The following is a 41,359-nucleotide window of genomic DNA, read 5'->3' as shown; positions in this document are numbered from 1 at the left end:
TTATGAAAACTCATTTACTGGCTATTTTGCTAGGGAATTATGTCCCAGCCTCATTCATTGTCACTACCTATAACATTAATAAATAAGGGTTTTCGATATATTTAGCTAGTACTTTAAGAAAATCGGCCGCACCTGCACCATCTAAAATTTGATGATCAAATGTCAAGCTTAAAGGAATTTTTGAAACTTGTTTAATGTTATCCGCTTCTAGCACGACTTCTTTAGTTAAAGCACCAACGCCTAGAATACCTGTTTCACCTAAATTTAAAATTGGTGTAAAGTATTCTATACCACTAGCACCCATATTAGTAATTGTAAATGTTGCTCCCTCTAATTGTACTGCTCCTGTGTTTCCTTCCCGAACAGCCTCAGCCGATGATTTAATTTCATGGGCTAAAGTGCCGATACTTTTTGTATCTGCATGATTAATCACTGGCACCATAAGGCCTTCATCTAGAGACGTTGCGATTCCTAAATGAACATCTTCATACTCAGTTAACTCGCCTTGTTCATAGCGAGCATTCATTGCCCCATATTCTTTAAGTGCAAGCACTACTGCTTTAGCTAATAATGTAGTAACAGTTAATTTAACATCTTGATCTGCTTGTTTAAGTTCCGTAGCTAATCTGTCTTTGAAATCTAGCAAGCGATCCGCATCAACCTTACGATGTAATGTTAATTGAGCAGTACTATTAAGACTTTGTCTCATGTTTTGAGCAATACGTTGACGCATAGGATTCAATCCTTCACCAATCGCACTTGTATCCACAGTCTGTGTTGGAACATGACTTGTATCTTCATTAGATGTCGTATCACTAGCATAGTCGTACCCATTTGCTTCAACACGTTGAATATCTAGTTTTGTAATACGATGATTACCGCCTGTGCCTTTTATCTTGTTAATGTCTAATCCTTTATCCTCAGCCATATTACGTGCGAGGGGTGAGATAAAGATTCTTTCTCGTGCTGCGCTTTTAGGCGAATTATCTTTATTATCGGAAGACTGTTGTGATGTATCTTTAACTTCTTGCGTTTCCTTCTCATGCTCGTTGTCTTCTTTTACTTTTTCTGATGCTAAATCATCTTCATCTTTATCAATAGCTTCCCCTTCTTCTCCAATTATACCTAATACCGCTTTAACCTCTGCATCTTCTCCGGCTTGCACTTTAATTTCTAACAATGTCCCACTCGCCGGCGCTTCAACATCGTTGGTTAATTTTTCAGAGCTTATTGTAACAATACTCTCTCCTTGTTTTACGGTGTCACCCTCTGATTTAAACCACTCTTCAACAGTTCCCTCTTTCATTGTCATTCCAAGCTTTGGCATAATAATATTTTCACTCATTGTGATACACCTCCTATGCGTTAGCCTTTTTTAAATCATCAATTAATTCAGATGCAATGTCTAATACCTTATCAGCATTCGGCATATATGCCGCCTCTAAGTTCGCTGCAAATGGTACAGGAGTGTCTGGTGCGGTCACTTTCTTAATTGGACCATCTAAGTAATCAAATCCTACATCTCCAATCACTGAAGCAACGTCTCCAGCAATGTTACACTGTGGATTAGATTCGTCAATAACAATTAGGCGACCCGTTTTCTTCACAGAATCTAAAACTGTTTCTTGATCCCATGGTGACACTGAGCGTAAATCGATGACCTCAACTGATACTTGGTCTTCTGCAAGTTTTTCAGCAGTTTCTTCCGCTACAGCTACCATTTTTCCAATAGCCACAATTGTTAAATCGTCACCTTCACGCGTCACATTGGCTTTACCAATTTCTATAGTATAAGGTTCTTCAGGAACATTACCTTTTTGTCCTAATAATGTTTTATCTTCTGAAAAGACAACAAGATTGTCCTCTTGAATAGCTGACATCAGTAGACCCTTCGCATCATATGGATTAGATGGAACAACAACTTTAACTCCTGGAATTGCTGCAAACATATTATATAAAGACTGAGAGTGCTGTGCAGCAGCGCTTGCCCCTGCTCCATGAACAGTACGTACAACTAGTGGGATTTTGGCTTTTCCACCAAACATATATCTCATTTTTGCCCCTTGATTTAAAATTGGATCTAAACCAAATCCAATAAAGTCGTTGAACATGAGTTCAGCAATTGGACGTAGCCCTGTCGCAGCAGCTCCTACTGCCGTGCTCAATGTAATGTGTTCAGCAATTGGTGTATCGATTACACGTTTACGACTATATTTTTTTGCAAGTCCTTTTGTTACACCAAATACACCACCGAATGTATCGTCATCTTTGATGTGGTCTACTTTTGCACCACCTGAGACATCAGTACCAATTAAAATGACATCCTCATCTTTTTCCATAGATTGGTCAATAGCTTCATTAATAGCCCCCATAAATGTTAACTTGCGTTCTTCACTCATCGTAAAAACCTCCTTATGTGGTTAGGTCATTTGTTCTTATATCTTTTAATAAATATTCCAATCTTCTGATTTAAGCAAAAACATCCTTGTATAATGAATCCTCATCTGGTAATTCGCTTTCTTCAGCAAATTTCACAGCATCTTCTACAGCTTGTTCAGCTGCTTTTTCTATTTCATCTGCTTCTTTTTCAGTGAGCCAATTTTCTTCAATTGCTCTTTTTCTAAATTCTACTGTCGCATTTTTATCTGCGTTACGATCATCTGGTGATTTTACTTTTTGCTCATCACCTTCAAAATGTCCATATTTACGATACGTATCACATTCAATTAACGTTGGTCCTTCACCTTTTTTAGCGCGTTCTACAGCCTCTTGTGTTGCTTTATATACTTCCATAACATCCATGCCATCAACACGTACACCCGGCATATTATAAGCCGCAGCACGCTCTGCAATTGTTTCAGAAGCACTTGCGTAGTCATGTGTTGTTCCTTCAGCAAATTGGTTATTTTCACATATAAAAAGAACAGGTAAATCTAAAATTGAAGCAAAATTAAGACCTTCATGGAAATTACCTTCATTTGCAGCACCATCACCAAAGAAACATACCGCAACATTATCTTTACCTTGATTAATGATAGAAATACTTGCACCAATTGCTAACCCAAAACCACCACTGACAATACCATTCGCACCGAGCATTCCTTTGTCAATTTCTGCAACATGCATTGAGCCACCTTTACCGTGACCTAATCCGTCACGTTTACCCATAATTTCTGCCATCATACCATTTAAATCGCATCCTTTTGCAATCGCATGACCATGACCACGGTGTGTACTTGTAATATAGTCATCATCATTTAATTGAGACATAACACCTGTTGCAACAGCTTCTTCACCTACATATAAGTGTACGAATCCTGGAATTCTACCATCACTAAAAATTTTGTGTACCTTTTCTTCAAAAAATCGAATTTCGTTCATCGTTTTATAAATCCAATGTGCTTGTTCTTTTTCCATTTTCATTGTCAATTCCTCCTATCTTTCATAGGTCATAAAGTTTAAAACTACATATGAATTGCAGAATCAAAAAATGCATCTGCACTCTCACCTATTGCTTCTAATAAAGCCGGGTGTGGTTGAATAATTTGAGAAAGTTCATGAATCGTACCCTCTGATGCTTTGACACTTAAAAGTTCTCCAATTATATCTGTAGCATGTGGTCCTACAATAAAAGCACCAAGAACCTCTCCATACTTTTTATCAACGACAAGTTTAATAAATCCTTCATTTTCTCCTTTGATTAACGCCTTTGCATTCCCTTGAAATGCTGATTGAGTCACTTTCACATCATAACCAGCCTCTTTAGCTTGCTCTTCTGATAACCCAACTGATGCTGCTTCAAGTCTTGTGTATATACAACGCGTAATATCTTCTTGACGCACAAGTGACGGCTGTTTGTTCATTATTGTTTCGACAACATGAATGCCATGCGCACTTGCTGCATGTGCAAGTTGATATCCTTTAATTAAATCTCCTATAGCATAGACATGTTTTTGACTCGTTTCATAATGTTCATTGACTTTAAAGAATTTACCATCCATTTCCAAATTTAAATCTTTTGCAACTTGCGTATTCGGTTGTCTACCTGTTGCAACAAGAAGGGTATCAAAGCTAACATCATCTTGCCCATCTAATATTATTTTCGATTCCTTTACTTGTTTTATCTTTGCTTTCGTCAGTATCTTAATACCTTGATTATCTAAATGTGCTTTTAACATTTCTCTAGTTTCGTTGATTTCAGTTAATAAAATGTCATCTGCAACTTCTATTATCGTAACTCTAACCCCAAGATCAGCCATTGAGGATGCGAGTTCTGTTGCAATCACACCCCCACCGATAACCGCTAACTGTTTTGGTAGCTTCTCTAAATCGAAAAATGTATCGGTTGTTTCATAATTGACTTGATCTAACCCATCAATTGGTGGAATGAACGGCTGACTGCCAGTTGCTAAAATTATATCTTTCGCTTGATACGTTTCATTGTTAACGTCCACTTTTAAGTTTTTAGAAATTCGTGCTTCCCCTTCAATATAAGTAACTTTATTTTTCTTTAACAACTGCTTCACGCCACCCGTAAGTGTTTGTACAACTTTCTTTTTTCGTTGGACAAATTGAGTAAAATCAATTTTTAAGTCTTTCGTTGTGATTCCCCAATCGTTTGCAACTCGTATGCTGTGTGCTTTCTCGCCGTGTTCTAACAACGTTTTAGAGGGGATGCAACCTACATTTAAGCACGTGCCTCCAGCATTATTTTTTTCAATGACTGCAACATTTTTACCAAGTTGCGCACCACGTATTGCAGCTACATAGCCACCAGGTCCAGCTCCTATTACGATTAAGTCATATGATTTACTCATATAATAAATGCCTCCTTTCACCAATAGTACGTTGTGCCATCCCAATTTCATTTGCATGAGGAATAAGAAATTTTACATTTGTAAGCGCTTTCTTATTCCTTCGATTCCATTCTACTTCAAGTATTTTGAGTTTTCAAACAATTGTATGTTGTTAATTATTAATACTTTATAAACTTTATAAATTACTGTTTATCTAACTCTTAAACTGATTTAAAAAAGTAATGATGTTTGAACGTTGTACGATTATAAAAAGACCTGTACATCAGCGTGTGATAAGACTATGATTAAAATGTAAAAAAGATTTAGGTAAAGGAAGATGGTGTCGTGGGAAGTACTGTTAAATATCGTAAGTTTATTCTACCTATTGTCGTTGGTTTAATTATCTGGGCATTGACGCCTATTAAACCAGATGCCTTAAATGATCAAGCTTGGTTTATGTTTGCTATTTTTGTGTCAACCATCATTGCTTGTATTACCCAACCTATGACTATAGGTGCAGTATCAATCATTGGTTTTACAATCATGATTTTGGTTGGAATTGTTGATACAAAAACTGCCGTTCAAGGCTTCGGTAATAGTAGTATTTGGCTTATTGCAATGGCCTTTTTCATTTCAAGAGGATTTGTAAAAACAGGGCTAGGTCGACGTATTGCTCTGCAATTCGTTAAATTATTTGGAAAGAAAACGCTTGGTTTGGCTTATTCACTTGTTGGTGTTGATCTTATCTTAGCTCCTGCTACGCCAAGTAATACAGCACGTGCTGGTGGTATTATGTTTCCAATCATTAAGTCCTTGTCAGAGTCATTTGGTTCATCGCCGAGAGATGGTTCTGAGAGAAAAATGGGTGCGTTTTTAATCTTTACTGAGTTCCAAGGTAATTTAATTACTTCAGCTATGTTTTTAACAGCTATGGCCGGTAACCCTATAGCGCAAAGTTTAGCTGAAAAAACGGCACACGTTCAAATTACATGGATGAATTGGTTTGTTGCTGCTATTATACCCGGATTGATTTCTCTCATCGTTGTCCCTTTCATTATTTATAAATTATACCCACCAACTGTTAAAGAAACGCCTAACGCTAAAAAATGGGCTACTGAACAACTAGAAGAAATGGGACATATGTCTATAGCCGAAAAATTGATGGTTGGTATCTTTATCATAGCATTGGCTTTGTGGGTATTAGGAAGCTTCATTAATGTTGATGCCACGCTCACTGCATTTATTGCTTTAGCATTGTTACTATTAACAGGTGTATTAGCGTGGTCAGATATTTTAAATGAAACAGGCGCATGGAATACACTCGTTTGGTTCTCAGTTCTTGTATTAATGGCAGAACAATTAAACAAGTTAGGCTTTATCCCATGGTTAAGCAAACTCATTGCTCAAGGTTTAAATGGCTTTAGTTGGCCTATCGTTTTAGTTTTACTCATCTTGTTTTATTTCTACTCACATTATTTATTCGCAAGTGCAACAGCACATGTCAGCGCCATGTACGCCGCGTTACTCGGTGTTGCAGTCGCTTCGGGTGCACCGCCATTATTCAGTGCATTAATGTTAGGGTTCTTTGGTAACTTACTGGCATCAACAACACACTATAGTAGTGGACCAGCGCCCATATTATACGCAGCTGGCTATGTTACACAAAAGCGCTGGTGGACTATGAATATTGTACTTGGTATAGTCTATTTTATTATTTGGATTGGTGTAGGTTCACTATGGATGAAACTCATAGGTATGATGTAAAGTTAGAATTTTAATTAAACTTCAGTTCATCAAATATATTGTAAGCTAACGTTTGAAACGTTAGCTTATTTTTTTGCATCTTACTCCCAAGATTAATATTTACTATATTCATTTTGCTTTTTATTCAATTCAACTATGTTATTCTGTACATAGATTAACTAGTATCACTAGGGGTGCAATTCAATTTGCTGAGAGAAAGTCTACTTTCAACCCTTGAACCTGTTGGTTAGCACCGGCGTAGGAAAGTGAGCAATATTGATAACTGTTTCTTCATTCACTTTTTTACGCAATAATTAAATGGATGGAGGAATTTTTTATGGACAAATTAACAGTAGGTTTAGAATGGTTTTTAAATCCTGATCATATGCCGTTAATCTTAGGTATCGAAAAAGGTTGGTTTAAAGAAGAATCATTAGAAATTGAGATGATTGAACCAAAGGAACACTTTGACGCACTAGACGAGATTGAAAATGGTTCAATGGATATCGCGATTACTGAACCTATTCATCTGGTTCAAGATAGAGCTAAAGAACAAAACGTCATCGGGTTTGCGAGATATCTTCACACTAACGGAGGTATTATGTATAACAAAGATAAAAATATCGCTCGCCCCAAAGATTTAATCGGTAAACGGCTTCAATATCCTGGCGCTCCCGGTCCAGGTGGTATTGCCATGGCTAAAACGATGATTGAAGCTGATGGTGGCACATATAAAGAGGGTGACATCACACCAGTTAATCATAGCTTTTATCATACTGATGCACTTTTAACTGATAAAGCTGATGCTGCTACACTCATTTTCGAAAATTTTGAAATTCTTGAAGCTAGAAATCAAGGACTTAATGTAGATTATTTTCCACTTAAAAATTATAATGTACCCGATTTTTGTCAACTCATTTTCATTACTACACCTGAAGTATTAAATACGAGTGAGGTCAAACTTAAAAAGTTTCTGAAAGTCATTCAAAAGGCCATTCATTACATCAATCATCATTTAGAAAGTGCAATTGAAATTTACTCAACGTATACTCAAACTGATATCTCTAACCAATTAAACAAAGATACAATTGAAGCAACAGCTAAATGTTTTACAAATGATTTGTCTATGAGTTCCGACTACTACAATGATTTACAGTTGTGGCTTAAAGAAGTCAATGATATTAAAGACACGATTAACCCAACTTTATATTTTACAAATCAACTACTATTCAGTCGATATACAAAATAAAAAATATACCTTCACTCTATTTAAACGTTAATGTACACATCAATAGTTAGAATCAATATCTAATTTAGAGAATGTACATCAAATAAAGTGAAGGTATATTTATTTTACTATTTTACAACTGGGTTTTTCTTAATTTGAACATATTGAGAAATACTATATAACACAATACCTATCCATATAAAAATAAAGGTAATCAATTGATCAGTGTTAAATGGCTCTTTAAAGACAAAGATACCTAAGATAAACATGATTGTCGGCCCTACATACTGAATGAAGCCAGTTAACGATAATGGAATTCGCTTAGCACCTGCTGAGAACAGAATCAATGGTATTGCTGTAATTGCACCTGAAAATAGTAGCCAAAATGATGATATATTTAATCCAAATGTTATGTGTTGTTGCTGCCATAGGTAAATAACATAGATTAAACCGGCTGGTGCAGTAACAATACATTCAATAGTGATGCTACTTATCGCATCGATATGCACAATCTTTTTTAATAAACCATATATACCAAAAGAAAATGCTAATAGAAGTGAAATAAATGGAAATTCACCGATTTTTATTGTCATATAAAGTACGCCTACTAGTGCAAAGATGATGGCTAACCATTCGAATTTATTAAATCTCTCTTTTAAAAATATAAGCGCCAAGACGATACTCACTAGTGGGTTAATGTAGTAACCTAAGCTAGATTGTAGCACGTGACCATTAGATACTGCCCAAATAAATGTCCCCCAATTCACTGTAATAACATACCCCGCAACTATGATGGCAATAAGTTGCACGGGATGCGATACCAACTGATTAACATCTCTAAAAAAAGCGTTCCGTTGATTTTTTCCTATAATGAGCACAAAAATCATAAATATCACTGAAAAAATAATACGGAATGCCAAAATTTCAAAAGCGCCTATTTCATCAATTAAACGCCAATATATGGGTAAAATCCCCCATAAAATATAAGCACCTAAAGCTAAAAATATTCCTTTTTTATACTCCGAAGACACCATTAACCCTCCCTCAATATAAATGATTAAAAAATGAGACTCATTCCAACTCATTGACAGTTATGTAATCAAATTTACTAATAAAACAGCAATATTTACACATATCTGTTTGTGTACAGCTTTTGATTTTATAATCAATCTTCATTAAAATAAGCACGTTTAATACTTGGTACATCAATTGTTTGAGACATATCTATAAAGTATTGTTTTTGCCACTCTTGTGTCTTGTGAGCGACACGATTTAAATCTTTCTCCCATGTAGGATACACTCGAAAAGCCATTTTCCCTTTAGATGCATGATTTCTTAAAATACCTTTATGAAAAAGTACATGTTTTGGAAAAATAAACTGACCTACTTGAGAATCATCCATCACGTGTACAATTAATTTCCCAGGAAATGACTCATAGTCAAATGCTCGATTTTTCTTTGTTTTATCTTTTTCCCAAAGCGATAAAAAATATCCTTTTTTCTTTGTTGTTTTCTTAGCTAACCTACTTTTAAATACGTAGCCATTAATATTAAAATTGTATGCCTCATAAGATTGATTCCACTGTTCATCTCTTATAATTAATGATTGTTGTAAGTTCATTATCTTTATGATGTGATTCAACAATCGAACTGAAGACTTCATCTTCATACTCCCCTTTACTTTTAGTCTCAAAGTTCAATACATCGACGCAAACTCTGAAATACTTTTATAATAAATATTTAAAATGGGCATATATTTATTCCCTTTGCTTTATTTTTAATCTACGATATCGATTAAGTGTCGCAATAAACTCCTGCTTTCTAGGTAGCGCTAAATGACCAGGATGCCCCTGATGATTTGATATAACATCTAATCCGTGTTTCTCAATCCGTTGATACAAACTATTGGTCAATTCTACAATCGTACTTTTGTCATCTAGCAATTCATTTTTTACATAACTTAACATCATCGCTAAACCTTGTGTTTGACTGTCATCGACAAGTTGTTCTAAGCCAGAAATATGAATAGTTTCCTTACCATACGTTACTACATTCAATCCTTTAGCTTTAAAGCGATCACGTTTCCCTTTTTGATTAAAACTCGCTCTCAACGGAATTCTTGATGGAATGTGACCGAACTGATAGTGAGAAGAAAGCCTTCTTTGATAACCGTCTGACTGCGCAATGTCTTTAGCATGTTGCGTAACATCTTTCAACACATATTCATCCATCATCAATACTTGATCTGCCACGTCAAAATAATCTCCCGAACCTCCAACGATTAGAATAGTCGACACGTTATGGTCGTCATATAATGCTTTTACCTTATTAGAAAAGGGGGTAATCGGCTCTTTTTCGGGAGCAATTAAACGTTGCATACGACCATCACGAATCATGAAATTCGTTGCAGATGTATCTTCATCAATGAGTAACAATGATGCTTGTGATTCTAAAGCTTCCATGACATTTGCAGCTTGAGACGTACTACCACTCGCATTTTCAGTTGAAAAATGTGTAGTATCTCTTTCACCTGGCAAATGATCAATAAATGGCTGGATATTAACATTTTGAATACTTCTTCCGTCTTCAGCACGAATTTTCATTGCATCTTGATTTGTGATCACATATTCTCTACCATCACCAGCAATATGATTATATACACCTCGTTCTAACGCTTCAAGTAATGTTGATTTACCATGATAACCGCCTCCAACTATTAGTGTAATGCCTTTAGGAATACCCATACCCTTAATAACTTTGCCACTCGATAGTTTCATTACAATCTCATATTGTTTAGGACTTTTAAATTCAATAGCGTTATTCATAGGGAGATCTGAAACACCACTTTTTCTTGGTAAAATAGCACCATTTGCTACAAATGCAACAAGGTCACGTTTTACTAACTGTTGTCTAATCTCCTCTTGATCTATCATTAATTCAACTTGTTGTTCCAATTGTGAAACATTAATGTTGCGATAACATAAGGCATGTTCTACTATTTGAGGTAATACATTAATAAGTGTATGTCTTGCTATTCTACCTAATATGGTACGTCCTCGTGCTGGTAATCCAACTTCAATACGTGCCTCAATTTGACGATTCTTAATTACTACTGCGGTACGCTCTAAAATTTCTTGGCCACAACTATCAATTTGAATTTTACTTACTTTTTTATCTTGGGCTACTATTGATTGAATCTGCTTATGAAACACGCGCGTTAAGTAATCACTCACAGCCCGTTGTTTCAGTTCAGAATTTAATAAAGAATCAGGAAATTTTGCTTGTTGGCGATCTATAACAACACTCATCTTAGATGGTGGCGCAAATGGATCAGCTTGGATATGGTCAATACGTAGTTTAAATAAATTAAATTCGTATAGGTCTTTTATTTGCTTATACGCACCGTACTTTTGACCGTCTAACGATGTTAAAGTCTGTTCAAGTGCTTGGGCACTTTTCATATTTTCAACCTCCAACGTTCATATATCATTACTATTATTCTTGTGCCTATTATCAAGTGTACTAAACGTTGACATTCCTACAAAAATATTTGAACTAAAAAATACTCCAAATTTTCAACTATACATTGAAAATTTGAAGTACTTCACATTGTAATTATTCAGTTCTTGCTCCTGTACGTTCACGTAATTCATATTCTATTTCTTCTAAACTACGTCCGCGTGTTTCTGGTAAGAATTTAATTACGAAAATCATCGCTAAAACACCTATGAATGCAAAGATTAAAAATACCCATTCTGTACTTAATGCATCACTTAATATTGGGAAGAACAATGACACGATAAGCGTTCCGATATTTAGCACAAGCGCTGAAATGCCCGTAGCAGCGCCACGTGCGCGCATCGGGAATAATTCAGGTAGCATAACCCATAGAACAGGTCCCCAAGAAATCCCAAAGAATACAATAAATAATGATAAACAAACAATAATAATCCACGCTGATGAAGCAATTCCAATTGTCCAAATTAAGATTGCCATAATTAATAATGAGGCAATCATACCAATATTACCACCAACAAGTAGTTTTTTACGATCAATCTTATCTACTACAAAAATGGCAACTATTGTTACAAGAACATTAATAGTTCCTATACCAACTGAACCTAATATAGACGCCGCTTCACCCAGTCCAGCCTTAGCAAAGATTGAAGATGAATAGAAAATGACTGCATTGATACCAATAAATTGCTGGAAAATAGCAAATATACAACCTACAATTAATATTCTACCTAACCATGGTGATTTAATGACTGTCCATGTAGATTCAGAGATAGCGTTAATTTCTTTCATCTCTTTAAGTTCTTTATCAATTTCGCTATCGTCATAAGTAATCTTCATCACTTGACGAGCGGCTTCTTCGTTTCTATTTTCAAGTAACCATCTTGGACTCTCAGGCATAAAATAAATACCCACAAGTAAAATAACCGATGGAACAACTGCTAATCCTAGCATCCAACGCCAACCCTCAATATCCGCAAATGCATAGTTGACTAAATATGCTGCTAAAATACCAATTGTAATCATTAGTTGATTAAGTGAACCTAGTGAGCCACGATATTCTGTCGGTGCCATTTCACTTAAATAAACAGGTACCGTAGACATCGAACCACCCACTGCTAAACCAATAATTAAACGTCCAATAATTAATAATGCTAAATTGGTTGATGCAGCAAGAATCAGTGCCCCAATAATAAATACAATAGCGATGAGCATTACTAGACGTCGACGACCTAATTTATCAGCAAGTGGCCCACTGCTTCCCGCACCGACTATTGCGCCAATTAACATTGAAGACACAACGATACCCTCAGTTGTACTATTGAGAGGTATGTCTTTATGTATAAATAATAAAGCACCGGAAATCACACCATTATCATAACCATATAATAAGCCACCAAGTGCTCCCAAAATAAAGATTAAATACTTATTTGCTTTCATTCGTATCATTCCTTTTTCTATAGCTAGACTAATTATAATGCCTTTATGAAAGCGTTTCAACATAATTTTATTAACATTTACTTATTAATACTTGATTTGATATTCAAATCAAGTATTAATAAATATCATCATATTGCTTAAATTATCTATATCAATGACTTCACTAATCATAGCAATTTAAATATAATCATTGATTCTAGTAATACATATATAAAACACCCTATCCGCTCACAATTTCTATCGACCGGATAAGGTGCCTTTGATTTTTCTTTATTTAATTATTGTTTATCTGTCACTTTTTCATTACGTACCATATCTTCAAACATGTTGTCCCAGAAATCTTCTAATTCTTCTTTAGAGATACGAACTTCTGATGTATCTGTACCAACGAAGTCACCATGGTCCCAATTATGTTTAACTGGTGTCACTTGCCATACTCCTTTTTGAACTTGATCTGTCGCAGACGTATGCGCTTGGTTCAATGGATATTGCCCAGAGATGACAGACACTAGTCCATCGTTTTCTCTCCACGCTTTGTCTTTTACTTTACCAATCGTATTTGCAGTTAATGTATAGCCTATGTTCATATTGACATCTGCTTTTTGAGTACCATTTGGACCTGGTCTTGTAGATTCACCCTGATATGTTTTGTAAACAATATTGGGGTTTAAGGATGTTTTTTGATTTAAGATATCTGTACCCTCAGTAGTTAAATCATAAAATCCATTATCTTTTGTTGTCCATAATTTACTTTGTTTCACACGTTGAATATATTGAGCTAATGTTTCGTCTTCTCTTTGTTTAAGTCCCCATTGACTTAAACCAACATCAACATGAGATAATTTATTACCTTTTGACCTTGCATAGTCATATGCTACTTGTCTAATAATTTCTTCATTACCTAATAAATCTGCAGCATGGGTGCCATTATGTGGTGTGGCAATAGTAGTAATAGACGATATCATATTATCTTGTCCACCTTTATATAACGGAGAAATGTCACCACCATGTTGTTTCTGGTATTCTACCTCTTCTGGACTACCATGTCGTAATAACTCTTCAAGATAACGAATTGTTTGACCACCCATACTATGCCCAATGAGATGAATTTTTTGACCAGGCTTCCAATCCTTATAAGCGCCGGCGTATGTTTTTCCGTAACGCTCGTGTCCATATTTTGCCGCATGTGCCGCACCATAGTCTACACGTCCACCTTTAATGTAATAGTACAATTCTACAGCTCTATCATAATTACTGCCAAATGCACTTACACTTGCTTCCATCACGTTATAACCTTTAGCTCTATAATCTTGAATAATTTTGAGACGGTTACCACCCCAATAGTTACCTTTTCCTGTAACGGGACCAGTTCCTGATGCATAACCATTAAAGCCGTGTACAAGAATAATAGGATCATGATTTTTATATTCTTTTTGTGATGCTACTTTATTTGTTTGATCCTTCAATTCTTTGGATGCCTCTGTTGTCGCAGTATTTCTTGTTGTTGCCTGAGAGTTTTTAGTGAGTGCTTTAATCCCTTTTCTAGAATCATCTTTTTCATTTTCAGGAGATTCTTTTGTGGAAAGATCTTTGTCTATGTCATCCACTTTAAGTTCTTTATCTGATGATGTTGTTGGCTTTTCTTGATTTAAATGTTTATCTCCACGATTATTTCGTGTAACACCTCCATCTTTTGCTGTTATATGCTGTTCTGAAACGTTCTCAGATGCAGTCCCCTCATCCGATTGCGTTGCATCTTTATTGTATTGATTATCTAATTTTCCATCTATTCTTGAAGATTTTTGAGCCTTTTCGATGTTCGATTGTTGGACTTTAATTTTTTCTTGAGATTTTTCTTGGTCTATATTTTGATTTTCTTGTTGAGCATTTTTTACATCTTTACTTTGTAACTGCTTTTGCTCGTTTGTAATCTCCTGTTCACGTGATTCTTTCATTTTTGTTTGTTCAGATGTTGTTTTATCATCTTGTTGGGGTTGTACTAGGCTCTTTGCATTTTCATTCTTTCTAGTTTCTTCTTTTTTTGCATTTATACTTTTCGTTGTATGTTCCGCTACTTTTTTAGGGTTTTGTTGATCATTATTTGGCATAGATGTCTGAGGTTGATTGGATTGACTATCAATTTGTTTGTCTTCATTAGATTTAACGTCAGTACTAGGTGTCTCATGATATGAGTAGCCATTGTTATGTATAGTTGGAGTCTTATCAATTGTTTCTGAATGGTTAGTTTTATTATCTTTATTCTCAGTTTGTTGAGTTTCTTGATTTTTGTGTTGCATCTCAATAGAATGTGATGCACTTACTTCTGATTGTTCTTGATTTTCAAGGTGATTGGATTCAGCAGCATGTACTGAGCCTCCGCCAATAAATAACATCGATGCAACAATGATTGAAGACGCACCTACACTTAACTTTCGAATGCTATATGAATTCTTTTTATTTTTCATGTTTAAAGCACCTCTATCTTTTTTATATCATTTATAACTGTGACTTAAATGAAAAGATTAATAATTTCGCGTGGGATAATTTCTAAAATTCTTTGAATCCAAGCTTTCATCAATAAACTCCTCTCTTTTAGTTGAATGATTTAACAATTTATGAGAACAACACCAATTTTACACAATGAATATTAACCTATTATTAATTTCTTTTTACAACTATATAAATAACAATAAAATATGTACTTAAATTTAAACTTTTAAATACACACATATGCACCATCTCGATATCAATTAGTCAATCGTACAACCTTTAAAGTTTAAAAAGACACTCAAACGATTTTCATATCGCTTAAGCGTCTTTTGTAAATTTACACCATTATAATAATTGTGTGAGCGGCACCACTTCAAAGTTCAAACTATGTTTACTCATATGACATATTTGAATGAGTCTTTTAAAATAATCTACTGAGGTAAATTGGACATGTTTTTTTAAAAATCTCAAATTTTGCGTCACATCATAGCAGTCTAAACCATTCATCAATCCCTCACCGATGAGTTTTGTATAACTTTCTTTCTTAGTCCAAATTTCATAAAAATCTTTAAGTGTAGTCACTTGGTTAAATTCATTTGTTGTAAAATTCTTCGCCAAATATTTATAATCCAAGTCTTTCATTTCTTCGATATCAATACCAATAGGCTGATTATCTATTATACAAACGATATAAGGATAACTATACGAAATACTCACGTATATATGACAAGAACTTCGTATCTCTACTTTACCCATAGTTGTGATGTGATACTCCCATTCTTTAGGAGTTAATCCAGCACATTGTTCAATAGCATACTGAATCAATGCATCACCTAATTGGTGCATAAGTCGATCCTTTAAAAATCTATAGTGTATTCGTTCTGGCTTTTTCAACTGACGAGAACTTCTATTCAAAAGCAATTCTACTTCCTCTAAAGTTTCTGTCATCTTAGTCACATACAAATACATGATTCACCTCTAGTTGGCATCAAATTTTTCAAACAATAAATGGTACCACTGCTGCAACCATTGGTAAGAAAGATGTGGCCACTCACCTTGTAATTCTTTCATTACTGTTTGAGTCATATTTGAATCTGTCACACCTGAAATTTGATTATCTCCATTACTATTAAGACCAATCAATTCATGCATACCTAATTCATGTAATTTCTGTTCAAACTCACTATCACTTACTACAGTCATTTCTGACCCTTTGGCATTGTCAATTACTTGTTTCATAGTTATTGAACATGGTGCGTATACATGATAAATAATAGGTATTGCATTGGATCTTGCCAATTTAATAATATGGCGCGCTGTGACATCGATAAATGAAAATTCAACTTTAGCTTTCGATATACTTTCTCCTATAAACGGCATTTTTAATAAATCATGCATGACAATACTAAAACGATTAGTTGTTAAATTTTTCATATTTAATGGTCCAGTAGAAGCACTTGTCAGATTTCCTAATCTTATAATCTGAGCTGCTAAACCTTCATTAACCGCTTCTAACACTTTAATCTCGCTATAAAACTTACTTTTAGTGTATGGTGATGTAAATAACTGGCCTTTATATAAATCTTTTTCAGAAAATGTAATATCGTCTTGATGTACTTCAAATACCGTACCCACACTTATCGTTGATATATAGATTAATTTCGCTTTTTTATCCTTAGCTAAATCAATTAATGCTTGTGTACTTCTTACATTGACATCGAAAAATGTTTCATCATCGCCAAAGTGATCTGTACGAGCTCCAGCATGAATAATTGTATCAATGGCTGAATCGATAATGAGATGGTCAAGTTCTGATAAATCCGCTAAAATAATATCAATGTGCTTCATTAATTTATCCACATGAGCCGTATCAAAATAACAATTTAAATTATTTTCCAAGTTAGTTTTAGCTTGATTGATATCATGACCTCTGACAATACATGTAATTTGATCAGCATCATCTTGCATTTCATCAATTAAATATGCGCCTAGGAACCCTGTTGCACCAGTTAGCAATACATGACCTAGAGATGATTGCGTTAGGTGTTGTGATTTTAGTTGGTATCGTCTTTCAACCAAAGATTGTAATTGTGGTAGATGATCTGGTAATACTACTTCTGGTAGTGCTTGGCGTTTTTCTGTGTGATTAGCTATATAACGAACAGTTTTAAATTGATATACATCTTGCATTGTAATGTGTATGCCATTTGATTTTAGTTTTGATACTACCACCATAGCATCTAGTGATGTACCACCCATTTCAAAGAAGTCATCATCTATACTCATAGACGATACGTCCAACACTCCGCTAACGATTTGTGCTATTTCTCGTTCGATATTATTACGTGGTGCAACAAATTTATTTTTGTGTACATTAGGTACAGGTAATCTTGACTCATCCACCTTATCATTTCCTGTTAATGGAATTTCGCTAATAGCTGTTAATGTCTTAGGAATCATGTATTTAGGCAAATATTGATTTAAATGTTGTGAAATATGATTTTCGTCTTCTTGACTTCCAACATAATAAGCATGCAGCACTTCACGCTCACCCTGTTTAGCTAAAATAACAACGCTATCTGTAACAGTATCTACTGAATTAATGATATTTTCAATTTCACCTAGTTCAATGCGATAGCCATGTACTTTAACTTGCTTGTCTATTCTACCAAGAAATTCTATTTGCCCATCTGGCATCAATCGTGCTAAATCACCACTTCGATAAAGTTGTCCTGGCCCAAAAGGATTATTTATAAATTTTTCAGCAGAAAGTTCGGGTCTGTTTAAATATCCTGAAGTTAAACTTTCTCCTGCAATACATAATTCACCTGGAATACCAACGCCACATAGTTTACCGCCTGACATAATAAAAATATCAACATTAGCTAACGGTTTCCCAATCGGAATAGTCGATGGTATGGCGTCACCTTTTTCGTATATCCAACAAGATGTGATAACTGTATTTTCAGAAGGCCCATAGGCATTAACGTACATATCACAATGCTTAGAAATATGTTGAACAAATGCTGGAGTACTTGTCGCACCTCCTGTAATCACTTTAGGAATATAGAAATGATGCATCACATTATATACCTGTAGTGGAATAGATGCGATGGTGATATTTTCTTGTGAAATTAACTTTTCTAATAAATCTGTATTGGTCCGCTCAACTGATGTTGCAATGACAAGCGGATATCCATTTAATAAACTACAGTAGAAATCAGTTGCTGAAGCATCGAACACATAATTAGCGTACTGCAGATAAACTTCATCATCGGATAAATTGAGTCTTTTTGTCCAAGCACATACTAAATTTAATATATTACGTTGTTTCACTGATACTGCTTTAGGCTTTCCTGTTGTTCCAGATGTATAAATATGATACATATCATCTTCCAAATTCCCTGCATATTCTATATTTAACCTTTTATTATTTTCAGTGTTATCAATATCTTCAATTTTAATTACTGGTATATGTGAGGATATTGTTTTTCCATATGTGAGCACTGCTGCGACTTCAGCGTCTTCAATAATAAATTCAATGCGTTTATTGGGATAAGTGACGTCAATAGGTACATAAGAACCTCCAACTTTTAATACAGCAATCATACTAGCAACCATTTCAAAACTTCGTTCAGTTAAAAGGGCTACACGTTCCCCTTTTTGAATTCCATTTTGTATCAATGTTTGAGCCATACTATTAGAATAATCATCAAGTTCTTGATACGTCATCGATTGTCCATTCATTTTAAGTGCTACATCATCTGCTTTCGCTTTCATGACATCATGTAAAAGTTGCTGTATTGACTTATTTTTTGGCAAGTCTAAAGAACAATCATTCACATGCTTGTCCAACCAAATTAATAAGTCATCATTTTCATCAATATCTTGAATTTTTAGGTTTTCGGTAGATATTACATGTTTAATAATCATTTGAAGTTGTTCAGCAATATGATGAATGGTCTCTTGTTTATATAAATCTGTATTATATTCAATATTGATGACATAGTCATCTTGATCTTCTTCAATAATAAATGACAAATCAAATTTAGCTGTTGTTGACTGAGGTGGAATATGTGTCAATTGACTATGTCCAAAATTCGCATGATTTGTTTCATTATTTTGAAGTACGAGCATCACATCAAATAACGGATTATGTGAAGCATCTCTTTCATCAACAAGATCATTGACTAAGCTTTCAAAAGGATATTCTTGATGTTCATATGCCCCTAGACACATTTCTTTCATCTCAGCCATCAATTGATCCCATGTCTTTTGATCATGAGGTCGACCACGATATACAAGTGTATTAGCAAACATACCTAACATATTTTCAGTATCGCGATGGGTACGCGCACTGATTACACTACCAATAGCGATATCGTCCTGACGTGTATATTTGTGCAATAATACCATGATTGCACTAGCAAAGAACATAAAGTCTGTCACTTGATGTTGTTCTACATAAGATTTCAATTGCTGTTTGATTTGACGATTGTAATGAAATGTCAACATATTACCGTTGGTTGTTTTAATACTTGGTCTAGGATAATCCGTAGGCATATTTAATATTGGAACCTGATTTTCAAATTGTTGTAACCAAAAGTGACGTTGTTTAGATAAGTCTCTGTGCACCATCCACTCACTATAATCTTTATACTGAAGCTTAAGTTCAGGTAATGATTTATCTTGGTATAAAGCGTTCAAATCAGATAGTAAAATCGTGTTACTCATACCATCATTAATACTATGATGAGTATCCATAAATAAATAATCTTGTTGTGGTCCATGTATATATTTAACTCGCATCTGACTTGGTTGTTCTAAATCAAACGGTTCCATAAATGATTGAATAATATCTTGCTCATTCGTTAGAGATGTCGTTACCTCTTCAAAATCAGGTGAAACATGTGTCGCAATACGTTGTTTAACTTCATTGTCATCAATTACATATTGTGTTCGTAATATTTCATGACGTTCAATCAACTTAGATAATGCACGTTGCAATTGCATAACATTAAGTTCAGAAGATAATCTCCATAAGAATGGAATGTTATACACTGTGTCTTTAGGATTGACCTTCCATAAAAGATACATACTTTTTTGAGACGCACTTAAATCATATTGATACGATTCATTTGCTTTGGGAATCACTTCATAGACATCATTTTGCAGTTCTTCAATTTGTTGTCCAAGTTGCTCTACAGTAGGCGATTTCATTAAATCACCTACTTTAAGACGTTTTTTTAACCTTTCTTCGATACGGTTTACAACTAATGTTGCTCTAAGAGAGTGTCCACCTAGTTCAAAGAAATTATCTTTAACACCTACCTGATCAACATGTAAAATCTCTTCGAAAATACGGCAAACGGTACGTTCAATATCATTACGTGGTTCTACATAATTTCTATTATTCTTTAGATTAATTTCAGGTAATGAACGCACATCTAATTTCCCATTCATCGTGATAGGTATACGATCCACCTTCATAAAATGCACAGGTACCATATATTCAGGTAATGTTTCACTTAAAATATCTTTTAATTGACCTGTTGATTTTAATTGCGATGCTTCATAATATGCCACTATTTGTTTATCTTGGTCTTGCTCTCGAACGATGACTACAGCTTTATTAATATCACGTATAGCTTCTAATGCTTTTTCAATTTCTGATAATTCTATTCTAAAACCGCGTATTTTAACTTGCTTATCGATACGACTAATATAATCAATATAGCCATCTTCTTGAAGACGAACTAAATCACCGCTTCGATAAAGCATTTCATTGTTAAAAGGTGACTGAATAAAACGTTCAGCAGTAAGTTTAGGTTGATTTAAATAACCTTTTGCTAAACCTGCACCACCAATGCACAATTCACCTGGAACACCTACGCCACAAATACGATTACCTTGCATGACATAAACTGTCGTTCCACTAATAGGTAAACCAATAGGTATACGTGAAGGCATCTCTTGTGGAATCGCAAAAGTTGTAGTAAATGTTGTATTCTCTGTCGGTCCATAACCATTGATTATTTGAGGATGACACTCACGCGAATTTAATAAGTGAACCCATTTAGCATTTAACACTTCCCCACCAATAAGCAAATAAGTTAAAGATTCTAGTGCTTCGATACGTTCGCTAGCAATTTGATTAAATAAAGATGACGTTAACCACATCGTGTTGACTTTATTTTCAGTAATAGCTTGATCTAACAATTGAGGATTTAACAACGTATCTTTAGATGTAATGACTAACCGTCCACCATTCAATAATGGACCATATATTTCAAAGGTTGCTGCATCAAAAGCTACTGTTCCTGATAATAAGACGGTTGTATTTTCGTTCAATTCGACATAATTTGGATTGTGTACTAAGCGATCAATTCCTCTATGTGGCACCAGTGTCCCTTTAGGTTTACCAGTCGTTCCTGATGTATAGATGACATAAGCGATATCTTCTGAACAATTAATGCCTCTCGGGTTATCAATATCATGTTCTCTTGAATCAACTATCAATTCTATATCCATTTGAGGTAAACCTGATTGAAATGATGTACGATATGTTACAACCGCTTTAGGTTTTGCGTCCTCAATAATATAATTCATTCTTTCTTCAGGATAATCCGGATCAATTGGTATGTAGCCTGCACCAGCTTTCAAGATCCCTAACATTCCAATAATCATTTCTAAGCTGCGTTCTGCTATTAATGCCACCATATCATTAGGTTCAATCTGATGATTTAAACGCAATCTATATGCTAAAAGATTCGCACATTGATTTAATTGATGATATGTCATCGATCGTTGTTCATATTGCAACGCAATACTATCGGGATGTTGGTGCACTTGACGTTCGAATCTTTCAACCACGGTTTTATAAGTGACCTCACTATAATTAATGTCATTGTTTTGATTATTGATGTCATTATATTTAGCTAAATCTGAGCGATCACTGAGTTTTATATCTTTAATTAATAATGATGGATTTTGTGTAATTTGCATATAAATCCCATTAATTAATTTGACTAACGTATGTACAGTTAAATCATCATAAACGTTGTCATTATAAACTATATCAAAACCATCCTGCACATGAGGATAAAACTCTAAATCCGCGAATGATGATGCTTCATTGTATAGACGATGTATATGATGACATATATGATTAAGCTCAAATTGTTCTTGTACTTTTTCAATATGAATCATCGTTTCTACATCTGTTTGTACTGCTTTAGGTTGAACAACAAAAGACGCACCACACATTTGAAGCTCTTCAAGTAGCGCGGAACACTCATCTACCATATCTTTTACGACGTCACTTTGACTAATACTTAAATTAAGTGGGGCAATGTCTGTGTTTAAAACCATCATATTCTCAGTATTTTTATTATCTATCGAAAAATGGATGCCTAACGTCACATCAGAAGATTGACTTATAAAATGATGCGCTAAGTAAATACTTACAATCCACACATCAATGTCTAAAGATGGTAGTTCTGCATGCAAAGAACACATTTTTTTCTTTTCACATGTATTCTTAACAGGTATGTAAGCGTAATTATCACCGTCTGCATTCAATACGTTGAAGTGCTTTGATGGACACACAACTTGATTTTGATCCATCTTTTGATTCATTTCTTTAATCCAATTATAAAAATCCGAGATACTATATTCACTTTTTAAAGAGTGGGTATAGGCGATATTTAATTGTTGTAAAAATGGAGTTAATTGACTTTCATTAAAAATAGTAGCATGGAAATCTAAAAGTAAGTAGGCGTCATCTAGAAATTGATATATCTTAAAATTAAACAGAGGTAATTGATTGAAATGGTAGGAATTTAAATTACGTGTAAAGAATGCTTCTAAATCTATGCTTTGCGACATTTCATTAACTTCTTTAATTTCAATAAATGGAAAAAAATCTCTTAAATTTATCTTGAGTTGATTAAAATCATCTGTCACAAACTGTGTACGCAACACAGGTTGATTTTGAACGACATCTACTAATGCATACATTAATCTATGTAACTCAATGTCGCGACTTAACTTTACCCAGTATGTCACCCTGTGTTCTGAACTTGATTGATTTAAATGTTTAAAATAAAAATATTTTTGAAAATATAGTGCTTCAATATTCATTAGAGTCCTTCTTTCATATTCATTCCCATAATAACTCATAAACAACTTACATCATATTTTCTAGCCATGATTTATATTAGTATATTCTCACTATAGAAAACAATTAGGAAAATAAAAATTAACAAAATCTTAATAAATATAGTTTTATTAAAATTACGAGCAATTTGGTATGAATTGTACATTTCTAATTTAAAAAATTATTGTGAATTTGTATTATTAAAACGACTCACTGCAATGTAAAGTGACATGCCACCTAGCAATAATAAAACAAACATATAGATCCCCATCTCCATTGAAGTTAAAAACACTCCTAATATAATTCCAAATCTTGCAAGTAATTCAGCTAGGTTAAATCCTAAAGCATGCACTGCTGAATATGTCCCTCTTTTATGAGAAGGAACCATTTTAAAACGATTTTCTTCAAGAATTGGAGAATATACCATTTCACCTATCGTCGCTATAATCATAAATATGATAAGTAACGTAAAATCATTAAGATAAGTGAGGTTCGAATATCCAATGACATAAAAAATAATTCCAATCAATAATGCTGTTTTAACATTCATTCTCATAACAATTTTTGAAATAAAATAGGTAAAAATTATAACAATGATTGTATTCGTCATTAATAGAAGTGAATACATTTTAACGCCATTGATATGTAACGAAAACAATATCATCGGATCAAACTCTCGTTTTAAACGCACTGAAATGTACGATGATGCAGATAACTCACCCATTGTTAAAATACTAAATCCTATAATTAGAAGTAGATATGTTGTATCTTTAAATGCTGGTTTATAACTTTTTAATATTTGACCCATGGAGAATTGTTTCTCATTAGCATGATGTGTGTGCGACTGAGTAACAATATTTAAATCTTTAGGCAACCATACGATAAGTGCTATAAAAACCATAATGTAAATGACAAAAGCGATGAAAAACAACATAGATTTATGTGCCCCATACATCAATCCACCTATGAGCGCACCAAAGGCTACAGCAATATTCGTCAGCCAATAACTTATCTTATAAATATATTGCTCAACTTCAGGCGTAATCGCATCCATAATAATCGTGTCCATTATAGGTTGCTGCATGCCTATTGTGATACTAAATATTGCGTAAGCGATACAAAATAAAATGATCTTAAAAGTATGTTGTGATATTGAAATCGCCATAATTACGAGCATTAAACTTAATATAAATTGATAACTAAGTGTTAACGTCTTTTTAGGTAAACGTTCAATAATATGACCTGAAATCAAAGAAATTGGAAAATTTATCATTACAAGCCCAAATAAAAAAAGCCCTGAAAAATGTTGATTGACCATATCTGTTAAATACAACGCAATAAATGGTAAAAATGCCGTGACTATAATATTTTGAAAAAAATCGCATATTAATCGGACTTTTAAAGTTGTACTTAATTGCTTCACATTCATCCTTCTTTCTCTGTTAAAACATATAATACTTTTTAAACCTTTAAAGAAAGTGATTAACCTCATATAAATTAAACGCAATTCAATTTTGCATCACATACTATATATAATCTTTTTTATATTTAAATGCAAGTTTCATATTAAATGAATTGATTAAAAAGTTCTTTCAATTTCTCGATAATCGATTTCATTTTAAATAAAAATATTTCATCAGTTTATTTAAGTGCTGGATGGAGAGGCTTGAATTTAGAAATTATGATGGAATTCATTTTTTATTTAACCACCATTAGTCCATTTGATTTTCTACTAAAAAGCTGAAGTATAAGACATATATTCATAATGCCTTCATTGTGCCACTCTTTGATAGTCGATAGCCAAATTGCTTTGTCTATTGAAATACACTCTGTTAATGCCCAGAAGTTCATCACTGTTTTTACATTATAAAAAACCTGGAACATCGATTTGTGTCCCAGGTTCATCCCATAATTCGGTCTCTCTTATACAGTTTTTTTGAATAATTAATGATTTTTTTCTTCTTTTATGAATAACGCTAAAATAAATCCAATAATGATTAATACTGTAGTAAAAATAAATGCAACATCTATACCATGTACAGTTGCTTCTTGTGTTAGTTTCATTTTTGACATTGTCGAGTGTGAAGCTGTATACTGTTTTGCCACTATTGATAGAATCGTCACACTAACCGCTGTACCCATAGCACCTGCAATGATGCGTAAGGAATTCATAATTGCTGTACCATGTGAGACATCATCTGACTCAAGTGCATTCAGTCCAACTGTATTAAGAGGCATAACTAATAATCCTAACGCAATCATTCTTATAGTGTAAACAAGAATAACAAACCAATATGGCGTTCCTGTAGTAAGGAATGAATATAAGAATGTCATACTAATGAGTAAGATAAAACCAGGTATCACAAGCACTTTAATACCATGCTTATCAAAAATTTTTCCTGTATAAACCATCGTTAATCCATTAATGACCGCGCCTGGAAGTACAACAACACCTGATAGTAATGCTGATTGACCTAAACCTGTTTGAATGTAGATAGGTATGAGTAACGCAGGACTTACCATCGTAATATATACAAGCATTGAAGAAACAGCTGAAAGTGTGAACACTTTATTTTTAAACACACGCATATTTAACAATGGATGTTTTAATTTAAGCTGACGCGTTGTAAAAATTATGATAATGGCTATACCGAGTACAAATGTCACAATGACAGGTAGAGAGGTGATACCAAACGTACTCACGCTACTAAATCCGAATAATATTAAACCAAAGCCGAAAGTAGAATAAACTACAGAAATTTTATCAAGAACAATGTCTTTTGTTTTTGTATTATTTTCTACGAAGAAGAAACCTAAAATAAAAGCTACCGCAGCAATTGCTGAAACAAAATAAAAAGGCATTCTCCAACTAAATAAATCTACGAATAATCCAGTTAACGTTGGACCAATAGCAGGTGCACTTTGTACAACCACACCTGCTAATCCCATCGCAAACCCACGTTGTTCAGCAGGAAATAACGTAAATACTGTAAACTGCATCAATGGTAAAAGGATGCCGGCACCAATCGCTTGGATAATCCGAGATATCATTAAAATAGAAAAAGTAGGTGAAAATGCCGCTACAATAGATCCTAGAAGAAAAATAGCCATTGAGAAAATATATAAATGGCGTGTCGAATATTTATCCATTAAAAAAGCAGTGAGTGGAATCATAATACCGTTAACAAGCATAAATCCGGTAATTAACCATTGTGCTGTTGTTTCTGTGATGTTCAGTCCTTTGATGATTGCTGGTAGTGCAGTGTTTAAAATAGTTTGATTGAGCATAGACACAAAAGCACTAATGAGCATTACCGTAACGATAGCATTACGTTTAGAAGTCGTCATCGAAATGTTAGACATAGAATGGTACTCCTTTCAAAATGAAGTTGTAGACACCAAACTTAAGATTGTGTGGAAGACTATTACAGAAACAAGTTGGTAGGTATAACATGAATGGTAGTCTTACTTGAACATTAACAAGAATTATTACTACATTGTGAAATATATCCTAGAAGTCTTATATAAGTACTTAACTGTATAAAATGATTAAAAATTAACAGAAGTAAAATAAAATTCGTATCGAATAGGATGAACTACACATTTCAATAGAATGAGTTAAATCTTGTTATAATCACATTTTAGTTCTATCCTCATATGTGAATACATAAAAATACCGAGACATTTGATGATGTCTCGGATATTTATCATATATCACTAGTTGATTTATCTACATGCCTTTTCAAGTCCAAACTTACTAGCGTCATCATTTACACAACACTATTTAATAACAAAACGCTTTTCGTTAAACTTAATCCTCACGTTGTTATTTATGATGTTCAACTTTATTTATATGATATAAAGCCTGAAAATTTCTCAACGACTGTTATGCCATAATCATCTTGAGGGATTACTAACTTCCTTTATTTATCCTTTTGTGCTCTATGCCACTCCTCTGCCAAGAATAATAGAGCCACAATACCTATAATAATAACGCCAATCAGTTTCATATGTATAATATCGGCTTGATACATATATATAAGACTTGCAATCACACCAACAGGCACAATAAGGCCTAAAATTTTATTTCCCGTACGCGATAAAAAGTAATGAATAGCAAGCAAAATAGCGTATATAATGACTGGTAATATGTTCTGTAGATGAATCATAAAATTATATCCCTCCATAAACATTCATTGAATTGTCTTGCGCATTTATTGTCTATCTTAACGTATTTAAAACGGTTACTCATTTTTCTTTAAATAGTGAATGAATTCTAATACTATTTGTTGTTTTGACTTTTCTTTATTTACAATCGCTATAAAATTTACTACATAATCAAATGGTTTACCTAGGGTTACTGACTCTATGAGTTCGTTATCTAAAAATGGTTCATTTTCAAGCATTAACGCTGAAACGATACCTACACCTAAACCTTCAGCAACTGTTCGCATAAGAACAATTGGATTAGTGGTTTTAAAAATAATCTTAAGTGGATGGTGCGTTTCTTCAAATTTCTTCAAGTGATGTTGGTAAAACTCACGATCATATAGTACAAAAGGATATTGTTGAATTTCTTCCAAATTAACATATTCTTTGAAAGTTAATTTAGACTTTTTAGGAACAATCAATCTAAAATGAGAGGTTAAATTAAGTGAGTGTTGTGATACTTGACTATCTTCATCCTCTCGTTCTGTAACACCTATCAGACCAATATCAATGTCACCATGATTAACCAACATTTTTATTCTATCTTTATCAGCTTCAATGACTTCAACATCAACATTAGGGTGGTTAGCTTTAAATTGAGATAAAGCTTTGGGTAGTATTTTATGAAAGAGAGTTGGAATCGTACCAACTCTAAGTGTTCCTTTAATATTTGTCTTCATCATAGCTATTTCTGATAATAGTGCATCTTTAGACTCTAGTATCTCTAATATAAACGGTATTAAACGGTTTCCTGCTTCTGTTAAAGTAGTTCCTTTTCTAGAACGCGAAAATAATTTATATCCTAATTCTTTTTCTAAATTTGTGAGAGATTGACTCATTGCAGATTGGCTAATATGTATGCTTTCACTCGCTTGAATCATTGATTCCAATTCATATAGCTTTTTTACGTATGCTAACTGTTCAAAGTTCATAATTCTCTCCTTTTATATAAGCTTTACTTATATTATATTAATCAATTCTAATTATACATTAGTATATCCGATATATATAATAGATGTTATGACAACATTAAGAACGTAGAATTTCATTATATTGAGGAGGGATAGCATGTCGAATCAATCAACGAATAACCGTTTGTGGACGAAAGACTTTATATTTATTACTTTCGTTAACTTATTCATGTATTTAATTCATTACATGTTGGTCGTAACAATCACTGAATATACTATTGATAAATATCATGCCTCTGAAAGTATAGGTGGATTAGCTGCAGGTATATTTATTATTGGTATGCTAGCTGGACGTTTAGGTTCTGGCAGAATCATAGATCACTTACAACCTAAAAAGGTCTTACTTTACGGCGTCATCTTTTCAATTATTACGATAGCATTATATTTCACTATCACAAGCCTATGGATTCTTATGTTGATTCGATTTATTCATGGCATAGCCTTTGGATTCTCATCAACGGCAACAGGAACCATTTCATCTCGAATCATCCCAGAGAATCGAAAAGGTGAAGGTATTGGTTATTATGGATTAAGTGTAACACTTGCTTCTGCTATTGGCCCTTTTATTGGATTAGTATTTAATAACCATTTAGGGTTTAAATCTATCTTTGCTATCAGTCTATTAAGTATTCTTATAGCATTTGTATTAAGTATTTTTATTAAAAGACTACCTGTACTTAATCATAATCTCGAAGCTAAAGATCAACCAAGTGGTATGCACGCTTACCTGCAAAAAGAAGCACTACCTATTTCTTTGGTAGTCATCTTAATTGGTGTCGCTTATTCTAGTGTTTTATCATTTTTATCTATTTACTCTGAAAAAATCAATCTCGTTACTACATCAAGTTTCTTCTTCATTGTCTTTGCGATTGTTACGTTTATCACACGCCCATTTACAGGTAAAATTTATGACAATTATGGTGAAAACAAAGTAATGTATCCAGTTTTACTGAGCTTTACATTTGGGCTTATTATTCTCGGTTTTACTCATACAAGCATAATTTTGCTTATTGCAGCTGCATTCATCGGCTTTGGTTATGGCACTATCGTACCTACTGCTCAAGCAATTGCAATTCAACAATCACCTGCAAATAAAATGGGCTTAGCAACGTCAACATTTTATATCTTTGCGGATTTCGGTGCGGGTATGGGGCCATTTATTTTAGGTATCATCATACCATTTATTGGTTATCGTCAATTATATATGGCAATGGGGATGCTTGTTATCATAGCACTTATTCTGTATTACTACGTTCACGGTAGAATGCACAAAAATCCATTCAACAAAAGAGAATATTGAAATTATTCCAAATAATTTTTAATTAAAACACCGTATAAATTTATTAAATAGCCACTTAGGGTTGAAAGTTAAAATCTCTAAGTGGTTATACTATTAAAATATGATAACTTCATTTTCCATTCAAATTATATTAATACCAAGTTTGTATAATAAAAAAAATATATGTTAACACTTAAATATAAGCACAGTTTTTTTGCAATACACAATATATAGTATTATCATATGATTATAAAATATTTAATAGAGGTGATATTGTTGAGTGAATTTTTAGCTGCAATAGTCGGAGGCATTTTTACTTTAGCAGGTACATTTATAGCACTTTGGTTCCAATTTAGAAAAGATGATAAAGATAAAAGAAAAGATTATCATAACGATCAAGTTAGTTCTTTAGATGTTACAGCTTATAAAGCTGCAAAAGTAAGAAATAACTACTTAAATTTCGAAACTTCTAACTTTAGTAAAGAAAATACAATGGAAATTTATCAAGATATTGAAACAGATTTTAAATCTCTTGATACCCATGTTCAAAATTTAATTTCTCTAATGAGTCATCATAGCGATCAATCGAATACAATAATACAAAAATTATTAGGTAGCTATGAACCAGTCGAAAATCAATATAACAAACTTAAAGTAGCTTATAAGATTTATCACCATCAATATAATACACCGGATTTTGATAAAAATGGCATCACTTTCTCTAAAAGAAAACTAGACATCGAAATAGATCAATTTATAGATAAATTAGAAGCATTTGCTAAAACCGAATATGCTAATCACCAACTATATAAACCAACACTAAATCCTACTGTAGATAAATCCGACGCAATTTATAAAAATAAAAAATATTAACTTCATCAAACTTTGTCATATGTGACCAACACATGAAACATTATAAGACAGAAAGCAATATTCCTTAATAATTCTTATACAAACAAATTTTCCTTTATGTTTTGAGATTATTTATCTTTTTCGATTTTATAATTTTTACAAATCTTTTAGCTATTTAACCAGAAATATATTTACAATATCTTCGTTAACGCTACATCTTACTTTTAGTATGTATACTAACATTAAAAACTAGGAGCACCATAACTAACTAGCTATGGTACTCCTAGCGACAATTTCAATATTTATGCTCTATCTTTACATATTATTCTTCAGGATATTTAGCTCTTACTTCAGAGATAACACTATCCATACTCATATTTGATTTAATTCCTACACTTGCAATAAAGCTTCCTTCAACGATTGGCGCTTCCATTTTAACAATTTTGTGGTCACCTTCGTACATTTCTAAAGCTGTGTCTAAATTCATACCTGCTGAACCGATGTCATAGAAACAAAGCGCATCATTTTCAAGTCCATTAATTACAGAGACGATTTGATCAAATGATGTACCGATTTCATCGTCACTTAAGCCACCAACGGCAATAAGGTCAACACCACCGTCAGTCATTTGATTGATTAATTGTTTAACACCTTCTGCGATTTTATGACTATGACTTACTACTACTATAGATGTCATGACTTACTCTCCTCCTATAATTGCATTAAGAATATAAACACTACTTTGTGCACCAGGATCAATATAACCTTTTGAAGCTTCGTTAAAATATGATGCACGGCCTTTAGTAGCTACCATATTTTTGGTTTCATTAGCAAATGATTGTAGTTTATCTAGATCTACTGTTTCATTTTTTTCAACAGCTTCTCTCGCACGTTCGATAACATCATACATCGTTTTTTCATTTAATTCGACTTTACCACGTTGTTGAATGCCATCAGCAAACGCTTTAAGTACCTCTTTAAGATTATCATGATCAATTTCATCATTCACTGCACTCGCCATTTTGATAAAACCAAATCCGTATAATGGTCCAGAAGCACCACCTACGTTAGACATTAATGTCATACCTGTTGATTTAAATAGCGCTTGCATACTTTGATCATCTATTTTTTCTTTTAAGTGTTCGAAACCTCTGACCATATTTACACCATGATCTCCATCACCGATAGCTCTGTCTAAATCAGTCAGTTCACTTTCTTTTTCTTTAAAAGTATTTTCTAAATCTAATAAGCGTGCTTTGATATCTGCTACATTCATTCTCTAAGTCACCTCAAAATTTAATATATATTTATTACTTATTGAATCTTAAAATTAGAAATATTTACTTGCTGTAGGTGCAGCTAAAGCTTCACTCAATTCTTCACTGAAGGGGAGTACAGTTATAGAGAAGCCTTGCATGTCTAACGCTGTCATATAGTCACCTACGAACCATTGTTTAACATCAATATCATTCTGATTGAATTGTTCATCTAGATATTTAGTAACTATATTTAATTCTGATAGTGGCGTACCACCCATACCGTTAACCATTACGATTAAAGGTTTTTTCTCAATTTCTTTGTATAATTGATCGAGTAAACGTTCAACAATCACGTTAATAGGTTGTACGTCTTCACGATGTAAACCTTTTTCACCGTGAATACCGATACCAATTTCCATTTGATTGTCTTCAATATCGAAACCGTTTTTACCAGTTGTGGGTACCATTGGAGGCGTTAATGCCATACCAATACTTTTAATATCTGGTAAAAGTGCCTCAACTTTAGATTTGATTTCATCAAGTGCAACACCTTTTTCAGCTAGGTATCCAGCATATTTATGCACAAATACTGTACCCGCTACACCACGGCGTTTTTCCGGGTCAGAAATAGCAATATCATCTCTGACAATAACACTTTCAACTTTAATATCTTCCATTTGAGCCATTTCTTGAGCCATTTCAAAGTTCATAACGTCTCCTGCATAGTTTTTAATAACAAGTAGAACGCCGTCACCATTGTCCACAGCTTTAATGGCATCTAATATTTTATCAGGTGTAGGTGAAGTGAAGATTTCTCCACATACAGCTGCATCGAGCATGCCTTCTGCTACAAATCCTGCGTGTGCAGGTTCATGTCCACTGCCGCCCCCAGAAACGAGTGCAACACCTGATTGTTTTTTATGCTTTCTAACAACAATAGTGTCAGATACAACTTCAACATCGTTGTTTGAAACTGTAATTCCATCAAGCATATCTTTTAAAATTGTGTTTTTATCTTGAATTAACTTTTTCATTCAAAGCGACTCCTTTTAGTTGAACTGACTTTTAGATAAATCATTAACAGTTAAAATTGCGTCTGCGATTTCATCAGCAGTGATTTTATCACTTAAGTTAGCAAACGTATCATTTGGTGTTAATGCACGTTCACCTACTTGAACTAATTCTTCATAACTTGTGTTTTCAATGTGAAGACCTTCTAATGTTGTTGGCATATTGATATTATCGAAGAATGTTTTGTATTTCATGAATTTTTCAGTTGGCGCATTTTCAAGTACTAATTGTACTAAAATACCGTATGCCACTTTTTCACCATGAGTTAAGTGGTGGATATCTCCTTCTAAAGCTGTGAATCCATTATGAATTGCGTGTGCACCTGCTAATCCGCCGTTTTCAAATCCTAAACCTGAAAGTAATGTATTGGCTTCAATCACAGCATCTACTTGTGGTGTCACGATATGTTTTTCTACAGAAGTATAAGCACTGTAACCATATTCAAAAATAACCTCTTCACATTTTTGAGCGATTGCTAAACTTGCTAATGTAGGTTTGCCATGGAACATGTTTTGCCCTTGTCTACGAAGTGTAGATTCAACTTCGATTAATGTTGCTAAACCATCACTCATACCTGATGCAAATAAACGTACAGGTGCTTGTGCAACAATTTCAGAATCTACGATAACTGTATCAGGGTTTTTAGGGTAGAATTCATAACCACTAAATGATCCATCTTCGTTATAAATAACAGATACTGCTGCTGTTGGTGCATCCATTGATGCTGTAGACGCAAAATCGATGACGCTTGCTTTAAGTTCAAATGCTACAGCTTTACCTGTATCTAACGCTTTACCTCCGCCTAAACCAATAACAACGTCAATGTTTTTTTCTTTATATTGTTTAACTATACGTTGAATTTCTTCTTCAGAAGATTCTCCTTTAAATACTTCATATTCAAAATCAACGTTGTTATTTGCTGAGAAACTTTCTTTTATTTTTTCTTCAGTGATATTCCAAACCACTTCATCTGCAATAATCAACGCGTGACTACCAAGACGTTCTGTTTCTTCAGCGATAGAGCTAACAATACCTTTCCCTTGTACATATCTTCCTGGTGATTGATAAATAAATTTAGACATAAGTATTCCTCCAAAACATCTTTTATATTTATATTAAAAAATAAGATTTAAAATGAAATAATGTAATCTCATTCCCCTAATCTTAATTTTTAATAAGTATGGATCATACTGTCTCTCATCTCTCAATTCCTAGTATACGCTTTCAAAAAAAATTTTAAAGGATTATCCATCGAAAATTTAATAGAATTTGATTAAATTGTTGTTAATTCTTTTGAAAAATCATTAAAACAGCGCATGGTTAGTGCATTATGACAATTTATTTAAAACTATATTTACATTTATTGAAAATATTTTTAATTATAATTTAACTGTCGATTTCAAACCCTAAATCTTCAATCATGCGATAATCTTCCTCATTCGGTTGACCGCCTGTAATTAAGTAATCTCCTACAAAAATTGAATTAGCCGCTTTCAATGCGAGTGGTTGTAATGAACGTAGATTTACCTCCCGTCCACCTGCAATTCGAATTTCTTTTGTTGGATTGATTAACCTAAACATCGCTATAATTCTTAAACATTTCATTGGTGACAATAAATCTAATCCACCAAATTTAGTTCCTTTAATAGGATGTAAAAAATTAATAGGAATGCTATCAGCATCAATGGCTCTTAAAGCAAATGCCATGTCAATAATGTCCTCATTCGACTCTCCCATACCACATATCACGCCTGAACAAGGAGAAATATTATTATCTTTCATCATTTCAACCGTATTCACTCTATCCTCATATGTATGTGTAGTTACTACTTCATCGTGATAACGCTCACTCGTATTTAAATTATGATTATAACGATCGACACCAGCAGCCTTTAATTTTTTAGCTTGTTCTTCTTTCGTTAATCCTAAGCACGCACAAATCTTTAGTTGTGGGTGTACCTTTTTAATATCTTCCACTGTTTCGCAAATATGATCGACTTCTCTGTTACTAGGACCTCTACCACTCATAACGATACAGTATGTACCGATTTGATTTTCAGTTGCCACTTGAGCGCCTTCTTTAATTTGGTCCTGTTCAACAAGTGCATAACGTTGCTTTTCTTTCATTTTTACAGATTGCCCACAGTACCCACAATCTTCTGCACAGATACCACTTTTAGCATTTAATATCATATTAAGCTTAACTTTTTTACCATAGTAATGTTTTCTCACTGTATAGGCTTCATTTAATAAATCAAATGTATCAATTTCAGCATTTTCGAAAATAGATATTGCTTCATCTTTTGTTAATGACTCTTGATTTAACACACGTTGAGCTAGGTTTAATGTCATAATCTTTAACTCCTTTTTCTTAAAAATTAGCATTTTCAAATCATTCGATTGCACATTGTAAACTTTTCTATATTATAAGTTTACATTAATCTAGATACGATTGAAAATATTTATAAAAAAAAGGATGGAACAACGCGTACATTGTTTCATCCTCGCAATGGTATAACACGGAATTAAAGTACTCCATGTAAATATAACTTTATTAATTATTAAAGTGTCTGCACACAATACAATAATTATGTGTAAAACTTTCTTTTACTAATAGAAATTTAGTATTTAATGTCAGGAATTATTTTACTTCACCCGTTTTAGGATTAAATTGTTTAATTGATGACTTTCGTAGTTCATCCTTTTCATTCTTACTTATTTCGTATTGATTATGATAAAGTGTCGATTCCCAACTTCCATACATTGGATTTGGGAAAATAATATACTTTTTGCCAAAATCTTTTGCATGCTTCTGTACGAGTTTCTCACGTTCTTTAGCAGTAGATTTTTTAGGATCTGTAAAATCTAACAAATTGTCACCAAATAACATCACTAACTTATGATTTTTTTCGACTTGTTGACGTCGCGATGCTTTACTTTTATCGTTTTTCCCTTTTAGTAAAATATGATTATCTTTCACTTGCGGTAGTCCAATATTTTTTAAATTTTCCTTTGTAGCTTTAAAATCTTTTTCCTTATCACGGTCAGAAATATAGTAAATATCGATACCTTTTTTGTCAGCATATTTTAAGAATGATTTGGCGCCATAAACAGGTTTTGCCTTCGCTGCAGCAACCCATTCATGCCATCCTTCTGGAAAAGACGTATCGTGCATAGAAGCATATCCTTGATATGGTGAATTATCAAGAACTGTTTCATCTAAGTCTAAAGCTATAGCAAGTTTTTTCTTACCTTTATCCTTTTTAATATGTTCATCTAACTGATATTTTGCAGTATTGTATCCCTGTAGATAAAGTGCCTTCGCTTCGGCAGAATTTTGATACCATGAGACAGCCATTACATTTTGTTCACCAAGGTTGGGAGCATTTTGATGTTGTGTCGTTTGATTATGGTTATCTTTAGTATGAGATTCACATGCATATGTATGAATTGGTGCTGAAATTGTAACTGTCGATGCTAATGTAGCTATTGCAATGTACTTTGATAATTTATTCATTGATTCACCTCATTAAAATAATTGAAAATTACAAATTTTAGTATATAGTAATTTTATTACAAAATGAATCATAAATTTTTTCAAAAAATTACATATCAATTAAAATATCAAAACTCATCGTAAAATTGCATATGCGTCTTCTCACATTTATAATATTCCATTCTATTTTTTAATGTTCCAGTATGTAATTCAATTTTATGCCCATCCAGATCTGTAAAATATATCGATTTTTTGTCTTTAATGTCTCTTGGTCGCCCTTTTAAAATATTTACTTGATTCTCTTTAAGCCATTGAATCCACTGTTGAAAATCTTCTTCATCTATGGAGAAAGCAATGTGCGTATAGGAATGACTTATTTCATTCCTTGGTATATTTTTTTCTTGATTCAGTGCAATCCAAGTATGACCAATAGTTAAATATGCTGTCGTTCTACCTGATACTAATAAGTCACCATGTAAAATATCTTTATAAAATTGTATAGAGGTATTTAAATCACTCACTGAAAAACAAATATGATTAACATTTGTTATTTCCATTTATACACTCCTTGTATTAGTGACATTAACATTTAATCTCATGCGTAAAAAAACCTGTAACCAAACGAATGATCACAGGATGTTCTGATATATGATTGAATAATTAATTTAAATAGTGATCCACGTGTTCAAGTCTATAGTGTGAATCTTTCGCTTTCTCATCTTCAAATTCCTTTTTAGTTAATGGAGATAAATGTTCAATCTTGTAATGTAATTTTTTCGCAAACGCTTCAACTTCATCTTGATTATCAGCTGTTACGAACATCGTTAATACATTATCATCAACAATATCTTTATGGTGTTGATAATTCAACTTATACACTTTCATCTTACTGTTCCTCCTATTATACTAATATGCCCTTTTTACTTTGAATGACCTTCAATTTAATTAGAATAATCCACTGTTAGCTTAAATTTCATGTAAGTTGTGGTTTATTGTAAGAGATGTTTCTAAATATAATAAAGAACAAGTGATTAATCAATATAATTTTACAATTATTTTGAGAATTCACTAATAATATAAAGAAGTTACTACGGTTTATTCAACTAACATACCTCTTACATTTTGATTCTAATCTACCTTCATTATTTAAAATGTGTTAAATTCACTTTAATTGAATTTTCTAAATTCTTTAAAGTTGGTTTTAACTTAAACATAAACCTTTTTTGACAAATTTCACACTATTCAAATTCAATGTTAATAAAAAGTTCATTGATTTATTAATAAAAAATTACAATTTTTTAATTAAGTTGAAAACTGCAAGGAAACGCTTACAATAAAATTGTAATTCATTCACAAGGAGTTGTTATTGATGAAAAATTTACGTAACAGAAGCTTTTTAACTTTATTAGACTTTTCACGACAAGAGGTAGAATTTTTATTAACACTCTCCGAAGATTTGAAGCGTGCCAAATATATCGGCACTGAAAAGCCTATGCTAAAAAATAAAAATATCGCGCTTCTTTTTGAAAAAGATTCCACTAGAACACGTTGCGCATTCGAAGTTGCCGCACATGATCAAGGTGCACACGTCACTTATCTTGGACCTACAGGTTCTCAAATGGGAAAAAAAGAAACTGCTAAAGATACAGCACGTGTACTTGGTGGTATGTATGATGGTATTGAGTACCGAGGTTTCTCTCAACGTACTGTAGAAACATTAGCGCAATATTCAGGTGTTCCGGTATGGAATGGATTAACCGATGAAGATCACCCTACACAAGTGCTTGCTGACTTTTTAACTGCTAAAGAAGTATTGAAAAAAGAGTATGCTGATATCAACTTTACTTATGTTGGCGATGGACGTAACAATGTTGCTAACGCATTAATGCAAGGTGCTGCCATTATGGGTATGAATTTCCATCTTGTTTGTCCTAAAGAACTCAATCCGACAGAAGAATTATTAAATCGTTGCGAACGTATTGCGACGGAAAATGGCGGTAACATTTTAATAACAGATGATATTGATAAAGGCGTGAAAGATTCTGATGTTATTTATACAGATGTTTGGGTATCAATGGGCGAACCTGATGAAGTATGGCAAGAACGCCTTAAACTTTTAAAACCATATCAAGTTAACCAAGCATTATTAGAAAAAACAGGCAATCCAAATGTTATTTTTGAACATTGTTTACCTTCTTTCCACAATGCAGAAACTAAAATTGGTCAACAAATTTATAAAAAATATGGCATTAGTGAAATGGAAGTCACTGATGATGTCTTCGAAAGCAAAGCTTCTGTAGTATTCCAAGAAGCTGAGAATAGAATGCATACAATTAAAGCGGTCATGGTAGCAACTTTAGGAGAATTCTAAATTATAGAAGGAAGTGAGTGAAATGGCTAAAATTGTAGTAGCTTTAGGTGGAAACGCTTTAGGAAAATCACCACAAGAACAACTTGAATTAGTAAAAAATACAGCTAAATCCCTAGTAGGATTAATTACTAAAGGTCACGAAATTGTGATTAGTCACGGTAATGGACCACAAGTAGGAAGTATTAACCTTGGTCTGAATTATGCAGCTGAACACGATCAAGGTCCTGCTTTTCCATTTGCTGAATGTGGCGCTATGAGTCAAGCCTACATCGGCTATCAACTTCAAGAAAGTTTACAAAATGAACTTCATTCAATGGGCATAGATAAGCAAGTTGTCACACTAGTTACCCAAGTAGAAGTTGATGAAGGCGATCCAGCTTTTAATAGTCCAAGTAAACCCATCGGTCTGTTCTACACTAAAGAAGAAGCAAATCGTATTCAACAGGAAAAAGGTTATCAATTTGTAGAAGATGCTGGTCGAGGTTACCGTCGCGTTGTACCATCACCACAACCAATATCTATTATCGAACTGGAAAGTATTAAAACTCTAGTAGAAAATGACACACTCGTCATCGCTGCAGGTGGAGGTGGTATACCAGTCATTCGCGAACAGCATGATAGCTTTAAAGGTATAGATGCCGTCATCGATAAAGACAAAACAAGTGCATTATTAGGTGCTGATATTCACTGTGATCAACTCATTATTTTAACAGCGATTGATTATGTTTATATCAACTATCATACTGACCAACAACAAGCACTTAAAACAACAAATATAGATACGCTTAAAACATATATTGAAGAAGAACAATTTGCCAAAGGCAGCATGCTACCTAAAATCGAATCTGCCATCTCCTTTATTGAAAATAATCCTAACGGTAGCGTGCTCATCACATCATTAAATCAATTAGATGCAGCACTAGAAGGTAAAATTGGCACACTCATTACAAAGTAACGTTTTAACGTATAAGTAGAAATTAATTTAATCATATTCATACAGTGCATCCTGTTATTCCACTCCTCTCCATTTCATACAGGGTGCACTTCCTTAATCAATCATGTAAAATACTAACCAAATTCAATTGATAGGCTTTTATTTTAGGTTAACTGTCGAAGGAGATGAAACCGTTGGAACAAGCGATCAATGATAATAAAAAGAAAAAACGTTTTAACTTTAGAATGCCAGGTGCATTTATGATTCTCTTTATCCTAACAGTTGTCGCAGTTATAGCAACTTGGATAATCCCCGCGGGTGCATACTCAAAACTTTCATATGAACCTTCATCCCAAGAATTAAAAATTGTCAATCCTCATCATCAGGTAAAAAAAGTTCCTGGAACACAAAAAGAGCTTGATCGATTAGGAGTTAAAATCAAAATAGAACAATTTAAATCTGGTGCAATTAATAAACCCGTTTCAATTCCTAATACTTACGAACGTCTAAAACAACATCCAGCTGGTCTTGATCAAATTACTAGTAGCATGGTTAAAGGAACCATCGAAGCCGTCGATATTATGGTCTTTATACTTGTTCTAGGTGGACTGATTGGTATTGTTCAAGCGAGCGGGTCCTTTGAATCAGGATTGTTAGCACTTACTCAAAAAACCAAAGGCCATGAATTTATGTTGATTATGTTCGTAGCGATTTTAATGATTCTGGGTGGAACACTATGTGGCATTGAAGAGGAAGCTGTAGCGTTCTATCCTGTACTCGTTCCAATATTTATTGCGCTCGGATATGATTCTATTGTCTCTGTCGGTGCAATTTTCTTAGCAAGCTCTGTGGGCAGTACATTCTCAACAATCAACCCATTCTCAGTCGTCATTGCTTCTAATGCAGCAGGAACAACTTTTACTGATGGTCTTTATTGGAGAATAGGCGCTTGTATCATCGGTGCCATATTTGTTATTAGTTATTTGTTCTGGTATTGTAAAAAAATTAAAAAAGATCCTAAATCCTCTTATTCTTATGAAGACAAAGCAGCATTTGAAAAACAATGGTCTGTGCTCCATGATGACGGTTCTTCTGAGTTTACATTACGTAAAAAGATTATTCTTACGCTTTTCGTCTTACCATTCCCTATTATGGTTTGGGGCGTCATGACACAAGGATGGTGGTTCCCAGTCATGGCATCTGCATTCTTAATCTTTACCATTATCATCATGTTCATTGCTGGAACAGGAAAATATGGGTTAGGCGAAAAAGGCACTGTAGATGCATTCGTTAATGGCGCTTCAAGTTTAGTAGGTGTATCTTTAATCATTGGTTTAGCTCGAGGAATTAATTTAGTATTGAATAAAGGAATGATTTCTGACACAATCTTGCACTTTTCATCATCTATCGTGCAACATATGAGTGGGCCTTTATTCATCATCGTGTTACTCTTTATCTTTTTCTGTTTAGGATTTATCGTGCCATCATCATCAGGATTAGCAGTACTATCTATGCCTATCTTTGCGCCATTAGCTGATACGGTAGG

General features: G+C 33.5%; 31 protein-coding genes and 1 riboswitch (1 of these 32 running past the window's edge). Of the genes, 7 read left to right on the top strand and 24 right to left on the bottom strand.

The features are described 5' to 3' along the window. Window positions 1-67: 67 nt before the first annotated feature. From HMPREF2576_RS01395 to lpdA, 4 genes are all read right to left on the bottom strand, one after another. Complete coding sequence (locus tag HMPREF2576_RS01395; protein ID WP_001830479.1) at window positions 68-1,345, bottom strand: dihydrolipoamide acetyltransferase family protein; 1,278 nt, start codon at window positions 1,343-1,345, stop codon at window positions 68-70. Between the two features lie 13 nt (window positions 1,346-1,358). Further along, window positions 1,359-2,399, bottom strand: a complete 1,041-nt coding sequence (locus HMPREF2576_RS01390) for an alpha-ketoacid dehydrogenase subunit beta (protein WP_001830482.1) — start codon at window positions 2,397-2,399, stop codon at window positions 1,359-1,361. Between the two features lie 70 nt (window positions 2,400-2,469). Continuing rightward, window positions 2,470-3,423, bottom strand: a complete 954-nt coding sequence (locus HMPREF2576_RS01385; RefSeq protein ID WP_002469257.1) for a thiamine pyrophosphate-dependent dehydrogenase E1 component subunit alpha — start codon at window positions 3,421-3,423, stop codon at window positions 2,470-2,472. Window positions 3,424-3,464: 41 nt separating this feature from the next. After that, window positions 3,465-4,817, bottom strand: a complete 1,353-nt coding sequence (gene lpdA, locus HMPREF2576_RS01380; RefSeq protein ID WP_002469274.1) for a dihydrolipoyl dehydrogenase — start codon at window positions 4,815-4,817, stop codon at window positions 3,465-3,467. Window positions 4,818-5,141: 324 nt separating this feature from the next. On the opposite strand from lpdA, the gene HMPREF2576_RS01375 reads away from it, so the two are divergent. Further along, complete coding sequence (locus tag HMPREF2576_RS01375) at window positions 5,142-6,560, top strand: anion permease (RefSeq protein WP_002470546.1); 1,419 nt, start codon at window positions 5,142-5,144, stop codon at window positions 6,558-6,560. A 159-nt stretch (window positions 6,561-6,719) separates the two neighbouring features. Further along, a riboswitch (TPP riboswitch) is annotated at window positions 6,720-6,821 on the top strand. A gap of 55 nt (window positions 6,822-6,876) precedes the next feature. Next, window positions 6,877-7,788 (top strand): ABC transporter substrate-binding protein, encoded by a 912-nt coding sequence (locus HMPREF2576_RS01370; protein ID WP_002467639.1) that lies wholly within the window; start codon window positions 6,877-6,879, stop codon window positions 7,786-7,788. Between the two features lie 107 nt (window positions 7,789-7,895). On the opposite strand, the gene rarD is transcribed toward HMPREF2576_RS01370, so the two are convergent. The 12 genes from rarD to HMPREF2576_RS01310 form a co-directional block, all read right to left on the bottom strand. Continuing rightward, window positions 7,896-8,798 (bottom strand): EamA family transporter RarD, encoded by a 903-nt coding sequence (rarD, locus tag HMPREF2576_RS01365; RefSeq protein ID WP_002458084.1) that lies wholly within the window; start codon window positions 8,796-8,798, stop codon window positions 7,896-7,898. Window positions 8,799-8,932: 134 nt separating this feature from the next. Further along, window positions 8,933-9,430 carry a MepB family protein gene (locus HMPREF2576_RS01360; protein ID WP_001830560.1) on the bottom strand — a complete coding sequence of 166 codons (498 nt, stop codon included), beginning with the start codon at window positions 9,428-9,430 and terminating at the stop codon, window positions 8,933-8,935. A 94-nt stretch (window positions 9,431-9,524) separates the two neighbouring features. Continuing rightward, complete coding sequence (locus tag HMPREF2576_RS01355; protein ID WP_002470532.1) at window positions 9,525-11,228, bottom strand: ABC-ATPase domain-containing protein; 1,704 nt, start codon at window positions 11,226-11,228, stop codon at window positions 9,525-9,527. 154 nt (window positions 11,229-11,382) lie between these two features. Continuing rightward, window positions 11,383-12,723, bottom strand: a complete 1,341-nt coding sequence (locus tag HMPREF2576_RS01350) for a glucose transporter GlcP (protein ID WP_001830529.1) — start codon at window positions 12,721-12,723, stop codon at window positions 11,383-11,385. A 278-nt stretch (window positions 12,724-13,001) separates the two neighbouring features. After that, window positions 13,002-15,188, bottom strand: a complete 2,187-nt coding sequence (gene lip, locus HMPREF2576_RS01345; protein WP_001832578.1) for a YSIRK-targeted triacylglycerol lipase — start codon at window positions 15,186-15,188, stop codon at window positions 13,002-13,004. A gap of 370 nt (window positions 15,189-15,558) precedes the next feature. Then, window positions 15,559-16,182, bottom strand: a complete 624-nt coding sequence (gene ausB / locus HMPREF2576_RS01340; RefSeq protein ID WP_021298965.1) for an aureusimine biosynthesis 4'-phosphopantetheinyl transferase AusB — start codon at window positions 16,180-16,182, stop codon at window positions 15,559-15,561. A gap of 9 nt (window positions 16,183-16,191) precedes the next feature. Continuing rightward, complete coding sequence (gene ausA, locus HMPREF2576_RS01335; RefSeq protein ID WP_002500323.1) at window positions 16,192-23,355, bottom strand: aureusimine non-ribosomal peptide synthetase AusA; 7,164 nt, start codon at window positions 23,353-23,355, stop codon at window positions 16,192-16,194. Window positions 23,356-23,552: 197 nt separating this feature from the next. Beyond that, a complete protein-coding gene (locus HMPREF2576_RS01330) occupies window positions 23,553-24,794 on the bottom strand; it encodes an MFS transporter (RefSeq protein WP_002500324.1) in 1,242 nt (413 codons plus the stop codon). 275 nt (window positions 24,795-25,069) lie between these two features. Further along, the gene (locus HMPREF2576_RS01325; RefSeq protein ID WP_002456765.1) at window positions 25,070-25,276 is read right to left on the bottom strand and encodes a hypothetical protein; all 207 of its coding nucleotides are present in this window, start codon (window positions 25,274-25,276) and stop codon (window positions 25,070-25,072) included. 39 nt (window positions 25,277-25,315) lie between these two features. Continuing rightward, window positions 25,316-26,734, bottom strand: a complete 1,419-nt coding sequence (locus HMPREF2576_RS01320) for an MDR family MFS transporter (protein ID WP_070856362.1) — start codon at window positions 26,732-26,734, stop codon at window positions 25,316-25,318. 560 nt (window positions 26,735-27,294) lie between these two features. After that, window positions 27,295-27,540 carry a hypothetical protein gene (locus HMPREF2576_RS01315; RefSeq protein ID WP_002485987.1) on the bottom strand — a complete coding sequence of 82 codons (246 nt, stop codon included), beginning with the start codon at window positions 27,538-27,540 and terminating at the stop codon, window positions 27,295-27,297. A gap of 75 nt (window positions 27,541-27,615) precedes the next feature. Further along, entirely contained in the window at window positions 27,616-28,512 is an 897-nt protein-coding gene (locus HMPREF2576_RS01310) for a LysR family transcriptional regulator (RefSeq protein WP_002477288.1), read from the bottom strand. Window positions 28,513-28,648: 136 nt separating this feature from the next. Here HMPREF2576_RS01310 and HMPREF2576_RS01305 point away from each other — a divergent pair, with 136 nt between their 5' ends. Further along, complete coding sequence (locus tag HMPREF2576_RS01305) at window positions 28,649-29,851, top strand: MFS transporter (protein ID WP_002485991.1); 1,203 nt, start codon at window positions 28,649-28,651, stop codon at window positions 29,849-29,851. A gap of 255 nt (window positions 29,852-30,106) precedes the next feature. After that, window positions 30,107-30,703, top strand: a complete 597-nt coding sequence (locus HMPREF2576_RS01300; RefSeq protein ID WP_002473413.1) for a hypothetical protein — start codon at window positions 30,107-30,109, stop codon at window positions 30,701-30,703. A gap of 301 nt (window positions 30,704-31,004) precedes the next feature. Here the strand turns inward: HMPREF2576_RS01300 and dhaM are convergent, their stop codons facing one another. The 8 genes from dhaM to HMPREF2576_RS01260 all read right to left on the bottom strand — a co-directional run bounded on the left by dhaM (window position 31,005) and on the right by HMPREF2576_RS01260 (window position 37,393). After that, the gene (gene dhaM / locus HMPREF2576_RS01295; RefSeq protein WP_001830585.1) at window positions 31,005-31,379 is read right to left on the bottom strand and encodes a dihydroxyacetone kinase phosphoryl donor subunit DhaM; all 375 of its coding nucleotides are present in this window, start codon (window positions 31,377-31,379) and stop codon (window positions 31,005-31,007) included. Window positions 31,380-31,382: 3 nt separating this feature from the next. Then, complete coding sequence (gene dhaL / locus HMPREF2576_RS01290) at window positions 31,383-31,958, bottom strand: dihydroxyacetone kinase subunit DhaL (RefSeq protein WP_002485981.1); 576 nt, start codon at window positions 31,956-31,958, stop codon at window positions 31,383-31,385. 54 nt (window positions 31,959-32,012) lie between these two features. Then, window positions 32,013-32,975 carry a dihydroxyacetone kinase subunit DhaK gene (dhaK, locus tag HMPREF2576_RS01285; RefSeq protein WP_002467644.1) on the bottom strand — a complete coding sequence of 321 codons (963 nt, stop codon included), beginning with the start codon at window positions 32,973-32,975 and terminating at the stop codon, window positions 32,013-32,015. 15 nt (window positions 32,976-32,990) lie between these two features. Then, the gene (locus HMPREF2576_RS01280) at window positions 32,991-34,094 is read right to left on the bottom strand and encodes a glycerol dehydrogenase (RefSeq protein ID WP_001830573.1); all 1,104 of its coding nucleotides are present in this window, start codon (window positions 34,092-34,094) and stop codon (window positions 32,991-32,993) included. A gap of 304 nt (window positions 34,095-34,398) precedes the next feature. Continuing rightward, a complete protein-coding gene (gene bioB, locus HMPREF2576_RS01275; protein ID WP_002500328.1) occupies window positions 34,399-35,364 on the bottom strand; it encodes a biotin synthase BioB in 966 nt (321 codons plus the stop codon). Window positions 35,365-35,653: 289 nt separating this feature from the next. Then, window positions 35,654-36,529: a 5'-nucleotidase, lipoprotein e(P4) family gene (locus HMPREF2576_RS01270; protein WP_002484650.1), complete on the bottom strand. Its 876-nt coding sequence runs from the start codon at window positions 36,527-36,529 to the stop codon at window positions 35,654-35,656. A gap of 107 nt (window positions 36,530-36,636) precedes the next feature. Then, the gene (locus HMPREF2576_RS01265; RefSeq protein WP_058649704.1) at window positions 36,637-37,065 is read right to left on the bottom strand and encodes a FosB family fosfomycin resistance bacillithiol transferase; all 429 of its coding nucleotides are present in this window, start codon (window positions 37,063-37,065) and stop codon (window positions 36,637-36,639) included. 103 nt (window positions 37,066-37,168) lie between these two features. Then, window positions 37,169-37,393, bottom strand: a complete 225-nt coding sequence (locus tag HMPREF2576_RS01260; protein ID WP_001830485.1) for a hypothetical protein — start codon at window positions 37,391-37,393, stop codon at window positions 37,169-37,171. Between the two features lie 484 nt (window positions 37,394-37,877). Between HMPREF2576_RS01260 and argF the strand changes: the two genes are divergently transcribed. The 3 genes from argF to HMPREF2576_RS01245 form a co-directional block, all read left to right on the top strand. Next, complete coding sequence (argF, locus tag HMPREF2576_RS01255; RefSeq protein WP_002467624.1) at window positions 37,878-38,879, top strand: ornithine carbamoyltransferase; 1,002 nt, start codon at window positions 37,878-37,880, stop codon at window positions 38,877-38,879. 22 nt (window positions 38,880-38,901) lie between these two features. Further along, a complete protein-coding gene (gene arcC / locus HMPREF2576_RS01250; RefSeq protein WP_001830533.1) occupies window positions 38,902-39,834 on the top strand; it encodes a carbamate kinase in 933 nt (310 codons plus the stop codon). Window positions 39,835-39,998: 164 nt separating this feature from the next. Beyond that, window positions 39,999-41,359, top strand: partial view of a YfcC family protein gene (locus HMPREF2576_RS01245; RefSeq protein ID WP_002456769.1) — the 5' portion only. Its footprint extends 205 nt past the window's final position; the window shows 1,361 of its 1,566 coding nt (coding positions 1-1,361); it begins with the start codon at window positions 39,999-40,001; its stop codon lies beyond the right edge, outside the window.

Origin of the sequence: Staphylococcus sp. HMSC063F05 (assembly GCF_001837075.1) — a bacterium.
Classification (GTDB): domain Bacteria; phylum Bacillota; class Bacilli; order Staphylococcales; family Staphylococcaceae; genus Staphylococcus; species Staphylococcus epidermidis.
The sequence above is the reverse complement of the archived record's forward strand: the minus strand, read 5'-3'. Positions and strand labels throughout refer to the sequence as shown.

Bases quoted from the DNA above. Each gene is read 5' to 3' on its own strand.
- arcC (WP_001830533.1), top strand. From the start codon at position 38,902: ATGGCTAAAATTGTAGTAGCTTTAGGTGGAAACGCTTTAGGAAAATCA.
- HMPREF2576_RS01310 (WP_002477288.1), bottom strand. From the start codon at position 28,512: ATGAACTTTGAACAGTTAGCATACGTAAAAAAGCTATATGAATTGGAA.
- HMPREF2576_RS01305 (WP_002485991.1), top strand. From the start codon at position 28,649: ATGTCGAATCAATCAACGAATAACCGTTTGTGGACGAAAGACTTTATA.
- HMPREF2576_RS01370 (WP_002467639.1), top strand. From the start codon at position 6,877: ATGGACAAATTAACAGTAGGTTTAGAATGGTTTTTAAATCCTGATCAT.
- argF (WP_002467624.1), top strand. From the start codon at position 37,878: ATGAAAAATTTACGTAACAGAAGCTTTTTAACTTTATTAGACTTTTCA.
- dhaK (WP_002467644.1), bottom strand. From the start codon at position 32,975: ATGAAAAAGTTAATTCAAGATAAAAACACAATTTTAAAAGATATGCTT.
- HMPREF2576_RS01270 (WP_002484650.1), bottom strand. From the start codon at position 36,529: ATGAATAAATTATCAAAGTACATTGCAATAGCTACATTAGCATCGACA.
- HMPREF2576_RS01280 (WP_001830573.1), bottom strand. From the start codon at position 34,094: ATGTCTAAATTTATTTATCAATCACCAGGAAGATATGTACAAGGGAAA.
- HMPREF2576_RS01315 (WP_002485987.1), bottom strand. From the start codon at position 27,540: ATGATTCATCTACAGAACATATTACCAGTCATTATATACGCTATTTTG.
- HMPREF2576_RS01350 (WP_001830529.1), bottom strand. From the start codon at position 12,723: ATGAAAGCAAATAAGTATTTAATCTTTATTTTGGGAGCACTTGGTGGC.
- HMPREF2576_RS01385 (WP_002469257.1), bottom strand. From the start codon at position 3,423: ATGAAAATGGAAAAAGAACAAGCACATTGGATTTATAAAACGATGAAC.
- ausB (WP_021298965.1), bottom strand. From the start codon at position 16,182: ATGTATTTGTATGTGACTAAGATGACAGAAACTTTAGAGGAAGTAGAA.
- HMPREF2576_RS01390 (WP_001830482.1), bottom strand. From the start codon at position 2,399: ATGAGTGAAGAACGCAAGTTAACATTTATGGGGGCTATTAATGAAGCT.
- bioB (WP_002500328.1), bottom strand. From the start codon at position 35,364: ATGACATTAAACCTAGCTCAACGTGTGTTAAATCAAGAGTCATTAACA.
- lpdA (WP_002469274.1), bottom strand. From the start codon at position 4,817: ATGAGTAAATCATATGACTTAATCGTAATAGGAGCTGGACCTGGTGGC.
- HMPREF2576_RS01355 (WP_002470532.1), bottom strand. From the start codon at position 11,228: ATGAAAAGTGCCCAAGCACTTGAACAGACTTTAACATCGTTAGACGGT.
- HMPREF2576_RS01320 (WP_070856362.1), bottom strand. From the start codon at position 26,734: ATGTCTAACATTTCGATGACGACTTCTAAACGTAATGCTATCGTTACG.
- HMPREF2576_RS01265 (WP_058649704.1), bottom strand. From the start codon at position 37,065: ATGGAAATAACAAATGTTAATCATATTTGTTTTTCAGTGAGTGATTTA.
- lip (WP_001832578.1), bottom strand. From the start codon at position 15,188: ATGAAAAATAAAAAGAATTCATATAGCATTCGAAAGTTAAGTGTAGGT.
- HMPREF2576_RS01395 (WP_001830479.1), bottom strand. From the start codon at position 1,345: ATGAGTGAAAATATTATTATGCCAAAGCTTGGAATGACAATGAAAGAG.
- dhaM (WP_001830585.1), bottom strand. From the start codon at position 31,379: ATGACATCTATAGTAGTAGTAAGTCATAGTCATAAAATCGCAGAAGGT.
- HMPREF2576_RS01260 (WP_001830485.1), bottom strand. From the start codon at position 37,393: ATGAAAGTGTATAAGTTGAATTATCAACACCATAAAGATATTGTTGAT.
- dhaL (WP_002485981.1), bottom strand. From the start codon at position 31,958: ATGAATGTAGCAGATATCAAAGCACGCTTATTAGATTTAGAAAATACT.
- HMPREF2576_RS01325 (WP_002456765.1), bottom strand. From the start codon at position 25,276: ATGAACCTGGGACACAAATCGATGTTCCAGGTTTTTTATAATGTAAAA.
- ausA (WP_002500323.1), bottom strand. From the start codon at position 23,355: ATGAATATTGAAGCACTATATTTTCAAAAATATTTTTATTTTAAACAT.
- HMPREF2576_RS01360 (WP_001830560.1), bottom strand. From the start codon at position 9,430: ATGAAGTCTTCAGTTCGATTGTTGAATCACATCATAAAGATAATGAAC.